This is a genomic window from Clostridium akagii DSM 12554 (assembly GCF_000686725.1).
Classification (GTDB): domain Bacteria; phylum Bacillota; class Clostridia; order Clostridiales; family Clostridiaceae; genus Clostridium_I; species Clostridium_I akagii.
The window spans coordinates 229,072-286,043 of record NZ_JMLK01000006.1 but is presented as its reverse complement, the minus strand read 5'-3'; the positions used below and the strand labels follow the sequence as shown (position 1 = coordinate 286,043).

The window sequence follows — 56,972 nt, the reverse complement described above, 5'->3', positions numbered from 1 at the left end:
AATGTTTATAAAAGTTTATGATTAATAAGAGAGCATTATTACAAATTATAAATACATAAAGCAACTAATAGTTTTTGCATCAATTATCTGCCCTGTTTTTATCATTTCTTTCACATGATTAATTTTAATTTCTCTAACATTCAGAAATTCATCTTCATCCCCACCAATTATACCATCATAAAGATTTTCAGCTTTATATAAATATATATACTCATTACAAAAACCTGGTGACGAAACTATTTTACCTAAATATTCAAAAGACTTAGCTTTATATCCAGTTTCCTCTTCCAATTCTCTAAGACCACACTCTTTAGTATCTTCATTTTTTTCTAATTTTCCTGCTGGGAGCTCCAATAAAACTTTTTCTATGGGTTTTCTATATTGTTCCACCATTAAAATTGTTTCACTATCTTTATATGCCAAAATCGCAACTCCACCAGGATGATTTATAACTTCCCTATCCGCTAAGTTACCGTCTTGAAGCCTAACCTTATGTAAATATAGATTTATCACTTTACCTTCATATATCTTTTTCTTACTAACTGTTTCTTCTCCAAAATTCATAATAAATCCCTCCTAGCTTATGAACAATAAATATTCATACTAGCGCTACTTATATACTAAAATCCAAGTTTCAATTTAATTTTAAGCTGTAGTACTATAATTGTCAAATATAACAAAATAACTTCACTAAATTTATTAGTAAAGTCCTTTTATATTATGCTATATTTTAATTTACTCTTCTTGCTCCACAAAAAGTAGACATCATATTGGAAAGTGCACTAACATATACATTTGCTCCAGTATGAGGTGCCTGAATCATTAATCCATTACCTACATACATTCCCACGTGTGCCGGTCCATCTGACTCCTTTTCGAAAAACAGCAAATCTCCAGGTTGAAGATTTGATACGCTTACTGATGTTCCAATATTAAATTGCTCTTCGCTTGTCCTAGGTATATTAACACCAATGTGTGCATATGCATACTGGGTCAAACCTGAACAATCAAATCCGCTAGGAGACTCTCCTCCCCAAACATAAGGTACACCAATAAAACTTTCTACAAAACTTATTATATCTCCTCCATGTACTACTGGAGGTGTTGGATTATGTACTTGTGCCGGTGTTACTGATGCTGAGGAATGTTTGTCACTTGCACTACTATTATTAGATGTAGATGCTTGTACATTATTTGCCGCAACAACAGCTGCTTTTGCAGCTGCTGCTTCTGCTACAGTTTTGGCTGTACTTATTTTATTATTTATTGCATCAATCTCTGCTTTTTGACTTGCAGTTGCTGTAGTATATTGTGCTACTTCTCCTTGAGACTCCGCAATCATTGGAGCTTCTATAGCCTTCTTTTGATTGGAATCGGCAAGTTTTTTATTGCTATCGTCCTGTAATGCAGTAAGATTTTTTTTATCTTCTGATAGCTTGTCTTTCTTATTTTGAAGATCCTGTTCCTCTTGCCTTAATCCATTTATTAATACATTATCAGCTTGAGTTACCTTCTCTATTATTTCTGTTTTTGATAAAAAATCACTTAAATTTTTTGAATCAAACAAAACATTTATGTATCCTTGTGCCCCATCCACGTACATGGCCTTAATTCTTTGATTATAAAGTTCTTTTTCAGATTTTATTTTATCTTCGGAATCCTGAATATTTTTTTGTGTTTCAACCATATTTTTTTGTGTAGTATCTATTTTACCATTTAAAGTATCAATTTGAGACATGTTTTTTTCAATTTGGTCATCTATTTTCTGAATATCAGCCTCTAATTGACTTGCTTTCTTTTGTGCAGCACTAAGGCTACTTTGATTTTGATTGTACTGACTTTTTGCTGAATTTAATTGATCATTTAAAGGATCACCAAAAACCTGTGAGCTCATCGTAAGAACCAATCCAATTACCAAAGCGCTAGCTAATATGTTTTTATGCAACCTGCACTCCCCCTGTCTATATTTTTAGATTGTAGTTTTTCATTACCTACAATCTAAAATATATTATACCACTTATTTATTATAAACTAAACATTACCTTGTTAAAACCTTGTGAAAATAACAATATAATTCCTTATATATCTTGGTTTTTACTTTTTTACCTGCTGATTTTATATATGTTAAAAAGGATTTGGATATTAATCCAAATCCTTTTTATTTCAAAATTTCCTGCAATTTTTTTACGATTTTTAACAAAGAAAAAAGGTTCAGATCTCTCTAAACTCTATTTTATCTAGTAAGAACAAATTCTGCTAAAACTGATTTGTACTCATCATTATCTTTATCTAAAATAATGCAATTATCCTGTTCATCTCTAATTATAATTGTTTCGCTCATATTCACTTTAAACACACAATATGATTGATCTTGGTGTTTAAGTTTAACGCTTCCACAATTTTTACAATTTTCGCTAATTTTCATGTACTTTCACCTCATAATCTATATTCTATACGTGTGATAAAATATCCTCTTTTTTTTATCATATTTTTGAAAACTCTACATTTTATCAAAACAATAAGACAATTTATTCATCATTTGTAGCATAGATTACTATTATTTTCATTCAAGATTTTAAGATTACGTACATTTTTAATTTTAAAACTTTTTATTGACTTCAAATTATAATAATATATAATTGTATTATTATAATTTAAAATAATTAGGAGGAGAAATTAAATCATGAGTAAGAATTATAAAAAATCAGAGCCAACAACAAAACCAAAAAATAAATCAAAAACAATTTCATTCACTATTAGTATAGACCCTTTTGCATGTAGAAAATTTACTACTAGTGAAATTGGCAGGGGTATATATATAAGTAAGGCTGGTAAGGGTAAAGGCTCATATAACCGTAAGACTAAACATAAAAAGTCTTACGGTTATATTTTATTTATGCCATCAACTAATTGGTGGATATACAATGATAAATAATTCATTGCACCTTTATTTAAGTTCAACCATTAGGCATATGCTCTTGCGGAGTGACACTATGCTGATAACTAATTACTGCTTGGCTATGGTTTACTACTCCTGAAGATAGTATTATAGTCAGTGCTAGCATTAGACCACCTAATGTGATTGTCAATAATTTTATTGGTTTTTTTTTCATATTAAAGCCTCCATACAACCTAAATTTATTGATAATAACAAATATTCTTCGCATTGGCTTATCTTATTTTGCTTTGAGTACATTAAGCTCAATTTTTCATAGATGTTTTTTAACCTATCATTATTTTCAGTTTTCTTCAATAAGCCAACAATATTAAGATAAATGCTCTCCAAATTTTCACTATTATTAATTTTATCGTATATTTCTGCCAATAAATTATACCCATTTAACAAATACTCTATGTCATTATATTGTTGTGCATACTTTATACCCATTTCTATGGTTTCAATTGCATCATTATATTGTTTCTTCATAATAAATACTTCCGATTTTTCTATAAGACTATGTGATAATTTTGTAATATCAAATTCTCTTCTAAAATTCTCTGCCATTTCAAAGTATTTCAAACTTTCTTTATAGTTATTTATACGACAATATGCTAGCCCCAAGTTATTGTAAATATATCCCAGCGAATGATTTTTTTCATCTGGTATTTTTAAAAGAGTATCTTGATATATCTTTATAACCTTATCATATTCCTTCTTAGCATCGTAGCAATTAGCCTTTATGCCTTGAGCAAATATATATAATTGATAGTCTTCTCCTTCATGGCATATTGATAAAAATCTTTCAATAATATCTAATGCTAAATCTATCTGGTTAGTGTACTCATAGCTATTTGCCAAAGAATATAAACAAGCCTTTTTGGTGTTAAAATCATCATACTCAGAGCAATAGTATTGGCTTAGCTGATAATATTCAATAGCAGCATCATATTTTAGAGCCTCTGCTTTAAAATATCCAAGTCTCCAATAAACATATCCTAACTTTTCATTTTTATTAATGCTAGTATATATTTCTCTGGCTTTTTTATAATTATCGCAAGCTTCTTCAAACATTTTTTCTTTAACGTTAACCTCTCCTAGTACGCAATATGCTTTAGCCATAACTTCTGTCAATTTGTATTCTTCAGCCAATTTAAAAATTCCATCTAATGCTTTTTTTGTTATGTCTTCGTTTTTGAGTTTATTTATGCAGTATACCTCTGCATCTTCTTTTGGTGAACGCATCAAGTAAGCTTCATCAATATTTAAAATAATGTTAAGTTCCTCCGCCTTTTCACTAAATTTTTCTGCCAATTTTACAGCAGTCTTATAAGTTACATCTCGCCTGTCAGTCTCAATCATACTTATAAGACCTCTAGTGACATTTTCAGAAATTAGATCTTCTTGTATAATGCTTAATTGCTGTCTTAGCTTTTTAACTTTTTCACCTGTAGTTGGAAATTCCATCCCAGCACCTCTTATACCATTTATTACATATATTATATCCTATGTTATAGTAACAATCAACAAATATCAATAAAAAGAGTTACTACATATATGTACATTTTCTCACTGCTGCTAATACATCTATCTTTACAAAATAAAGCCACCTCCATATCATTTTACTGATATAAAGGTGGCTTTAATAAAAAAATATATATGTTGGGCTTAAATCGTATAAGTTGGTTTACTCATACGATTTGCATTTATTTCCAAACTCATGTAAAGATTGATATTAAATCCATTGCAAGAGAACTTGATATTAGATGAAACCTTATGTATCTACTCTTTGCATCATTCTGTTGTGCAGTTATATTTTGTATTAAATCTTTATCTATATCCCAATATAATTTTTTTATATCTTGTGCCATTGTTTAACCTGCCTTTCTTTGTATAAAATAAAAGGCACTACTTCATAAGTAACACCAATTTGGTATAATTTCTATTTTTGTTATATTGCCAACCCAAGTTATTATATTTTTTCCTACATGGAAATAGGGATAATCTCCACTTATTATATTATTCAAATTAGCATATGTATCATTGTAAGCTTCTTTTAATACGCTGTCTAAAGTCATATAACTTACTAAATTATTAATAATTATCTCTCTACTATTTACATATAGTTGCATATCTCTAGTACCATAAGATATTAATTATAGTGTTGCTTTTTACAGTACCGTTGTTCATTATCATATTTCCGCTAGTAATAATTATTGATTTATTGGGTCCACCAAAGGCAAAAGAAAAAGGCTTACAAACGAATGTAGCCTTAAAATTGCCAAGTATTTTATAAGTTCTAGTAATCGAAGCATCTAATTTAACATAATCAACTTTATAGAAAAAATCTCTATCATCATTCAAAATCAACCTATCATTGTCCACGTTCTGTAGCCATGCTTTTATGTATCTTAATTTTTCATAAAATTAGTTTCATCCACTGTACTAAAATCAATCTCAATTTCTATAGATTTATATGTTCCTATATCTTCCGTGAGACTTCCATTCATACCTTCAGCATCTATTATATTAATATTTTTTTCAGCTATTGGGATGTTAGGTCTACTTTTTATAAACAATCCTAAATCATTATATATTACACCTTCTTTAAATCTATTGTATCACGTTTTGGAGTTCAAAAAAAACCTAACACTAATAAATTTCTGTATTATCTGTAAATATGGTTTCTATGTTGCTATATATTTCAAATAATGCATCTAATAATTCTTTTGAATATTTAATACTAACGAGTTCATCTAGCCTATACATTTTCTCAAAATCATTAGGGATTTTTATATAAATAAGAAATTTAAAACTTTTAAATGCAACGTAATAGTTGTTGTCTTCAGATGATAATTTTAATCTATATTTATTTACTTGAAAATCTTTATATTTATTTACTGTACATATTTGTCTAATTTTATTTTCTATATCTTTAAGTTTATTTATCAGAGTAATTTTGTCAATTTTAATCAACATTAAATCAATGTTTTTATCAAATATATTTTCTATTTTCTTATAATTTTTAATTTCACACATACTAAACACCCCGATCATAAATTTATATATTCTCACTTAATTCCCAGAAATTCTTTTATTTGCTTAGTATTCTCTAATACAATATACAGTTCGTCTTCTGAATCTAAAGTAACAGCTACTTCATCAATATTTTTAGTATCTTTTATGCATTCTTTTAATACTTTCAATCTCACGTTATTTATTACTGATGTATTTCTGTTTTTTCTACTAAAATTATCGTCTAATAATTTTACAGTATAAGATATTAATAATGTGAAAGTTATTATCTTTAAAAGAAGTGATAACGGCTCAGAAATATACGTTGGTAATCCTTTTATATCTATATTATTAAAAACACCCAAGCTTTGAAAAAAAAGAGATGTAATTGAAACTGTTATTGCTATAAATAAGCTTGTCGAGCCATTAATAAATGGAGTACTGTATCTCCCTATACTATGCTCAAGTCTAATTTGCTCCGCTATAATATCCAATTTATCATTTTTGATTTTTTCAATATATTCTTTTCTTATTAATTCTACCAACTTAAAGATGTCTTTATAATTATTTTCCTCTTTTTCTTTTAATTGATTGTCACTAGATTCTTCTAAATACACATCTAAGTATATTTTGTACATTCTTTTATCTTTATTTGTTTTATCTTTCAATTATTACATCACCTCAATATACCAATATTCGATATATTTAGGTGAAACTTTACTAAAATAAAACACCTAATTTAATAGGTGTTTACTTAATTCCTAGAAATTCTTTTATTTGCTTAGTATTCTGTAATACAATATCCAGTTTGTCTTCTGTATCTAAAGTAGCAGCTACTTCATTTAATACCAAATCATTTTTTGATTTATCCTCTTTCATTTCTTTTTCAATATCTTCAATCACCTGTAAGGATAAATCTAATATATAACCTTCATTTCTCTTCATACCCTTATGTACAGCTAAAATTATAGCTAATAATCCCGTTGCTCCTAATATTATACTAAATATAGATTTTTGATTATTACTATAATCACCTTGGCTATAAGATAATACCAAACAATTCAAAAAAAAGGACATACCCATGAAAATTAAACTAATATTTAGATTTTTTGTTAAAGTATCAAATTTACCAAGTTTAGATTTTAATCTTACAATTTCCACATCAACATCTAGTTCTTCATTCTTTATCTTTTCGCCATATGTATCATAGATACCTTTATATAAATCTTTATAATAAGCATAATTATCTATATCACAAAGATGCTCACTAAAAATTTTCATATATTTATTGTAGTCTTTTTTATATATCATTTTTATATTTTCTTTTGCCATTTTCTCACCTCTACACCCAATATCGGTATAAACTTTATAAAATAAGTCAAATAAAAGAACTCTAAATTAATAGGTGCTTTTATAAACTATAGAAGATCTTTAATAGTTCCTTCACAAAAATTACTTTTGTAATTGAATCTATTTAATATTTTGCTAAGATATATTTCTTCATCACTATTACTTTTAACAACATTTGTATTAGGCTCTTTAGTCCAAGTTATATCTTTTATTTGACTCAATAAAATAATATCCGCTGGCACTTTTACATAAAAAGGTGCATTGTTAAGATATATTCTATAATATACTTGACCATCATTCTCTTTTATTTCAACTATATCATTTAACTTGTATTCACCACTCTTGGAAGCATATGATTCTTTTCTTTTATTTACAAATTTCCACTCCATAATCTCATCTCCCTAAAATTGTATCTTATAACCTTATTCTACAATTTTAGTTCAATATCCTTTATTTGTTACAAAATAAAAAAGTTATTTCTGACTCTTATATAAATAATGAATTTATATCTTTGACGCAACTATTTATTTCTTGAATAGCGACATTTAGTGGTATAATTTCTTGCATATTGGCATGTGAAAATTCATTTCTTATTTCTCTAATACTATGCCAAAGTTCTTTATCCTCTATTATATTATAAGCATTTAATATATCTATGTTTCTATGAAAGTTTTTACCTATTTCACCTATTTCACTGCATTTGAAATGTACAGCTGACTCCCTAACTCTGAATAGTTGTTCCATTCCTAATGCATACAATGGATAAAAGAAATATCCATAAATAATAGCACCTCTCGCAACCTCAAATAATTGTTTTACTTCTAATGGTACTTTTTCATTTAATTTGGGTTCAAGTATAGCATCAACTTTCTTATTCATATCGATATCGGCAGATTTTCCATTTTCATAAATAGTTTTAAAATATGAATTGATTTCATCCTTTTCTCTCCAGTTATCTGCTGTTATCTTTTTAAATCCCAAGTTACACATAATATTATTTTACCTCTTACTAATTATTTTAGTTTTCAATGCGTGGTTTAAACATTCTATGTTCATCATCTGAACTAAGATAATTTTGTGATACCTTCTTCTTCAACTTTTGTCCAAAATTTCTTCTCCAAGTGGTATCTCCAGATATTGTTTTAGCTTCAATTTTTACAAAACTTTTCTGTAAATCAATTATTGTTAAATCAATAACATCCTTGAATACTGGTTTCTTTTTATTTTTACCAGCTATCATATCTTCTAAAACTCCATCGATTTCATCTTTAATATTTTTCAAATTTAAACTAGAGTCGGTATTAATTAATGTAAATTTGTAAATGTCAACCATATTACAACACTCCTATAAATATATTTTATTACATATATATTTCTATATTTCGAGTGTATTATCCTTTATTTACTTATAATATTATTTATTATCACTATTAACAATAAAAAAGAACCCGCTAAGAGTTCTTTCAACTTTATAACTTCATATATTGTTTTTCTCTTTTATATCCCAAATATTTTACAAATTCGCTCAATTGTTTTTGGAATTAATATTGTAGCTTTCTCTTGAAACGAGCATCCTTTGTGTAACATTTCTTTATCTATATTATCATTGTCCACGGCTTTAAACATTATTTCCGTACCATCAATATACATTTGCATTTCGTTTATTAATTTCTCATGATCTTCTTGAACTTCAACTACAACATCCATTAGTAGTATTGTTAACTTTAGTTTCCTTAATTCACTTACAGCTTTATAGCCATTTTCAATACTACCTTTACCTCTTTCATAAGGAGTTTCCCTTATTCATGCTGATATTTTTGTAATTTTAATGATTTGGTCGCCTATAGCGTTCATTTCTATAGCATAATATTCAATAAATTTTTTGCTTATCATAAATTGCACTTCCCTCTTATATGTATTTCTGCACCTGAAAGAGATTGTCCTTCTTTTGCCAAATCGAAACTATATATGCCAGTAAAAATTTATACCTATTTTCTATAAATAAATACGACAACATTAACAATTGTAGCTATCATAACTATAAAAGCCATTATCGTCATCCATTTAGTATATTTCATCATTTTACTATCAGATTTTTCTTGCTGCCTACGATAATATTCTTTTAGATAAAAATCTCCACTAATTGAAAATCCTTTTGTTTCTTTATCATGTCTTTCAATTAGTTCTTCTTCTGTCATTTTAATAATATTTTCAAGTTTGTCCATATAAAATAGCACCTTCTTATAAATATTGTATGCCTTTAAGTGTAACAAAAAACACCAATTTATATTCTTTCCATAATATACTTTTTTATATCTACCCACGAGTCATTTGGTATATCATTAAAATTATAATATGTTCCTATAACACCGCATATTTGATTATTATAATTTTCATTTTTGACCATTCCAGATTTTGAATTTATTTCTTCATTTGTGGCACTTAATGTATAATATTTTTTAAGCAGATTCAGACAACTTTCAATTCTATTAGTAGTTTCACCTGTTATAAAATTGTTTCTATCATATTCCAATATAAGTTCTTTTATCTTTACTACTGCATTATCCATATCACTAAATTGATGTACAACTTGAACTTTATTGTTATCACCATTATTTATAGGTTTGGAATTAAAAGCAATTAAGTATATAGATCTTAGTGCATTATATAGTTTATCTGAATTTATCCCTTGTTTTAATATTTCTATAAGGTCATTCTTTTCATTGTTTAATTTCATTCTTTCGATTTCATCATCATATCGTTCTTTTATATTCATACGCTCAACACCCCTTTACATTCATATTCTTTGTTCTAATCTTGGTAAAGTTTCTTTTCGTCTATTTTATCTATTTTTTTTTCGAATTCATCCCAATTATTTATTAACTTCATCAATTCATCAGATGAATATTGAAACTCGCAATCTGAATCATCAAAACACTGAATTACTTTATGTATTGCTATTTCATATTTACCTAACGCTTTTTCTAAAGCTTCAATATTCTCGTCTTCTAATTTAAAAGAAGATTCTTCAAAATACTTAATACTGTTATTAATATCATTAAATGCTCTTTCTACATCATTATTCGTATTTACTTCTCTATGATATTTATGTTCATGAAAAAAATATTTATTTGAATACTTTCTTGTATGTTGATCATATTTGTATTTTTCTATTATATTCTTGGTTTCATTATCCATAAAGTTCAACACTCCCTAGAAATATATTTTATTACATATATATACTTCTATGTTTCGAGCGAATAACCCTTTATTGGTTACAAATAAAAGAGCATATAAATAAATCCCCTTTAATCGTTAAAGTGTCTCCATAATTCTAGTATATATAATACTTTCTAATGCTTCATTAATTTCAATTTGTGTAATTGAATTCCAAGTAAATCCTTTTTCAATTAAAAATTTAGTTACATCATCACTGCTTATTACTATGTCATCTACATCAATTCTGATTGTATCATATTTGATGATTCTAATTTCACTTATAGATTTCAGTTCACTATCTGCATTACACGCTTTTTCTAATTCCTTGTACTTACTTTTTATAGTTTCATGAATCATACTTTTAACTCTTGTTCTATTTTTTATTATGTTGACAATATTATTTTTCCATTCCATAGCCAAACACTCCCGTAAATGTATTTTATTGCATACATATACTTCTATATTTAAAATGTGATTTCCTCTATTTATCGCAAGACAAATTTATTTCCCAACAAAATAAAAGAGCCATTTCTGGCTCTTTTAGAATACATACTATCCAATTATTTTTTCTGCTGAATTCACTATGCAATTTAATTTTCTATAAAGTATTCTTCCACTTTATTAGCTGAAATACCAACTCTATTAACTACGTATATTAATTCATCTTCCGTACAATTAAATTTTTTACACCAAAACTTTAGCTCTTCCCCATCGAATATATCTATTTTAATATAATTAGATGACGCTTTATCATAAGTTTTCTTCCTAAATAATAACATAATAAATCATTCCTTTTTATAAAAATATTTTATGTATAATAACTATTATCAATATAATTATATTATAAAAAATAAATCATATTTTGTAAACAGTAATTATCACCCAATAATCATTGATAACGTTTTTATATTAAAAGTTTATTTGATAATTTTATACTATCGAATAATTGCCAGAAACCCATGACAAAATCACATGATTAAGATTTTTTAGCTATTTATTTTTATAAATTTTTGAAAGTCAAATTAGCATTCTTGCTGGTGTATATGTATTATAAATATCTTCTCATATAGTTAATGCATTGCCAAAACAGCAACACCCATTAAAATTAATGTGTGTGTATAATATGTAATTAAACTACAGCTGTTTATGTATTGAATATTAAAACTTTCCCATCTATGTTTATTTTTTATATTGCTTACTAAAGTGTCACTTATATCATATTCTTCAGCAATGTAGCATTGCTGAATGCCTTTTTTAAGCATCTCTCTTATAGACAAAACATCTTCCTCACTTAACTTTGTGTTATGACCATTATATGAATATGTATTCGAAAAATTCCTACGGCATTGATTTTTATCTTTTGCTAACTCATCTTGAGTTAAGGGTTTACGATTATCGCAAAGGCTAAATTGATTTTCTCCATTCTTCAATTTCATAATTTACCACCTTGTACTTTCTCATAATTCAAATGATAATAGTATCAATAATCAAATTATAATGTATTTTGAATTGACTTATCTATGTATATGAGGCTGTTTAGAACCTCGAGGTGTATGTTGTGATCAGATTGCATCATGTATATTAATTAAAAGTTAGGTAATAATATTACTATACTCCAATTTATTTACACAGGCCATTATATTTTGGAATATATGGCTTATGTTACATTGCTATTTATTATACCGACATCTAAAGGCTATACATAATTCACGCAATGAACTATCTGCTATTCCCCATTATTAATACCTTGACAATTTTGATTTATTATAGTTTACATTTTCTCCAATCTTTTTTAAGAACACACTATCTGCAAATGGTGTGCTCTTTTTATGTGCTTATATAAATTTCAGTAATGCAATTGTACCTTTTCCGTCCTAATCATTCTGTATTAGCATGTAAGAGCATCATATATAAGTCAAACTCTTTACTCATTACCATATAAAAAATAGAAACCCATCGTTATGATAGATTTCTATTTAGTGACTTATACTTTAATTTTTATTTCTTTTTTCTACATCATATAATTAATACATCATTCTCTACCCCCTTTAATTCTCTCAATCGGGCTATATTTTTGATAGCTTTTTCTAATATCATCAGTAGTTAAATCTGCATAAGCCTGTTCTGTGACAGTAACCGAGCTATGTCCCAATATCTTACTTAATGTATAAATAGATCCATTTTCCTTAAGAAAATTTCTTGCGAAGTTGTTTCTTAGTCCATGAGCAGTTATATTCTTTAAGCCTACCCTTTCGCAATAAATTCTAAAATTACGTTCGAAATTTGACACTCCAAGTCTTGTACAATGCTTAGTACAAAATAACAAATCACATTCTACATATTTATCCTTATATGAAATCCATCTTTTTAATTGATTATTCATATTTTGAGAATAAAAAACATATCTATCCTTTCTTCCTTTTGCATCTTCTTGTGGTATTAAAATTGTTCTTGTGTCCAAATCGAGATTTTCCATTGTTATTAGCAAGCATTCATTAAGTCTCATGCCCTTATCGTAAATTAATTGAGTACAAATGTAATCTCTATACTCATGAAATTTAGTTGTATCTATATTTTGCAACAATCTTTTAAATTCATGGTCAGATAATGCTTCTTTGGGTTTTCTGAAATTCTTAAATTGCGTTATTTTTTTACAGGATTTGCTTTTAGGCTACGCTCATTTTCCATATAATTAAAAAATACTTTTAAGTTACGTATATAGTTATTTACTGTTGTAATTCATACCTTTGACTTATAATCACTTCTATTTTGGAAATAATATATGTTCCGTGAATTTTTATCTGCCACAAAAGCATATTTACCCCTCTCTTTTGTATACGTAATATAAGCCCTAATATGCAATTCCTTTATGATATCAACTTTTTCAATCCATACTCATCTTTCATGTATCTTGCAAATAGTCTTAGACAAGTTTCGTACGATTCAATAGTCTTAATCCTTAAATCTTTTTGCTGACAATAGAACATAAAGTCATCAATTTCATAATCTAGATTAAATTTTCTTCCATTTCTCAACATAACAAAAACCTCCAATATCCACATCAATGAATATTAGAGGTTTACAGTTGTCATAAATAAATATTAGTTGCTATGAAAATGAGTTTATCGCTATACTAATATAACTCATCTATTTCCAAACTCACGTAAAGATTGATATTAATTAATTCCATACAGGCTAGCTAACTTTATTTTTAAGTCTAAGCTTATCAGCGATCATTGCTATGAACTCTGAATTTGTTGGCTTTCCTTTGCCGTTGTGAATTGTATAACCAAATAGTTTGTTTATTGTGTCAACTTGACCTCTTGACCAAGCTACTTCTATAGCGTGTCTTATAGCCCTTTCAACTCGACTGGCAGTAGTGTTATATTTTTTAGCAATTGAAGGGTATAATTCTTTTGTAACCGCAGATAATAATTCTATGTTGTTTACTACCATACTTATTGCTTCCCTTAAGTACATATATCCTTTAATATGCGCTGGAACACCAATTTCATGAATTATCCCCGTAATTTCTGTTTGTAAATCTAGTGGTTCAGATTTAGTAGCACCGTCTTCTCTCTCTTCTTGAAATGTACCTAACCTTCTACTATTTACATTTGAGATTGTATTATTAAACATCTGCCTTATTCGTTTGTAAATACGTCCATATCAAATGGTTTAACCACGTAATAGTCGGCTCCCAATGTAATTGCCCTCTGAGTTATTTTATCCTGTCCTACAGCAGATAAAACAATTACATTGGGTATAGGGTCAATATTCATATTATTTAATCTTTCCAATACTCCTAAACCATCAAGATGAGGCATTATTATATCAAGTATAACTAAATCTGGTTTTTTCTCCTCAATTAGTTTCAAGGCCTCGATTCCATCTTTAGCTATTCCAACTACAACAATATCACTTTGGTTTAATAAATAATCATTTAAAATATTGCAGAATTCTTTGTTATCATCTGCAATCAGCACATTAATTTTTGAATATTCCATTTTTATTCTCCTCTCTACTTTTAATTACCATATCCTTACAAATATTGTATTCGACAAATCAATAATTAATCCTTCTATATTATTTAATATATTTTAGAATTTCACTATTTTTTTTTAATAATGAAATATATCGATTATATAATATAGTATTTTATGTATTTGTTAACTCATAATAACTTTTTATACATTAAAATCTTTCAATAACAAAACTTAGTCTTACTATTTAATTTTATTACTTATAGTATCAAAAATCAACGTATTTTACTGAACAATATTTTTATCTATAGTTAAATCATACAATTGTATCAAATAAGGCAATAAAAAAGAAGCCAATTTATACAAAAGGTCTCTTTTTTGTAGATTTACGATATTAACCCTAATTCTTTTATCATCCATTCAGCATATATGCCATATCCAGTATCAGGACTATTTATTAAAACGTGAGTAACTGCACCAACAATTTTATTATTTTGTATAATAGGACTTCCACTCATGCCTTGAACTATACCACCTGTCTTTTTTAAAAGCTCTGGATCAGTTATTTTTATTACCATACTTTTAGGTCCCGGTGAATCCTGAACAAGAAGTTTTTCAATTTTAATGCTATAGTATTTTGGTTTTTCTTGGTTTATTGTAGTAAGTATTTTCGCATCTCCTTCTTTTATTTCACTCCTAAATCCAACTTCCATGGGTTTAATTTCATCATTATTCTGCATTTTAAATTCATTGCCGTAAATGCCACAAATTGTATTATTTTTAATATTACCAATAGAATTTTCTTCATCAATAAACATTCCTCTTACTTCACCAGGAGTCCCTTTTACTCCTTTCTTAATTGAAATTATTTTAGAATTTATTATATTACCATCCTTAACTTTTAAAAGAGTACCAGTATCAATATCAGTTATTGGATGCCCTAGTGCCGCAAATTTTCCTGTTTCCTTATCATAAAATGTAAGTGTTCCCACACCAGCCGTAGAATCTCTTACCCAAATTCCTAATTTGTAGGTTCCATCAGTATTACATTTAGATGGTATTACAGTTTTAACATAATCCTTGCCATTTCTTGAAATTGTTATACTTAGTTTCATGTTTTTATTTACCATATCAATTAAGCTTTTAGAATCACTAATAGGTTCATTATTTATTTTTATTATGCTATCTCCTATTTGTATTCCTCCCTCCACTGCAGGATTCATTTTATTACCATTTTCTGATTGAATATCTGATAATCCAACAACTAAAACTCCATTAGTCTTTAACTTAATTCCAACAGGCTGACCTCCTGGATATACCTTAATTTTAGGTAAAATTTTTTCATTAGAATTTTTAACAGTCAAATTGCCAAATAATTTGTAATTTGCTTGTTTATCTTCATAATTATTTTTTTTACCATAATTTTGATTTAAAGTTGTTTTGCTTTCATTTTCTAGCTTTAACGTAGAGTTATATTCAATATTAGAAGGATTGTTCAAATATATATATTCAGATGTTTTTCTTAAGTTCATAAAGGTAGCTAGAGTCAGAATAAAAATCGGAGTAAAAATATAGTATAGTTTATTGAGCCTTTTATTTTTCATACTTTTGACCTCCTGTGTACCTAAGATTATGATTCTAACTTTCCCTTATGAAATTTTATTATGCTATTGTAAAAATGTATTTAAAGTTAATTGTTTGCTTTAATGTTTATAGTATAATAAAAAATAAGAGGTCATAACTATATTATGTCCTCTTTTCATATTTATATTATTTTTATAATCAAATTTTTCGTAAAATTTTCTTTTTTTGGTTTGCAAGACTTATCATTTCTTTTGCATTTTCTAAGGTTAATTTTGTGAGTTCACTTCCACCAATCATCCTAGCTATAGACTCTTCTTTCTCTTCTAATGAAAGTCTACTAACATATGTATAGGTTTTATTATTTTGAACTTTTTTTTCTACTAAATAATGTATGTCTGACATACACGCAATTTGTGCTAGATGTGTTACGCAAAATACTTGATGTTTGCTGGATATATTATACAATTTTTCAGCTACACTTTGTGCTACCCTTCCACTTATACCAGTATCAATCTCATCAAATATAACAGAAGGTATTTTATCTTTATCTACAAAAACAGTTTTTAATGCTAACATTATTCTTGACAATTCACCACCAGAAACTATTTTTTCCAATGGATTTAACGGTTCCCCTGGGTTTGTAGTTATATAAAATTGTACTTTATCAGCACCATTCTCATTTATATACTCTTCTGAAAAAGCTATATTTACTTTAAAAATACTTTTTTCTAGTCCGATGTATTTTAACTCATTCAAAACTTTATGTTCTAAAGATTTCCCTATTTTTTCTCTTATTCCATTAATCTGTTTTGCATGAAAAATTACTTTTTCATAAGATTTTTTTCTTTTTTCTTCTAGATTTTCTATAATTTCTGAACAATGTGTTAATTCATCATATTCGTTAACAATCTTCTCTTTATAATTTATTATATCTTCTATAGTTTTTCCATATTTCTTTTTTAAATTGTCTATTACATATATTCTATTGTTTATATATTCAAGTTCTTTATCGTCAAAATCTATATTATCTTTTATGTTTCTTATTTCTGATATATTTTGTTCCAAATTATAATAAATTTCCTCAAGTGAGTCTTTAATATTTTTTATTTCTTTTGAATTAAGCTCTATGGTTCCCAAATCTTTTATAACTATACCAATGCCATCAAATATGGAATCCACATTTTCTGTTCCATTGTAAAGTTTTTCATAAGAATTGGATAATATTTTTTTTATGGATTCACTATTAGATATAATGGAATATTTCTCTTCAAGGGTTTCATCTTCGCCTGGATTTAATTTCGCCTCATTAATCTCATTAATTTGGTATTTCAAAAAATCCAGAATTTTATCATCCTTACCTGTTTTATCTTTTAGCTCATTGATTTTAGATTTAATTTCTTTGTATTCATTATAATACATTTTGTATTCAATTTTTATTTTTTTTAAAGCTTCATACCCATAATTATCAACATATGTAATATGTTTTTCTGCATTCATTAAATTTTGATTTTCATGCTGTCCGTGAATATCCATCAGTGTTTCGCTTACTTCTTTTATTTGATTTAATATTACAGTTTTTCCATTTATCTTAGCTATGTTTTTCCCAGACTTAAAAGCTTCTCTACTTATTATTACAATATCATCAAACTCTATTTCAAGATTTTCTAATGCATTTTTTGTTTTGTCGTTTTCAATTGTAAACACAGCTTCCACAAAGGTCTTCTTTTCCCCTGTTCTTATAGAATTTTTAGTAAATTTAACACCGAGCACGTAATTTATGGCGTCTATTAATATAGATTTACCTGCCCCAGTCTCACCAGATAAAATATTAAATCCATTTTCAAAAGAAATACTTAATTTTTCGATTAATGCAAAATTACTTATATTTAATTGAAGGAGCATGATGATGAACCCTCCTATTCATTTAGCAATTTTTTTAATTTTTGAACTATTTCTATGGCTTTTTCCTCACTTCTCATTAGCATAAAAATGGTATTGTCTCCGGCAACAGTTCCCGCTATTCCATCAAATTTAAATGAATCAATTGCCTCTGCTGCGCCTGATCCTGATCCTGATATAGTTTTTACTACTATAAAGTTTTGAATATTTTCTACACTTAAAACAGTTTGGGTATATACCGTAACTAATTTATTTGATAAAAAATTTTCTGTTGGAGATATTGATGCATATTTATAGTTTCCATCATCTGCAGAAACCTTTATTAACTTTAGTTCTTTGATATCTCTAGAAACAGTGGCTTGAGTAACTACCATATTTTGCTTTCTTAGTTCTTCTGCCAATTCTTCCTGTGTTTCTATATTCTTAGAGTTTATTATTTCTAATATTTTGGCATGTCTAGATATTTTCATTAATTTTCATCCTCACACTCTTTCGTCCTAGATATTATCTTTTTCCTTAGAACTTTAAAATAATCGTATCCTTGAATTCTTACTAGTTTACACTTAAATGGAGCTTCTTTTATAATTATATTATGTAAATTATTAATTTCAAAGGAATTCTGTCCATCTAATGTCAAATATGCTGTTTCGTGTTTCTCCTTTAAATTTACCTTTATATTACTACTACTTGGCAATATCATTGTTCTTATTCCAATAGATAAAGGACAAATAGGGGTAATTTGCATCAAATTCATTGTTGGATAAACTATAGGACCACCTGCTGATAATGAATAAGCTGTTGACCCAGTTGGAGTTGAGATAATTATACCATCTGCAGTGATATTTGTGTAAAATTTATCATCAATATATATACTATATTCTAATATTCTTGCCAAAGTTTTTTTAGATATAACAACTTCATTTAAAGAATAATAGGATTTAATTTGATTTTCATATTCTACCCTGCATTCTAGCATGGTTCTATCTTCTATATAAAATTTCCCACGTACCAATTTATCCATGCAATCTCCAAGTTCTGATATTTCAGCACTAGTTAAAAAACCAAGATGACCTAAATTAATTCCTAAAATAGGTATACCATATTTTGAAATAATTTTTGAAGTGCTCAAAATTGTACCATCTCCACCAAGAGATATCATCATTTCCGTTTTTTTTGCCTCTTCATCTGTAAAGTCCAAAAGATCATTGTATATTTTAACATTAAGTTTTTTTATATTTTCTGTTATAAATCCACTTACTTTTTTAGTTAATTTTTTATCTTTAGTACTATTTATATTAATACCTATATTTTTCATAAAAATATTCTCCTAATCTAAATTACCATGTGCTTTATTAACTACTTGATTAATTCTTTCTTTTGAGAACACATTTTCTCTGGTATTTTTACTGAAATATACTAGATACTCAATATTCCCCTCAGGTCCTTTTATTGGTGAATAATCAATATCTATTATGTTTAAATTTTTCAAGATTAAAAAATCTACTATTACGCCTATAACTTCTGCATGCACTTTAGGATCTTTTACTACACCCTTTTTGCCAACATTCTCTCTGCCAGCTTCAAACTGTGGCTTTATTAATGCCACTATTTCACCTTCCTCTGTTAATAACTGGAGTACTGCTGGAATAACTGTTCTAAGTGATATAAATGAAACATCTATACTGGCAAAATCACCTTGCTCCCCTATCTCTTCAGGTTTTACATATCTAATATTTCTTCGCTCCATACATACAACTCTTGGATCCACTCTAAGCTTCCAAGCAAATTGACCATAACCAACATCAATAGCAAACACCTTAGTCGCACCATTTTGAAGCATACAATCTGTAAATCCACCTGTTGATGCGCCTATGTCAAAACACACTTTGTTTTTAAGTTCAATATTAAATGCTGCCATTGCTTTAGCAAGCTTATAGCCGCCACGACTAACATATGGCATTTTTTCACCTTTAAAAATTATATTAGAATTCTCTTTTACGTTTTCACCACACTTATCGAACCTTACATCATCAATAAATATTTCTCCTGCCATTATGCTAGCTTTTGCCTTTTCCCTTGATTCAAAAAAACCCTTTTTAACTAATAGAACATCTAATCTCTCTTTTGTTTCAGCCATACTTAACTCCTTAATTAAATTAATTTTAAAATACTATAGTAAATGCCATCAACATCAAGTCCATGTAGCTTGTATAGCGTATCTACGCTGCCATGTGTTACAAACTTGTCATTATATCCAAGTGATAAAATCTTTGCATCTTCACTAAGAGTGTTTACATACTCCAATATACAAGAGCCTAAGCCTCCATGAAGAAGATTATCCTCTACAGTAACAATTTTATAATTATTTATAACTAATTTTTTTATTAAAGCCTTATCAATTGGCTTGATGAATTCTGCGTTAATTACTGTAGTTTTAATACCAGCCTTGAGTAATTTTTCTCTTACAAGCATAGCCGTTTGAACCATCTTTCCAGTTGCAATTATTGCTATACTACCTTCCTCAGATATTACTTCCCACTTTCCTTTTGTAAATTCTTTCAGACCACTCATTTGTAAATTAGGATTATCTGTACCTCTCGGATATCTTATGGCCACAGGTCCATTTTGCTTTAATGCCCAGTTAAGCATATAAGATAACTCATCTAAACATTTAGGACTCATAACCGTAATGTTAGGTATATGTGTTAAATATGATAGATCAAAAATGCCTTGATGTGTTTCTCCGTCTTCTCCTACAATTCCTGCTCTGTCTATGGCAAAAACCACAGGTAGGTTTTGCAGACATACGTCATGAAGTAACTGATCATATGCCCTTTGCAAAAATGTAGAGTAAACTGCAAATACAGGCCTTATTCCTTGAGTTGCCATTCCAGCCGCAAGAGTTACTGCATGTTGTTCTGCTATTCCTACATCAAAAAACCTTTTAGGAAACTCTTTTGCAAAGCCACATAATCCTGTTCCATCTGGCATTGCAGCCGTAATTGCAACAACATTCTTATTTTTCCTGGCTTGTGCTATCATTTGATTTCCAAAAATCTTTGAGTAAGTTGTCTCTTTAGTTTGACATATCTCTCCATTTTCACTATTAAAGGGTCCTATTCCGTGGAATTTATTAGGGTCTTTTTCAGCAAATTCATACCCTTTTCCTTTTCTAGTTATAGCATGAATTATTATTGGCCCCTTCATCTTTTTGGCAAGTTCCATAATTTCCGTTAACTCTTTTATATTATGTCCATCTATGGGTCCCAAATACTTTATTCCCATATCTTCAAACAACATTCCTGGCACAAATAACTGTTTTACTCCATCCTTTAATTTTTGCAAAGATGTGGCAAAACCTGCACCAAAATTTGTCTTATTCAATTTGTCCTTTACTTCTTCTTTAAATTTATTATAAATAGGATCAAGCCTTATTTTATTTAAATATTTTGACATACCACCCACATTTTTTGATATTGACATTTGGTTATCGTTTAAAATTATAATCATTTTAGTTTTACTATAACCAAGATCATTTAATGCTTCATATGCCATGCCACCCGTTAGTGCACCATCTCCTATTACAGAAATCACCTCATATTTTTTTTCTGACAAATCTCTAGCCCTTGCAACTCCAAGCCCTGCAGATATTGAGGTACTACTGTGTCCCGAATTAAAAACATCATATTTGCTTTCGTCTCGTTTAGGGAACCCACTTATTCCTCCATATTTTCTAAGAGCATCAAATTCATTTTTTCTCCCAGTTAATATCTTATGAACATAAGCTTGATGTCCAACATCCCAAACAAGCATATCTTGATTAAAGTCAAATGCTTTATAAAGACTTATGGTAAGTTCTACCACACCTAAGTTAGATGCCAGATGCCCTCCTGTTTTTGATACTGTATGGATCAAAAAACTTCGTATTTCTACTGCAAGCTTTTCTAATTCTTCAAAATTCATTTTTTTTATATCATCAATACCTTTATAATTATCAAGTATATTCGTCATCTTCATCTATCCTTTACAATTAAATACAAACCTCTAGATACTTTTGCAACAATTTCATTACTATTTTGCATTGCAAAGCTTTTACCTGTTGATTTACCGCATATAGTAGCAGAAGCAACAAGTGCACCTATAGCTACGCTAATAAAAGTAGCGTTTGTATTATTAAATGCAATCAAAATTTTTTGTGATATGAACATTCCTACTGATCCGCTTATTATTCCGCAAATATCGCCGATGACGTCATTGCAAAAACTAGACACTTTGTCCGCATTTCTTATGAGATTTATAGCAATTTTAGCACCCTTGATTTTTTTTGACGCCATAGCGTGAAAAGGGGTTTCATTAGCAGCAGTAACTGCTACTCCAATTATATCAAATACAACTCCAAGTGTTATTATAAGTGCTAATATAACAAAAGCTACTAACAAATTAACATTTTTTAGTAGCAAATCAGAGAGAAAAGAAAAACCACCACTTATAAAAATTGACCAAAATGTAATGGTTAATATCCATTTTCGTCTGCTTTTTACGTTGCTCTTCCTATTATTATTCTTTTTTGACACTGATATTCCTCCATTTATATATATTCAAAAAAATAATAAGTCGCAATTTATATGTGCTCTAGCTTATCATTTTTTTGAATATTGTTTGTTTAAAAAGTGGCAGTATATTAAGTAAATCTTGCGGCATAGGTCCAGTAGGATTTCCCATAAATTAGCCTTAATGTCACCATTATTGGCGGTTTCCCTTTAATAACTTATCTAATATGTCGCCATTACTAGGACTAGATTACCACTAAGTCCGCACTGCAATCCCTAATATACCTCTTCCGAACAGCCTAGGGGTTTTCCCCGACATTTATTCTTATTCCTAGCCTCTTTTGCAAAAAAGGTTTCAGAAGGCATCGAATAAAATACTTCCGCCGAAGTATTTTACTTTTCCTGTCCTCTCCCATTTTCACGCAAGGCAGGCTACACTGCACATAGCTTTTGTACCACAATACAGGTTTAACCCGTCAACGTAAAGTAGATATCTCATCTAATCTACAAATAACGGTCTCCACGAGGGTAGGGTCAGATCCGCATGCCATTGCGGTTGCCCCAGCCCCCTTACTCCCAGCACAAGCCCATGACTGGGCGTTATAAGCAAGCACAAGGAACTTCATCGATATGCCCTTTAACGGATTTTTAGCCCCGTCCTCGAAAAAAGCGTACCTGACTAGAATACTGCGCCACTATTCTTAAACTCAACAAATGCAATTATATCACAGCTTGATTAAATATTCAAAAACTATATCCTTATATTATCATATTATACTTCTCTATGTAATAAAAATTTAGTTATATCTTCTAGACTTTTTGTATCTTTTTTTAAATCCTTCAAAATATCAAGGCATTCTGTAGTGAGAATTTTACATTTATTTTTACATTCTTCTAATCCAAAAGTAGTTATAAATGTTGTCTTGTTATTGTCAATATCGCTATTAATATTTTTGCCTAGAACATTTTCATCACCAGTTACATCCAATATATCATCTTTTATTTGAAAAGCAAGGCCCAGCTTTTCTCCAAAGTCAGCTAATTTTTCAATTTCTTCTTTCTGTGCATTTCCTAAAATGGCTCCAGACAAAATCGAAGCTTTAATTAATGATCCAGTCTTTTTTTTATGCATATAACGAAGAGTATCATATGAAATTTTTGTTCCCTCGCTCAAGATGTCTACTATCTGTCCACCGATCATCCCTTCAGGACCTGCGCTATCTGATATTAATTTACAAGCCACAATTTCATTTTGATTCTTACCAATGCAGTAATCAAACATTATACTCATAGCCTCATTTAAAAGTCCATCTCCTGCCAGTACTGCCACTGATTCACCAAATACTTTATGGTTAGTTGGGTGTCCTCTTCTTAAATCATCATCATCCATGCAAGGTAAATCGTCATGAATAAGTGAATATGTATGGATCATCTCTATAGCACATGCCACTGACATTACATTTTGGTAATTTTTTTTGTATATATTATAAGTAGTGCAACATAATATTGGTCTAATTCTTTTGCCACCAACATCTAGACTATAATGCATTGCATCATAGATTTTCCTATTGTAGGTTCCTTTTTTGCTAAAATACTCCATTAGCCACAAATCTATTTCACTTTTTAATGCTACTGTATCCATCTTTATTCCTCATTTCCTGGAAAATCCTTTTCTTTGTCACCTGAAAGTATTTTTATTTTACCCTCTGCTTCATTTAAATATTTATATAATTTATTACAAAGAGCAACACCAGCTTCATAATTTCCCATTGTATCTTCTAAAGTCATTTCACCATTTTCCATTGAGGACACTATACCTTCTAGCTTACTCATCATACCTTCATAAGATTCACGTTTACCTGCCATAATTCCTCCAAAACTTTAGACATTTTTAATATTAAAGATTTTGTTTCCATCTTTTAATATAATTTTAATATTCTCTTCATTAGAAAGTTTATCTATTTGTGAAATCAAGTTCCCATTCTCGCCCTCTATTATTGCATATCCTCTACTCAATACATTAAGTGGATTATGTGCATTTAAAAGCGCATTCAATTTGATTAATTTTTGTTTTTCTGTTTCAGCCCTATTTTTAGTCCTATCCACTAGTGTTTCTTTTATCTTGTCTAAATTATTATAGGCATTGGCAATAAAAACCATAGGGCTATTATACTCTAAACTTTTTCTATATGAATTAATCGTATTGGTTTCTCCTATAATATAATCATCCATATATTTTTTTAAAAGTTCACTATAATTTTTAATTTTATCATTGGTATCCTTTAAATTCAAGGTTACTAGTTCTGCACCTGCAGATGGTGTAGGTGCTCTTAAATCACTTACGAAATCTACAATAGTAAAATCAGTTTCATGACCAACTGCTGTAACTATTGGTTTCTTGGAGGCAAATACAGCTTCCGCTAAAGATTCATCGTTAAAAGACCATAGTTCTTCCACTGATCCACCACCACGTGCAATGATTATTACGTCTACATCTTTTACCCCATTGAGGTAATTTATTCCTTCTATAATATTGACTACTGCATTTGGTCCCTGCACAAGAGAAGGATATATTAAAATGTTTACCCCACTATTTCTTCGTTTTGTAACATTGATTATATCCCTTACCGCTGCTCCTGTGGGTGACGTAATTACCCCGATTTTTTTAGCATACTCCGGTATTGCTTTTTTATGTGACAAATCAAATAGCCCTTTTGATTCTAGCTTCTTTTTAAGCTTTTCAAAAGCTGCACTTAGTTCCCCAATGCCTTCTAGTTTTATATCATTACAATAAAGCTGGTATGCTCCATCCTTTTGATATACTGATACCTTACCTTTAATAACAACTGACATACCATTTTCAGGTAAAAATTTAATATTGTCGAATTTACTTTTAAACATTATACAATTTATTTTTCCAAAGTCATCCTTAAGAGAAAAATAGACATGACCACTACTGTGTATTTTAAAATTAGACACTTCACCCTTTACAAGGGTATTATTCAAAATAAAATCGCTATCTATTATCTTTTTTATATAATTACCAAGTTCTGAAACTGTTAGAGTTTTAACGTACATTTTTTTCAAACGCCTCACATGTATTTTTTAAAAGCATAGTTGTAGTAACTGCACCAACCCCGCCAGGAACAGGTGTTACAAATTCTGCTTTTTCAATAGCTTCGTTAAACACTACATCTCCCCTTAGCTTTCCATCTACCATTGTAGTCCCTACATCGATGACAATAGCACCCGATTTTATAAAATTTTCATCTATAAAATCCGGTTTACCAACAGCTGCTACTAGAATATCCGCTTTAGAGCAAATCTTTTTTAAATCTTCAGTTTTTGAATGGCAAATTGTAACTGTAGCGTTCTGATCTAAAAGTAGTTGTGCAATTGGCTTACCTACTATATTACTTCTTCCAACCACTACTGCATTTTTACCTTTAATATCTACACCTGTACTCTTTATTAATTCCATGATTCCTTTAGGTGTACAAGGTATAAAACATTTTTCTCCGCTATAAAATTTTCCTATGTTTTTATATGTTAGTCCATCTATATCTTTTTCACAATCTATTTTTGAAATAACATATTTTTCATTAAAATCATCTGGCAAAGGTAGTTGTAGCATTATTCCATCTACATCTTCTTTAATATTTAAATCTTCTATTGTATCTATGACGCTCTCTTCAGATGTATCATCTTGAAAATGAAACACTTCACAACTTAGTCCTAAATTTTCAGCAAGTTTTTTTGCATTTCTTACATAAAAACTGGAGCCGCCATCTGATCCAACCATAATTATTGCAAGCTTTGGAACTCTATAAGCCTTTGATTTGTTGCAGGTTACAAGTTCTCTAATCTCATTTTTAAAAGCCTCTGCTATTAATTTTCCTTCAATCTTTTTTCCCATTATAGCACCCCAACTGTTGAGCAGCTAAAAAATATACTAGCATACCGACTAGTTTTTTAGATGCCAACTAAATATTATAAAGTTTTTGTATTAATCATATTACCAATTGCACCATTAATAAATGCTGGTGATTTTTCATCCGAGTATACCTTTGCTAGTTCTATGGCTTCATTTACTGAAACTTTGTCTGGTATTTCTTCTACAAAAAATATTTCAAAAACTGCAACTTTCAGAATTGCCATATTTATCTTAGATATCCGATTTAATTTCCAATTTGTAAGACTCGATTCTATTTTTTCATTTAAAATGTTTTCTTTCTCTTGTATGCCACTTAGAAGAGTTTTTATATACTCAAAATCCATATCATTATAATCTTCATTTTGTTCTTTGTAATCATCTATTATTTCCTCTGCATCCTTCTTGTTAATAGATGATTCAAATAACAATTTCATAGCTAGTTCTCTACTTTTCCTTCTATTCATTTAATTGTCCTCCCAAAATACTGTAATGTTAACTTTTACTTTTTAACTTAGAAACACCCTCCACTTAGATAGAGGGTGTTTGCTACTTATTCTTCTTCGCCTTCAGTTATGGTTTCTTCCTTAGGGATGATTACATTTTGGACATATATGTTCACACCAGATACATTAAGTCCAGTCATTGATTCAACTGCTCTTTTTACATTTTCTTGTACTGAAGCAGCTATTTCTGGAATTCTAACTCCATACTGAACTACTAAGTTTATATCTATAGAAGCACTGTCTTCCCCAACGTTTACTTTAACACCTCTAGCAAGATTCTTTTTCCCACTTAATACATGTGAAATTCCACCAACTAAACTGTCACTCATACCAATAATACCTTTTACATCAGCAGCTGCAAGTCCAGCAATAACTTCTACCACTTCATCAGATATCTTTACTATACCCATATTAACGGTATCTTTTATTTCATTTTCCATATTCTCTTTACCCCCTTAGGCTTATTATCTTAGGAAAGTATATCATCTTATGATTATTATATCAAAACAAATCTAATTTTACAAATACTAATGAACAGGTGCTTGTATTTCTATGTTTCTAATTTGTGTTACACTTAGTATTACATCCTTTATTTCTCTTTGTTGCTGATCAGACAATTTTTCGTTATCCACCCTTACTACAACATTAACTTTATCATTGTTGATAGTACAAAGTGCTTCTTTATAGCCTTTCCCCTTTAGCATATTTTCAACCTTCATTTCATTTTGCTGCTCAGTAACTATTGCAACTGATTCTTGTTCCGCATTCTGTTTATTTTCTGCAGTTTGATTTTTGTCATCCATAATTTCCTTTAGGCTTGAAACACTTTCTTGACTTGTTTTATCCCGTGTAAGTCTTGCTTCTGCAAAATAATCTTGCTTACCGCTTGTCTTATTTGTGCTATTATCAGAAGTAGATGAATTTGTATTGTTACTATTAACCAGGTCAGTATCACTAACATATAGTGGACTTTGTACTCTCGTAGCTAGGACACCAGCACATACTATCAGTACTAGTAAAGCTACAATAATGACTGCTTGTTTCCTATTCATTTTCTCCCCTCCATTTAACTTTATATCAAATTTATATGCTTACTAAAATAGTTATATGTTATTTTTTCATTGCATCTACGCTAACTTTATCCACAGAAATATTAAAAAATTCTGCTACAGAATCTGTAATGTTTAATTTTATATCCGAATCATTTGCCCCCTCGGCAACAATATATACGCCGCTTACCTTTGGTTTGTATTTACTAACTATAAATGGTTTTGTGGCATCTCCATTATTAGTTAAAACTACATTTGAACCAGTGCTATTTTGAGTAGTTACTCTTTTTCCACCAGAACTATCATTTTCGTTTATTACAGATGAAGATGTACTTTGGTTGTATACAGGAACCTCTTCCTCACCTTTTTCATAATTAATCATGACTTTTACGTTACCAACCCCCTGTATATTTTGAAGCAAGCCTTCAAGCTTTGCTTCCTGCTGGTTTTCATAGGCACTATCGTCATTAGAAGATTCACTTTCATCACTATTTTCATCGCTTAACGCTGTGTTTGTGGTTTGGTTTTGCTGTTTTCCTGAAGTAGTTGTATTGGTAGTAGTGTCTTTAAAAACGCTAGCTGCTATTATAATTAATACACCCACTAAAATAATAATAACTATGTTAGTCAATTGCTTATTCAGTCCTAGCTCTTTAAATTTTTGGATTAATTTTTTAAAATCCATGTTATCACCTCCTCATAAGTTAATTATTTATTATACTCATTAACATAGATATTACTTTTATCAACCTTTAATTCTTGATTTAGATAATTTTTAATTTCCAGAGCCGTTTTGTCATTTGCACTACCTACAGTATTATTACTTGCAGTTTGTGTATTTATATCTACTTTTTGTACTTTTTGTATTCCTTTATTTGTTACATCTACTTTCAAATCCCTTATAACTAAATCACCGTTTTGGCTACTGTAGCTTGCATCTACCTTAACTGAATAATCATTGTCAGGAAATTTTTCTTTTAACATTTTATTTGACGTGTTTTCCAAATTTGTCTCAAATGTATTTAAAGTGTTTGCCTTATCTGCCTGTTTATATTTTGTGATGTTATTGTCTAGTGATTTGCTATCCATATAATTATTTGCCTTATTTATATAAGTTGTCATGTCCCATTTGTTACTTAAAACTTTTATAATAGGGTTCATTATAACGGCTATAAGAATTAAACCCATTGCAAATTTCACATATCTGTCCATTTTATTATCTGGAATTATTAGTTCAACTGCTGTAATAAAAATAACAGCTGAGCATATGCTAACAACCCAATTTTTAATCCACTCCACTAAGTTTTCACCTTCCTAAGATACATTGTTACCACAAGACGCTATTATTGCTACTATTATAAAAAACATAACAGAAATACTTATAAGTGAGGCCGCAAGTAAGATCAATGCATCCCCTGCTTCATTTATGGCATTTACCACTCTTTTATCACTTATAGGTTGAACTATGGCCGCAGTAAGTTTATGGATAAATGCTAAAATAAACACCTTTATTATTGGAAATGCCACTACTGATACCAATATAATTAAACCCACGCTGCTTATTGCACCCTTTAGTAATGATGAATACCCTGCCACAGTAGAAATTGCATCTGATAAAGCTTTACCAACCACTGGCACAAAATTATCCACTGCGAATTTTGCCGTTTTAGCAGTGACCTCATCAATAGCCTTTGAGCTTACTCCCCTAATGGTTACTATGCCAATAAATACTGTCATGCAAAGCCCCTGAATCCAAAGTACAGATTGTTTTAAAAGTTTGGCTAATTTATCAATCTTATAATCTTCTGAAATATTATTCACAAATTGCAGTACAAAACTCATAATTATTAATGGTAAGATTACATCAGTAAATATAGTAGCCGTAATAGTGATAGTCACCATTATAATTGGATCCATAACTGCAGCTTGAGCTGCCCCACCACTAGTTGCTAAGAGTACAAGGAGTATTGGCATCAGTGCAGTCATAAAGTCTTGAATTCCTTTTACCGCGTCTTTAACTTCACTTACTCCAATATAAAAACTTTTGGCTATAATAATAATAATCAAAGAATAGCATGCGAAATATGCTATATTTGATAGTTTTTCACTACTAAAAGCTCGCTGCAAATTGGTTAAAAGAGCGCACATAACACATATAATTAAAAGCATAGTCATTAATTTTATGTCCGCTATTACATCTCTAAATGCAAAACTTACTATAGCCCCCGTTAATTTTTTAAAAGAAAACTTTCCATCTCCACTCTTCATAATGTCTTCAACATATTCTTTTATATCCAAATCTTTCAATAGTTCATACTTAGTTCTCATATTTGAAATGTAATTATATAGTTGCTCCACTTGTTGACTATCTGTATTTACATTATTTTGAGATGCTTGTACTACTGTTGGCCATAAAATTATTGTAAATAGTATAATTAACACAATTACTTTTTTCATAGTTTACCTCTACATAATATTTAGAATAGCATTCAAAACTCCCATAAGAATAGGAACAGCTAATACTAAAATAAGTATTTTACCCGCAAATTCAACCTTTGAAGCTATATTACTTTCACCTGCATCTTTACATATTTCACTGCAAAAAGAGGCTAAGTAGGCAATACCGAGTATTTTAAGCACAGTACTTAAATATACAAAATCTATGTTAGCTTTTAAGGCTAACTGCTGTAATAACTCAACTATTGCCGTGATTTTACTTGCAGTAAACATAAAAATCATTATGCCAGCCACAATGCTTACCTGTATTGCTATTTCTTCACTTCTGTTTTTCAAAATCAATATGATAAAGAGACTTATAAATGCAAATGCAACAACCTTTATTATTTCCATAATATCACCCTATAACTGAAACATAGTTTTTACTGTGTCAAACAACTTACTAATAAGACTTATTACCATCATTAAAACAATTACTATGCCGGCTAAATTAACAATTACTGCATATTCATCTTTACCACTGGATTTTAATATTTTATCTATCACAATCAATAAAACTCCAATTGCGGCTATTTTAAATATCAAGCTCACGTCTAACAATAAAATGCACCTCCTAAATGAGCATGATAACGATCATAGCTCCAACCCCAAATCCAAGATACCTGAACATCTTCACATTTTTTTTCATGGCAACATCTGCTTCACCAATTATCTTTTTCAAATTGTTTACAGTAAATAAAAATATATTAACTTGTCCATCTATGTCTGATTCTCCTAATGATTTAGCTAAATCCAAAATTATATTAACATCTTCAGCTTTTAGGTATAAATTTTTACTACTATTATCAAATATCTTCTTAAATGCATCATAAACACTATCATGTAAATTACTTGATAACTCTGCAGATATTTTTTTAAAGATATCAGCTATTGGCCTTTTTCCAGTATGCGATATGTTTAGGAGCGCTTCTGGCAGTGGTGTATGAGTATATACAATCTCATTTTGAAGCTGACGTATACATCTTTCCATTTCATTCAATTCTCTAACCCTGTATATATATGCCTGAGCATATATAATTCCAGCAAAAGTGGAGAAAATTATAACAATAGAGCTTCCTAGGAATTTAATCATATATATCACCTCGCCATGAATGTTCCGCTATTAAAATCATATACATATTCCAGAGTTCCAACTCCACCCTTACCGCTTAATACAATTGCCCTTTGAAATATATGATTATCCAAAACCTCTTTAAATACATTTCTATTTTTTAAATCCTCAATTCCAAATCCGTGAATGGTTGTTATTAAATTTATTCCACAATTTAACGCAGCAAGGATAGATTTCACATCCTCATAGGTACCAATTTCATCGCATACAATAACATCTGGAGACATACTTCTAATAGCCATCATTATTCCTTGACTTTTAGGGCAATTATCTAATACATCAGTTCTTAGCCCAACATCCAATTGTGGAACACCATCTGATGAAGCACATATCTCACTCCTCTCATCTACTACACAAACCTTTTTCCCTATTATTTGTGGATTTTTCATTCCATTTGAGATATTTCTTGTAATATCTCTTATTAATGTTGTTTTCCCACATTTGGGCGGTGATATGATTATTGTATTTAAAATAGTTTTTCTCTCAATTATTGCTGGCATTACGATGTTTGAACAACCAATTATTTCTTTACAAACTCTTATATTTACTGAGGAAATATTTTTTATAGTCTTTACTATGTTATTTTCTATAATACAATTTCCGCAAATCCCCACTCTATGTCCTCCCTTAATTGTGATATATCCTTGTTTAAGTTCAGCTTCTATAGAGTATATTGAATAATTGCTCATTTTTTTTAATATAGTTTTTATATCTTCGCTGGATATATAATAATTTGTTATCACTTCTTTATCCCCTATTTGTAATATCATTGGCTTGTTTACTTTTAAACGTATCTCTTGTATTTTTTCTATTTCTTCCAATTTCACTAGCAAATCCTTTGTATTCTGAGGCATCACATTTGTTATATCCTCTAAGTTAACCATTCTTTCATCCTCCCTTCTTATATAAATCTTATTTATATTTTTATGAATTTATACCAAAAAATAAAAAGAAACTCCTAGATCCTAGGAATTTCTTTTTATTTTCTTATTACTTGAAACTTTTCACTTCATACATCAAGAGCTGGATTTATTTTACTCTCTCCATATATTCACCGTTTCGTGTGTCAATTCTTATTACTTCACCTTCGTTAACAAAAAGAGGGACTTGAATAACTGCGCCAGTCTCTACAGTTGCTGGTTTTAAAGTATTTGTTGCAGTATTTCCTTTGAATCCTGGATCTGTTTCTACAATTTGTAATTCAACAAAATTTGGAGCCTCCACTGAAAAAGCAGCGTCCTTGTAAAATTTAATAACTGCAAACATATTTTCCTTTAAATATTTTATAGCTCCCTCTACTTGTTCAAAAGCAAGTGGAATCTGCTCAAATGTTTCTTGATCCATAAAATAATATAATTCCCCATCTGAATATAAATACTGCATTTCTCTTCTGTCTATTACAACATCCTGTAATTTAACAGTTGGGTTAAAAGTTATGTCTGTAACCCCTCCGGATATTACGTTTCTTACTTTTGTTCTTACAAACGCTGCACCTTTTCCTGGTTTAACGTGTAAAAAATCAATAACCGTAAATACTTGTCCATCATGTTCGAAAGTGACTCCTTTTCTTAGTTCTCCTGCTGATATCATTTAGTATCCCTCCAAAATCTATAAATTCATAATATATTCTAACCTTTTCAGTTAAAAAAATACCTTAACCAACCATTAAAAAAGCATTTTTTATTTTAGGCAAATCATACTTTTGGGTGACTTAGATAAAACTTCACACCCAGAGTCAGTTACAAGAATTAAATCTTCAATTCTAACTCCTCCGAATTCAGGAATATATATTCCTGGTTCATCTGTTATAATCATACCTTTTTTTAATATTGTTTCACTTTTGGGACTTACTCTTGGTCCCTCATGAATTTCTCTTCCAACTCCATGACCAACCCCATGTCCAAAGTATTTTCCATAACCTTTTTTTTCTATGTAACTTCTTGCAGCGTCATCTACATTTTTAGCCATAACATTAGCTTTAATAGCTTTCAAAGCTAAATTTTGTGCCTCTAACACTGTAGCATATATTTCTACCATTTTATCACTTGGATCACCAATTACTACCGTTCTAGTCATATCTGAACAATAATCTTCAAATATACACCCAAAATCAAGTGTTAAAAAATCACCATTATTAAGAATTTTATTTGTTGCCTGACCATGTGGTAAAGAAGATCTTACACCACTAGCAACTATTGATGGAAATGATAAATCTTTAGCTCCAAGTTTTTTCATGGTGAATTCAAGTTCAATTCCAACTTCTCTCTCACTCATACCTGCTTTAATAAATTTAAGCATATGGTCAAAAGCCTTATCTGCAATACTGGCTGCCTTCCTTATAACCTCAACTTCATCTGTATCTTTTACAAGTCTAATTTCCTCTATAATACCTTCCATAGGTACAAGCTTTGCATCCAAATTTTCAGAAAGTTTTTTGTAATAATCATAAGAAACTATATCCTCTTCAAACCCAACATTTTTAACTGCAAGTTTTTTAATAATATCAGTAAAAAAGCTAGGAAACGTTCCTTTATATTCTACTACTTCATAGTCATTAACTTGCTCTTTAGCCTGCTGCGTAAATCTAGAATCTGTTATAAAAAACGCCTTATCCATGGTTATTATAGAAAAACTTTCATCACCTGTAAAACCACTCAAATAGTTTCTATTGGGGTCCCCCATAATAAAAACACACTCAAGTTTTTTAGAAATCATTGATTTTCTTAATTTTTCAATTCTTTCTCCAAACATTGAACATCACCCTTTTCAAAATATATGAGACTTTATCCATTTAAAAATGCCGAACACATTTATTTTATCAAAAGTTTTTGCTATTTGCAAATTTATTGTTAATTTTGAGTAATTTAATTTTTAACATCCTGTTGCTACTAGTATATTTCATGTTCACAAGTGTAAATTCACTTATCATTTTCCTGTTTTAAATTCCGCATTAACTTCTAGAGAGTATTTTTCTATGTCTCCACTACTATTATCAAATGTTATGGAACTTAAACTATTTAAATCTTTATATTGTCTTAATTCTCCTAGAAAATCTGACAGTATTTTTTCATTTCCTGTTACTAGTATATCTGCATTAATCAACTTATCATTGTTATTTTTGGTTTTGAACTCTTTTATTTCTCCATTATATTTATTTACCATGTTTATCACAGTGCTGTACGAGTTAGCTTCCTTCTTTAAGTTATCACTTTTGATCTTAGATTTTGGTAATATTTGTTTACTTTTATAGTTTTTTAGTTCAATATTCTTATTTATTGTTATTTTTAGTAGGTATGATGTTATAAATATCATTATTATCATTACAGCAATACTAGTAAACTTTTTTTTCACTTATTGCACCTCCTGGATGTCTACATTAAAAAATTTATTGCCAGCAGAATCATTTTCCGGGGCTTCCAAATTTAAAATTTTATATTTCGAAAAGCTTTCTATTTCCTTCACTAAATTTTCATAATCAACCATATCTTTTATTTTAAATTTAACGTTTATGCTTTTATCATCTGCTTTAATATTACATACATTTTCATAATTACTATGTAATCCTAAAAATGTTTCAAAATTTTTGTATACTACCGTATCTTTATTGTTAATTTTTCTCTGTGGGGTTTCTTGATATTTCAAGTTAATATTGCTGTTATAGCCTTTAAGATTCTCAATATTTCTACAAATGTGCAAAAATTCACAAATCAAACATATATTTATTGCTACAACTCCTAATATAACTCCTAAACTAACTAGATTTCTTCTTCTCTTTTTGTTTTGTTTATACCAATATGGTAAAAAATTATATTCCATATAACCACCTCCATATTAAAATTTATATATTTTACTTTTTTCTAAATATCCTAAATTTTTCACTCCACATTTTATATCAAAACTACCGTAATTATTAAGTCCCGCTAAAATTAAATTTTCTACTGAATTTATTGAAATATTATTTATCCTACAAAAATTAAAAATATGCTTTTGAAATTGAATTTCACTTTCTTTAAAATATATTTGCACATCATCTGCTTTTAATATTTTGTCTTCACAATAAATTAAATAGAAGTAATTATCATGATTAAATGCCAGAATATAATTTCCATTGTCAATTATTCTATTTACATACTCTATATATAAAAATTGCACCATATATACTGCTTTAACATTATATAATGTTTTAATATCTAATTTTTCTAATCTCTCACTATTTATATAAAAAACCAATAGCTCTAAATTGTTTTTATTTTTTCTTAATACGTGATATGAAAACACTATTTCCTCAGTAACTCTGTAATAAAATTTTAGTTCATCCTTTATTACTTTTTCTAGAGCATTCCCATTTAAATTTGGAACATTTATTTTTTTTATGTATATTTCCTGTCCACACATAATAAGAATTTTTTTTGTCAGTTTCTTATTTTGCATATAACTGTCTGAAATATTTTTTTCTTGAACTGTATTCTTAAATATAAATTTTTTTTTCTTATAATTGACTTTTAAAATCTTATCATCTTTTCCTATTTCAAATATATCTAACGTATTAAATAACATATGATACTACTCTCCTACCTATATTCTGTATATAAATATATAAATTTTATTTTATTAGCTTCAAAATCATAGTCATACCAATCAACTTTTGTTTTATTATTGAAATATGGCTGATATATTAAAAATTTTTGTGCATCTTTATTATAATAAATATAATATTTATCATTACCTATTTTATTGGTACTTGGATTTAACGCAAATAGGTTATTTACTGATGCCTTATCCAGATTCACCACATTTTTTAATATATAATCATTAATCTTTGAAAATAAATAATTATTAGTTTCATTATTATAAACTTTTTCAGTCACTTCTTTTTTGTCTTCTAAAATGCACAGTTTTCTTTTAGCTTCAAGTGTAAATATGTACCCCATAGTCACTATAATAAGTAAACTCAGAATCATGGTATATATCATTACATATCCTTTATTTAATATACTTTTCTTATCCCGAAGCATTGGCTAATGCGCTTCCCTTCATTGTCTACAAGTGATATATATATTAAATCACCTTTTTTAATTGCCTCCATGTTTGATATGTTTTGCGCCACCACATTAGTTGCTATTAATCCATATCTATACCCATAATTATCATAATAATCCACTACTACTTTTCCACTGTTTTTTACAAGATAAATTTTTTTCAGCATATTGTCTGAAGTATTTATATCTATTTCATTATTTGTTGTATTTACTTCAACCATATTCATATATATATAATTTTTAATAATAATTAACCCTTCATCGCAGTAAGAAGAATCTCTAAGTGTGGTAATATTTTTATTGTACCAATTAACTGATTTAATCAATATACAACACTGAAATGATAATAAAATTGCTCCTATTGCTGTAGCAACTAAAACTTCTAAAAGCATAAACCCTTTCTTCATTTATAATTCCCCTTATAAAATTTTGCTGTTATATTTTCTTGCCTCCCAACTATATCTACATGTAAATACAATTCAATGTTTTCTAAATCACCACTAATAGCTGATATTTTCAAATACGGTTTATCACGTGTGAATGAACTTGTAAATAAATTATTAATGTTACCATTTCTTAAACATTCTTCATTTAATTTTTCATTGGATATATATATGTTCCCTTCTCTAATTAGTTCATCTAATTGGTTATTAGATATATTTGATAATATTTCTGTTTTAATATCTTGAATATACTCAGTATATAATTGAATTTTATCATCGTAGGCCTGCATCTTAATAGTACATAATTTAATATACATAGCTGTTAAAAACAAAATTGTAAAAATCGAAAAACTACACATAACTTCTATAATTGTAAAGCCAGCTTTTTTAATTCTTAATCTCCACATTTGCTGTACCAACTCCTATGGTAATAAGATGAAATATACCTTTTCTATCTCTATATTGAAGACTACAAGGAGTATTTATTACACCTGTATTTTCTATATAAATCTGATTATCGCTTGTAGTAACGTTGTTTCCTGTTATAGTAAAACCTAAGGGCATTACGAATTCATCCTTTAACGCAGAACTTTCATAAAATTTAATTGTATTAGTATTTAAATAAAACATAAGCTCTCCATGGCATTCATTTAGAATGCAATTATGCCTTGCTCCATTTATAAGGGAAACTATTTCATCGTTAACATAGTCCACATCCAGGTCATTTTTAAATGATTTATAGCTTTTAATCTCTAAAAATATAATAGACGAGATTATAGACACGATAGCCATTACAACTAAAATTTCCACCAATGTAAATCCTTTATTTCTTCTTCTAACATTTTTCATTGTTTTCACCTGAATATTCACTATTTTCTAGTCAGTACATAAGTGCCGCTTTCACCATCAATCACAATTTCATAGTTAAGACCTTCTGCATTAAAATCTTCTGATATACTTGAACCATTGTTAGACGCAATTTGAACATTATCTATATTTATATCTTCACTGATTGCAGCATTTACATCTGAATTAATAAAACTTTCATCCAAAATATAGCTTCTCATGGATGATACAAAAATCATTCTTCCAATTTGTTCTGCTTTAGTCTCTTTAGCTTTAATAATGTATGTAGCATACTTAGGTACTAATATTCCCCCTAAAATAGCTATAATTGATATTACTACAATTAATTCAATAAGTGTAAAACCTTTTTTTATCATCTAAATCACCTAAATTGTTTGCATCATTTTTAACATAGGTACCATGACCGAAATTATGACACTTCCAATTATGGCGCCTAAAAGAATTATAAGAGCTGGTTCAACAAAACTTACAGCCTTTTCTATAATATCTCCCACATCCTGTTCATACATATCTGCTGATAAATTCATCATTTCCTCTAAATTACCTCCTTGTTCTCCTATAGAAATCATCGAAACAGCAAAATCAGGTAATATATTAATATTCTGTAATGAATCCGCAATACTGTTTCCATTTTTCACTTCAAGTATCACTTTATCTAATCTATCTTTTATGTAAACATTGTTTAATACATTGCTTATCATCTCAATAGAATTTATTAAATTCACTCCGCTTTGTTGTAGAATGCCAAGACATCTAGTAAACCTAGCCCCTAATATTTTTTTATAGACTACATTGATCAATGGCACCGATAGCTTAGTTTTATCAATTAAATATCTTATTTTTTTATATTTGATTATTTTCAAAATCCCCATAATTATTGTAGTTAGAAGCATCAAGATAATTGGCCAATTAATAATAATGAATTTACTAAAATTCATTGTCACTTTAGAGTAGGCCGGAATATCCTGCCCTAAACTTTTAAAAGTATCCATAAACATAGGTACAATTGAAACTTCAATGTAAAAAAACATTACCACCGAACTTATTAATATTATGGCTGGGTAAACCAGAGATGATTTTATTTTCTTTACAATTAGAAATTCTTTTAAATAGTAATTTGATAAATCGCTTACTATTGCATCGAGCTTTCCGCTTTGTTCCCCTATATTTATCATTTCCAAGTAGAATTTAGGATAATAGGCTTCCCGTTTTATTATGGAATCGTAAAAGCTATTGCCGCGGGCTATATCTATCTTAATTGCTTTTATATTTTTCTTAAAAACCTTACTATATGTTTCTTTTTCAAGTATATCTAGTGCCTGAGAAATATTAAATCCGGCTGAAAGCATGGAACCAAATTGCCTTGAAAATATGGATATATCCTTTAAGTTTATTTTTCTAACAAAATCAAAAATCTTTTTATTACTAACTAACGTACTTTTTAATAGATAACAGCCTCTTTGCCTTAATAAAAATGATAATTCATCTGCACCTTTACTATACTCAAGTCCATCAAAGTGCTCTCCTTGTAAATTTATAGCTTTATACTTATATAGCTTCACTATGAATCATCCTCACCATTAATAATTTTCATGTATTCTTCCACTGTTGTACTGCCCTGTTTTATAAGCTTTATGGCACTATCTTTTAAATTTAGCATGCCGTTACTAATATTATTTTTTCTAAGTTCATCAACACTACTATTTTCATAAATCAGTTTTCTACTCTTCTCATCAATATTCATTATCTCAAAAACTGCTATTCGAGACCTATATCCTGTGTTATTACACTTGTTACATCCTAGACCTTTGAATAAATTTTTTCCCTGTTCAAGGTTACACAGTTTCCTTTCAAAATCACTTGGAACATAACTATTTTTGCAATATGGACAAATTGTTCTAACCAATCTTTGCGAAATAACGGCCAGCATGGCATCACATAATAAATATGGTTCTACACCCATATCTCTAAGCCTTACAACTGCACTAGGCGAATCATTTGTATGAAGTGTACTAATTACTAAATGACCTGTGATAGCAGCTCTTATGGCAACCCTTGCTGTTTCTTCATCTCTTATTTCTCCCAGTAAAATAATATCAGGGTCTTGCCTGAGTATGCTCCTAAGTCCTGCTGCGAAGGTTAATCCTGATTTTTTATTTATATTGATTTGGTTTATGTTGTCTATTGTAAATTCAACTGGATCTTCTAGGGTAACTATATTCTTTTCTTTAGTATTAAGCTCTTGTAATATAGAATAGGATGTGGTAGATTTTCCGCTACCAGTTGGACCTGTGAGAAGGATTATACCACTAGGTTTAGCAATAATTTTTCTTATAATGTTAGCATTACTATAAGTTAATTTATCCAAGGTAACCATTATGTTTGATTTATACAAAACTCTTATAACAAATTTTTCGCCATGTATAGTGGGAATGGAGGAAACCCTAAAATCAAAATTAAAGCCATTATTTTTCAAGCTAAATTTTCCATCTTGAGGAATCATCTTTAAAGTTATATTCATTAATGCCATAATTTTCAATCTTATTGTGATACTTTTATAAGTTGCTTTTGGTAATTTCATGATTTGATGCAAAACTCCGTCAATTCTAAGCCTTACATTTACAAACATATCAAAAGGTTCAATGTGTATATCACTAGCCTTATGGTTAATGGCTTGATTTATTATAGAATTTACAAGCCTTACAGATGGCGAATCCCTTGATATGTCATCTGATATTACATCTATTTTTGTATTTTCATTAGCCTGATTTCCTTCTATCTCTTCCATAGCCCGTTCGCCTTCGTTCATTTCATAATACAACTTTATATATGATAATATCTGTTCTCTTTTAGCCCTAGCTGGTATTATCTTTTTTTGCGTTATAAATTTCAAATCATTTAAGGCTATTAAATCCGCTGGATTATCCATTGCAACATATAGTTCTAGATTGTTTTCTTTATAAGGTAACATAGAATGTCTAAAAGCTATTTCTTTATTTATACTCCTAAGCAAATCCATTGATATAGTATAATTATCTAAATCCACAATATCTTCTTCCATATTCATCCTTCCCACTATAAAATTTGTTCAATAGCTTGTAATTATCCATATATTTATATTATTTGCCAATTTTACTTTTTTATTCAATAATATAAAAAGAGAACCAGAAAAATTTCATCTGGTTCTCTTTAATATAAATTTAGTTTTCACCACTGATAATATGATAATTATTTTCAATCTTTGATATTAGATTAACTGAGTTATTGCTTATATCATACATGTATATAGAATTATTTATTGATGTTGTATTAATAATTCCACAAAAATAAACTTTTCCTAAACTATCTACTGCAATCCCACCACTTTTGTCAACAATACTTGGGAAATCATAGGTTATTCTATTTATGTTTTTAGCTATTAGATCATATCTGTAAAGGGCAATTTCACTAGTATTTTCATCTTTGCCAAGCATATATATATTGTTATTCTTTGTATCAATAGTATAATCAAAAATTTCCTGAATGCTACTACCTATGGTATTTATTTTATCGCTGGCTTTTTCGTAATAAAACATGTTATATACATTTGAATCATTTTCAACATATATAATATCACCATTTTCTAGTGGTAAAAAGAATGTACAATATCCTTTAAATTTATCAAAAACAACTTTTGGGCTATGCCCCGGAAAATCATATCCATATATCTTACCATATCCATTTTGTGAGGCTTCCACTCCATAATAAAGTAGAGTATCATTGTTAATCCATCTATAAAGATCTCCTGAAACTAGCACATTTTTATCAAAATTAATTTTATTACCACCATTTGTACTGTAAACTCCCATTCCTTCTGCCGATCCAAGATTATCGGTTTTAAAACTTCTCAGTGCGATATAGTTTCCACTATTAGATAACCTGACATCTGCATAAGAATAGGATTTATTTATATTATAAGCTTTACCTTTGTTATCTATGCTTACATAGTTATTTGATAAATTAATTCCAGTACCAATATTTTTAGTATAAATCCATGTTTTTTTTTGTATACTATAACTTATGTTTTCAACCTTGGATAAACTCCCACTATTAAGCACATTCCCATCCTTTAAATTATATGCCTTTTCTCCATTTTTATCCATGGAAAGTGCCATTGTATCCGAAAACTTTATATTATTTTTTTTTAAATTTTCCTTAACCTTTGTATTCTTATCATAATAACAACTAGTAAATTCAATGGCAACGACAACAGCAATTATACACAATATAGTCTTTTTTACATGGTTCATATTAAATCAGTTTCTCCTCTAAAAGAAATTACTGAATCCCCCGTCATAAATACGCCCTCTTCTGTTATTTCAACGTGAACAATTCCCCCTGGAACAGAAACCTCAACTTCATTGCCAATTAGTTCTAGTCTGTTACATGCAATAGCTGATGCACAGCATCCAGTTCCACAAGAAAGTGTTGCACCAGCTCCTCTTTCCCAGGTTTTAACCATAATATGTTTTTTATCTATTACTTCACAAAAATTAATATTAGTGCCTTCTGGAAATATAGCTTTACATTTTTCTATATACTCACCTTCATTTACATCAAAGTCATCAAGTTCTCCAATCACAACAGTATGTGGAACTCCCATAAGCATTGAATTCAATTTATACTCTTTGTGGTTAATATTCACATTGTAATTTAATATTTCATCATCTAATAGAGCTGGAATTTTCTCTGGTCTAAAACTAGGGATTCCCATGTCGATGCTTATATTTTTTGCAATACCTTTTTCATCATTAATTTTAGCTATCTTAATTCCATCACCTGTCATAATACTTATTTCTTTCTTCTTAATTATATCTTCATCGTAAGCATATTTTGCAAAACATCTTATCCCATTTCCACACATAGCAGCATATGAACCATCAGCATTTATTATGATCATCTCCACGTCTGCCACCTCTGAGTTTCTAATAAGCAATATTCCATCAGCCCCAACTCCGAAATGTCTATCACATAAAATCTTAGCTATGTGACTTTCTCTATTTAAAAAATCTTCATTTCTATCATCTATAATAACAAAATCATTTCCTGTTCCCTGCATTTTAGTAAACTTCATTTAAGAACAACTCCTCAGCTTTATTTTATCAAGTAGAAATGATATACTTATATGGTTAAAAAGCATTTAATTTAATCATATTATATTCAACTCTATAGATTAATAATAATAAATTTTCATATTATTGTATACGGTTTTTTAGAAATATTAATAAAAAATATATTTTCACTTAGGAAGGGAATGATTATTATGGCATTAGATGGTATTTATATATATAGTATTTTATGTGAATTAAGAGAAAAGCTACTTCATGGAAAGGTGAGTAAAATAAATCAGCCTGAAAAAGATGAGGTAAGTCTTTTGATCAGAGGATCTGATAATAATAGCTACAAACTTCTAATAAGTGCAAGTTCTAGTTATCCAAAAATCCATATCACTGAGAATGGTAAAACTAATCCTCTTACTGCTCCCATGTTTTGCATGGTGCTTAGAAAATATCTTATTAACGCTAGAATAATTGATATAAAACAAGTCTCTACAGATAGGATAGTAATTTTAGATTTTGAAAATACAGATGAATTTGGTTTTAATAGTGTATATTCTTTGATTGTTGAGATAATGGGAAGACATAGCAATATTACCCTAATTCGTCAAAAAGACAACTCTGTCATGGATTGCATTAAACACATTACACCTGCTATAAATAGATACAGATCACTGTATCCGGGACTTAATTATATATATCCCCCTAAAAGCGAAAAATTAGATCCTTTTGATTTTTCAATAGAAAGCTTTAAAAACATCATTAAAGAAAACAATTTAGACTTCGATTCAAAACTTGGCTCCAAAATTTTTACAGGTGTTAGTAAAACTATTTCAAAAGAAATATACTTTAGGTTTAGCGGTGATATAACTATAAATGATTTAGATAATGTCTATTCAAATATTGTGAAATTTTTTAGTTCCATTAGTAATGGGAATTTTTCCTTTAATTCATATTCAGAAAATGGAATGATAAAAGATTTTGCCTGCATTCCGCTTAACTTTTTAAATGAATGTGAAAAAACAGAATATAAAGATCCTTCTAAATTACTTGAAAATTTTTATTTTGAAAGAGATAAATTCCAAAGATTAAGTAATTACGGCGCAGATTTATCTAAAATTGTTCATACAAATTTAGATAGGTGCCTTAAGAAAAACCAAATATTAAATGATAATTTAGTTGAATGCAAAACAAAAGATATTTATAAACTATCAGGAGAATTTTTAACTGCTAACATGTATGATCTTAAAAAGGGTCAAAAAGAAATTACGGTACAAAACTATTATAGTGAAACCTTAGAAGATATAACCATCCAGCTAAATACAAATAAGACCCCTTCGCAAAACATACAAAGTTACTATAAAAAATATACAAAATTAAAGAAAACAGAAGAGATGTCACTATTACAGCTTAGGTCAAATTCTGAGGAAATTGATTATCTACAATCAGTATTAACCAATATAAAAAATTCTGAAGCTTACACTGAAATTGAAGAAATAAAAAAGGAACTCATAGAAACTGGTTATATTAAATTTAATAAAAAAAATAAAAAGGGTAAAAACAAAACTCCAAAATTATCTAAACCACTTCATTTGGTTTCCAGTGATGGAATTGATATATACGTAGGTAAAAATAATTTTCAAAATGATTACCTTACGTTAAAATTTGCAGACAAAAGAGACATATGGATGCATACTAAAAACATCCCTGGATCTCATGTTATTGTAAAAAACAATGGTCATATCCCAGATAAAACTTTAGAGGAGGCCGCAGGTTTAGCTGCATATTACAGCAAGGCAAAAGAATCTGTTCTTGCCCCTGTTGATTATACCGAAGTGAAGAATGTAAAAAAACCTTCTGGCGCTAAACCTGGAATGGTTATATATCTAACTAATAAGACAATTAATATTATACCAAAAAAACTAGATAATATTTAAACTCATAATATGTATAAATTATAATATTGATTTAATTACATAATTGTGTAAAAAGCAGGGATTAAGGTGCGAATGGATTCACATCTTGATCCCTGCTTTTTATCTTGTTATCTAAATTTATATAAGCACCATAAAAATCCCGATAATTATGTAATCTTTTAACTTGTCACTTATTTCTATGCCTCTTCGTTTCTACTATTTTCCGGTAAAATTAAATTAAGAACAACTCCCACTAAAGTTGCTAGTGCAACTCCTGATATTGGGATATTGCTACCTGACACTGGAATATTTAATGTAGCTCCACCAATGCCCAAAACTATTATCACGGAAGCTATTATAAGATTTCTTTTCTTCCCAAAATCAATTTTATCATCCACAAAAATTCTAAATCCTGAGGAAGCTATAATTCCAAAAAGCAATATACTTACTCCACCAATAACCGGTAATGGTATATTTTCAATAAAAACTGATACTGGACCTATGAATGATAAAACTATTGCTATTATTGCAGCCCATCCTATAACCCAAACACTATAGACCTTTGTTATGGCCATAACTCCAATATTTTCTCCATAAGTAGTATTAGGCGGTCCTCCTAATAGTCCAGCTGTAATTGTAGCTACTCCATCCCCTAAAATAGATCGATGAAGCCCTGGATCTTTTGTAAAATTTTTTCCAACTACATTACCCGTAACATACACATGCCCAATATGCTCTGCTAAGGTCACAAAAGATACCGGTGCCATTAATAATATTATATCAAAGTTAAACTTTGGCATAACCTTTCCTATCGCTATATTAGGTACTATAAAAAATGGTGTGGTTATTATTTGATGTAATACTGATCTAGGAACAACCCCAAGAACAATAGCTACAACATACCCTGCTAGCATCGCTATAAGTATTGGTATTACTCCTAAAAAACCCTTAAAATACATACTGCCAATTATAGCTACTAATAATGTTACCATTGCTACTAATATCCATGCCCATCTTGAAACGCTAAGAAGTGATGGATCAGTATAACTGGCATTTAAGCCCGCCCAATTAATTGCAGTAGCTGCAAGACCTAGCCCTATTACTATAACAACAGAACCAACCACAACTGGAGAAAGTGCTCGATTAAGCCAACCTACTCCAAATATACTTATTATAAGTGCCACTATTAAATACACTATTCCCGCTGAAATTACACCACCAGATACTGCACCAATGGCTGCCGTTCCCGTTTTATCAATGCCATTATATTTGGTTGTAACTGCAATTATAGGTGCTATAAATGCAAAAGATGAACCAATATATGCTGGTAATTTTGCCTTTGTACATAATATATATAATAAGGTACCTATTCCACTACATAATAGCGCAATAGATGGGTTCATCTTCGTTAAAATTGGTACAAGAATAGTAGACCCAACCATTGCAAATAGATGTTGAAAACTAAGTGGTAAAGTTTTTATTATTGGCATTTTTTCTTCTACATTGACTATTTTATTCATAAATTTCTCCTTTGTAAATAACTTTCTAATTAATTTTTGTTTTATATGCCTAATTCATAAATACTTACAGAGTCTTTATCGTCAATCTCTTTAACCTTAACAGATATCATTTCATTTTTTGAAGTTGGCACATTTTTACCAACATAATCAGCTCTTATAGGTATTTCTCTATGTCCTCTATCAATTAATACTGCAAGTTGTATCATTTTAGGTCTACCACAATCTATGACTGCTTCTATTGCTGCTCTTGCCGTTCTTCCAGTATATAAAACGTCATCAACTAATATAACCTTTTTATTAGTTATATCAATTTTTATTTCATTACTATTTACTATTGGCTCACTTTGAATTAAAGTCAAATCATCTCTATAGAGAGCAATATCAACACTTGCAACTGTTATTTCATTACCTTCAATATCCCGTATCATATCAGCTATTCTTTTAGCAAGTGGTACCCCTCTTCTTTTAATACCAATCAGTATTAAATCCTCAGTACCCTTATTTTTTTCTATGATCTCGTGAGAAATTCTCGTAAAAGTTCTCTCCATTGCCTTTTCATCTAATAATAAAGCTTTAAGCTCCATTAACTCCACCCCCTGTTTATTTATAATAATACTATAACAAAAAAAGCCCAGCACTAAGGCTAAGGCTTAAATAGCAATATATACAATAAATTTTAAGCCTTATGAACTCTCTGGTTCACTTAAAGGTTAATATCACAATTGATAATTTTATCACACTATTTGGGTTGTTTCAATTCATTTCTTAAAACACCAATAACTTTTTTAAAATGATTCGGAATCTCGCTTTCAAATTCCATATATTCACCAGTAGATGGATGAATAAACCCTAATTTCTTAGCGTGAAGCATTTGTCCCTCAAGTCTAAATCTTTGTTTTTTATACCCATATACAGGATCCCCTACAAGTGGATGACCTATATAGCCCATATGGACTCTTATTTGATGTGTCCTACCTGTCTCTAGTATACACTTTACTAAGGTACTAGTTTTTAGCCTTTCAATGACCTCAAAATGAGTAATAGCATTTCTCCCATTCTTATTTACACACATTCTAATTCTATTTACAGGATCCCTTCCTAGTGGAGCATCTATAACTCCACTATCATCATGTATAATTCCTTCAGTCAAAGCAAGATATTCCCTAGTCATTGAATGATCCATTAGCTGCTCTGCTAATTTTTTATGAGCATTATCATTTTTTGCAACTACTAAAATTCCCGATGTACCTTTATCTATTCTATGAACAATTCCAGGCCTATTAACACCATTAATACCTGATAAGTCCTTGCAATAATATAAAAGTGCATTAACTAAAGTACCAGTATAATTGCCCGGTGCAGGATGTACTACCATTCCTTGTACTTTATTTACTACTATTACATCTGAATCTTCATATAAAATGTCAAGAGGTATGTTTTCCTTTTCCACCTTCAAATCTGTATTATCTGGAATTTCTATTTCCACGATTTCATTATATTTAAGCTTATAATTACTTTTTTTTAATCTCCCATTTACCTTAGCATTTCCTAGCTCTATTATACCTTGAATATAGCTTCTAGACTTGTCTTCAAAATTATTACTAATAAACACATCTAATCTAGAATCTTCTTCATTCTCACAAACTTTAAACTTAAAATAATTCATTCAGTATCATCCCTTAATAAACTTAATATAAGCAGTAATGTGCCAACTACAACACACATATCTGCAAAGTTGAACGTTGGGAAATTGTACACATCTTTGTAGTGAAAATGAATAAAATCCACTACATGCTGGTAAATTCCCCTATCATACATATTTCCAATGGCTCCACCTATTATTAAGCTAAGTGCAATTCTCATAACCCTACTTTTAGGCTTGTATTTTAATAAATAAAAAATTATTCCTACAACAATAATTACAGTCATTATTAATAAAAGATTTACCTTACCAGAGAATATCCCCCAAGCGGCCCCTCTATTTTCTAAATAGGAAAAATCAAATATATTTTTAATTACTATTAAATCATTTCCGCCAATTAATTGTTTTGTTGCCCATATCTTAGTAATTCTATCAATAATATTTACAAATATAATTATTAGTATTTCCATAAATATCCTCCTATAGTTTTCATGGAGTTATAAACAATTTTGAATTGTTTAATCTCATAAAGTGAGCGAGGAAATCCCGCTCACTTTAAATATTTTCAACATACTCAGTCTGGAAGCTGATTTTTATACTGCTCATTACTTATCTTTTCTATAGGTTCCACATAATCAGCCTCAGGTTCATAATTTTCATCTACATTATGAATTTCATTATAGCTCTCAACCGCCCTATAAGAATCTTCTGAATCAAATCCAGTATCATATTTATTAGAATCTTTACCTTTCCCAAATGGGTACCCTAATACTTCTTCTTCCACAGGTCTATCATATATATTTCTTTGTTTTAAGTTACTAAAGTTATTTTGGCATTCCACGCAGTATTCAGCATATGGAAGAAAATCCAATCTTTCCTCTGGTATTTCTTTTCCACAAACCTTACATATTCCATAAGTATTATTCTTAACATTTTCTAATGCTCTATCTATCTTTTTAAGCATAGATTTTTCATTTTCACTAAAAGCCATCCCTCTTTCTATATCATTTAGTTCAGTAGCTATATCTGAGGGATGATTGTCATAAAGTGAAAGTTCTGAGGAAATTTCACTCTTTGAACCTATAGTTTCATTTTTAATCATAAGTTTTAAAAGCTCTTCTATTCTTTTTTTTTCACAATTAAGTTTTTTCTCAAAATAATCAAGCATTAATTTCTGCATAATAACCTATCACTCCTTCTAAAAGATACATCTTTCTATAGGTTATTTTGCCAAATTGAAGATAAATTATTACATTAGCCTCAGCATATTCTCAATTATATTTGTTGAGTTTTTCACAGCTATTGGCGTAAATTTTTCATAATCCATATGTGCTCCATTGTTTGCATTATCTGATATGGATCTTATTACCACAAAAGGTATGGCATTTAAATAACACACCTGTGCAATACTAGCTCCTTCCATCTCACACGCTAGAGCATTAAAATTTTCCTTAAGCCATATTATTTTGTCTATATCTGCTATAAACTGGTCTCCTGACACTATTCTCCCTACATAATAGTTATTAACCTCAAAGCTTGCGCAAGCTTTTTTAGCAATTTCAACCATTTCATCATCACATTTAAAATCATATGTATCAACTCTTGGTATTTGTCCTATTTTATCACCAAAAGCGGTTGTGTCCATGTCATGTTGAACAAGATTTTCTGCTATAACAATATCACCAGGCACTACGTCTTTTCCAATGCCTCCAGCTATTCCAACATTTATTATTCTGCTTACATTAAAATCGTCAATCAAAATTTGAGCACATATTGCGGCATTAACTTTTCCTATGCCACATCTTACTATTACTACCTCTTTACCTAGTATAATTCCAAAATTAAACTCCATATTAGCCTTATTTTCTTTTTTTGATATTTCAGTCTCTTTTAATAAGATTTCCAGTTCTTCATCCATTGCACCAATTATCCCAATACTCATATGTATGTGTCCTCCTTAATTAATAAAAATCCCACTCTTTGAGTGAGATTCTACTTAGCAGCAATCTTCAAAAACGCGCCATTATCAAAATTGATTTTCTTTAAAATGTATTGTCATTCTTTTACAAAGAAGCTTTTTATTTCATTTAAATCATTATTAAAACTTTCTTCCTTGTCATCCGTATCTCTTAAGTCCCTTGATATAATTTCATCACTGGGGATTTCTATACTTTTTTCTTGCAATTCTACAGTAGTAGCAATATTATAGTTTTTCTCAAAATCTAACTCCAAATCGTTAAACATATCTAATTGTGTGTTCATAAAATTTCTATACTTAGATCTAAATTTAACAAATTCTCTTTTAATAGTATCATAATCACTAGTAATTTTCAATACTTCAGCATTTGATTTATCTATAATCCTTTGAGAAGTGTCATTTGCATTTCGCAGAACTAGTTCTGCTTCTTTTTTCGCAGAAGCCTTAGCCTGATCCGAAGCATTTTGAGCTAAAATCATTGTATTTTGAATGGTCTCTTCTATTTTAGAATAATGCTCTAATTTCTCATTTAAAGTTGCAATTTTTTCTTTAAAAGTTGAATTCTCTTTGTATACAAGTTCATAGCTTTCAGAAATTTGATCTAAGAATTCATCAACTTCACCTTGATCGTATCCCCTTAACACCTTTTTAAATTCCTTATTGCTTATATCCATTGAAGTTAATTTCATATTTTCCACCCCGATTAAACAAATTTTTTTATAAGAAGCCTTATTCTTTCACGACCTGTATTACCATTAGTAGTCACTATTTTAAACTTACCATATCCACGTATAGTTATTACTTCCCCATACTTCACAGAATAATTTTTTTCTCTAATGGTCACATAATCTGATAGAATACTCCCGCTACTTATCAAAGCTAAGGATTTACTTCTTGTTACATTACATATTCCACTTACTAAACAATCCAATCTGAGTGAAGTAACAATAATGTTCATATCATCAAACTTTATATCAGGAATCGCCCCCATTAAAGGATTATACTCGCTTACCTTACATGGGCATCTTCCTATTGTAGTCAAATTACTAGCTATGTAATAAACTATATCCTCACAGGATGCAACATAACATTCATTGTCAATAGTCACAAAATCGCCTAGCTTATTTCTAGAAATTCCAAGAGACAAAATTGCCCCCATATAATCCTTATGTGCCACTTTATCAAATTTAGAAGAATTGTCTATCCTTATGAGTTTGATTGGAAAGTAGCTTAGTGGTTTACTTGAAAAAGCAAGAATGTGCCTTTCGCTATTTTCGAAAATACCACTGCTACTTATATAAATACCAAAATGCTCTTGAAGTCTTATAACTGCTCTCCAAATATTAGGAGTATAAAATTCATTTGTATACACAGTAGAGCCAGTACGTTCTGCAAGAATTATCTTTTCAAAAATATTTGACAATTCTGATTCATTATCACTATGAATAGTATTTAAAAACTCTTTTTTATTCAATTTAACCTCTTCCCAATGTTTAAACTATTTTGTCCAAGCAAACATACTTTTACCAGAAATTTCTGTTTTTAAATCATTTGTAACTTCTACGTTCGATGGAGATAATATGTATACATTTTTCTCTACTTCTTGCAATTCTCCGTTAAGTACATAACTTGCACCACCCATAAAATCTAAAAGTCTTTGAGCTGTTTTAGGTTCAAGATCACTAACATTTACAACAACTAATTTTCTGTTTTTTAATTCGTCGCATATTGAAGTAGCTTCATCATAGTCCTTTGGTCTTGAAATCACAACTCTCATTGTTGAGTTTGTATGAATGTTAACAACTTTGTTATTTTTCCTATTTACAATAGGTTCGTCTATTTCTTCCTCATATTCCTCATCATAGTTTTTTTCTTTAATTTCATCATCATAATCCTCAATATTTCCATCATCAAGTCCCAATATTCCCATTACTTTATTTAACATTTTAGCCATTTTACCTTCCCCCTAATTATTATTATAATTTCTTTTTCCAAATATTCCTTCACCAATTCGAATCATATTTGATCCTTCACTCAATGCTGCCTTGTAGTCATGAGTCATTCCCATAGACAAATATTTCATTGAAATGTTTGTGTATGATCTTTTCTTTAAAATTTCCCAAATTTCTTTTGTTTTCTTGTAGTATATACAATTTTCTTCAAAGGTACCTTTAGGTATTACAGTCATAAGACCACTTACTTTTACATTATTGCATTGTTCTATTGATTCTAAAAGCTCAGGCAAATCTTCTTCATATATACCAGTTTTTGATTCTTCCCTACCAATATTGATTTGGATTAAAACATTGGCAACTAAATTATTTGCAGCATACCTTTTTTCAATTTCATTAAGCAGTTTTACACTGTCTAGTGACTGAATTAAATATACTTTACCAACAATATATTTAACCTTGTTTGTCTGCAAATGTCCTATAAGATGCCATCTCATGGAAGAATCAAAACTGTCTACTTTGTCCAATAATTCCTGTACTTTGTTTTCTCCAAAATCTCTAATGCCATAATCCACTGCTTCTTGAATTTCTGCTATACTTCTTGTCTTAGATACAGCTATTAAAATAGCGTCCTTAGGTAACTCGCTGTTAACAATAGTAATATTTTCTGTTATGGACATTTGAACCGTCTCCTTACATTGTAATAAACAAATTCCATTTGAAATTTACCTATCATATGTATATATTCTTCATAAACTCAAAAAATCCTGCATAATATTATAGAAATTTTAATTTTATATTATAATTTTTTTAAAATACGACTATTAACTCTTAGCTTTCAAGTATTCATGGCTGATATTTCCATTATAAGAACCAATTTTAACATCGTCATTTTTAACAATAGTACCTTTAATGCCTCTATTATGTATTAACAAATATAGGTAATTAGTTTCTGCCATCATATAATCCTTTAATTTATCTTTGTTACCAATTGCCTTGATATAAAACGGCGACGCTACTGTCACTCCATTTATCCTTATAAATGGCCCTACACAATAAATTTCAGTAGTATTAACTATTCTTTGATCATTAACTGAAATTGCTTCTGCTCCTGCAGACTTTAAATCATTAACCACATATAATATATCGAAATTGTGAATTAGACTATCAAGATCAGAATTTGACTTTATAACCTTGCCCTCAAACTTATCAGTACCGTCATCAAGTGTAATCAAAATTCCTTGTCCAGCTACGTCTGACTCTCCGGAAGAAATTTTCTCATCATTTAGTTCGCTTTGTATTGCATTAGTTTGATTCTTTTCATCTTTATTTTCACTTAATCCCCGAAGTTTATTTGCTGAATCAATATATTTATTTCTTAACTCATCAACTTCAGTAGCTAATGTATTTCTATAATTATATTGGACTTGATAATCTTTTGAGTTCAAAAAAACTGTTTTTGTTCCTCCATTAAAATTAAAATTCGAGGTAATCAAAATACCAACTATAATGCAAGCTATGAATACAAAAAAAGTCGCCTCATTATTTTTCATTTAATCACCTCATATTTGTGGTCTAGTTTTATCTAAAAGCATTCTTCTTATCATAGCAAAATTATTAAATATTCTACTACCAAAAACTATTACTGCGGCAAGGTAAATAGGTATTCCCAGTTTGTCTCCTAAATAGACTAATGCCACTGCAAGAAATGCATTACCAAAAAAACCAGAAATAAAAACATCTGCTCTAAATTGTTTAGCAAGTGATGCCCTCATAGCCCCAAAAACCGAGTCTAAACATGCAAAAATAGCTACTGACATATATGGAGAAAACTGATCGGGGATTGGGACATTCCATAGTACGCCTATGATTATGCCTACAAACAGACCTAAAAATGCTATCATAATATCACTCCTTACCTACTTTACTTGCCTGGCATATTGAAAATTTGTAACTGTATTTGATTTGGAAATAGTAATCATATTGCTTTTTTCTGGAGCATCCACAGTATAACTTGATGATGGAATAGCATCTAAAACTCCAGGAAATACCATAGCCGAATTTAATTTATCCTTATCTCCAATGGCCTTTATTATAATTTTTTCATAGGGTGAAATTCTATCATTTGTGCCTATAAATATATTTGAAACACCACTTGATGTTTTTATTCCAGTATAATTTAGCACCCTTATATCATTTATAGATATTGCTTCAGCCCCAGCAAATCTAAGCTCATTAACTAAATACACCAAATCTTTATCTGTAATCACATCTCCTTGCGTAGTTATATCAGAAGAAAACATATTATTTTTAGGTGTAATTGTTACAATAAGTCCTTGGCCTTTAACGTCTGTATTTCCCGTTATAAGATTTAAATTGTTTAAATCGCTCACTATTTGTTTATTTACATCACTTTTATTGGCTGCAGATTGTTGATAGTTTTTTATTTTATTTTGTAAATCATTTATCTGCTTATTTAAGTCATCTTTTTGGGTTTTAAGTTGTTCGACTTCAGCTGTTATTTGTGAACTATCTCCTTGCAAGTTTAACTTTGTATCTTGAATACTAATTATCCTAAATTGATAAGTTAGCATAAATCCTAATATGCAACAAACAATTGCAACCGCCACTTGTGAGCGTATTTTTTTCATTTTCATCCTCCTACTTATCAATAGAATAAACTGGATTTCCTGTAAAACTCACATCAACATAACCCTTTAAAGCTGTAAGTTTTTCCCCATTTATTATATTTATTGCTCTATTTAATTTCTTAAGCAAATCATCATCTGTTCCAAGTCTAATTTCCATATCATTATACGACAATTTTATATTAACATTGCTAGTTATATCTAATATTTTAATATTTTTACACGCGTCATTATTTGATATAATATCCGTTATAGTGCTTATGGTATTTAGCTTACCCTTGTCGTCCAATGGCACAGTAGCTCCTACTTTTGCCTTGGACGTATCGATGCCAACTAATTTTATAAGCTTCATATTATTAATGCTATTCCGTATTTCTAGGACAATGCCACTCTTATCAATTATAGCAAAGCTAGTGCCTTTTTCTGCATAAAATACTGATTTTCTTTCATTTACATATATATTTATTGAATTTGGTAATTTCCTATGAATTTCTGCACTTAAAATATATGGATTATTTAATACATTATCTTTTATATTAGCCGTACTTATGTAAAAGATATTTGAATTTTTTTGTACTCCAGACTCTTTAACAATCTCACTGGTTGAAATTGTTTTATTGTTATACACATATATATTTTGTATTTTGAAATATGGTAGTTTAATACTCAAAGTTACCAATATAGCTGATAAAAATAATATTGTAAAAATAATTTTTCTTCTTCTTTTTTTCCTTCTTCTTTTCCTTATAAACTCATTTTTGCTATTTTTCATATGCTCACCTTTTTTTAATGAATACTTAAACTAGTTTTAATGATATCATATAATTTCTTATATTTAAACTAGTTAATAGTTATTAATCAAAATAATTATGACCTCACAAAGTGCCCTAATTATTTTTTTGTTGTCTGAGAAGATATATTAAGCAGGATTCCCATTGCCGCTAAATTAATAACTAAGGCAGATCCACCACTGCTTATAAATGGTAAAGGGACTCCAGTTACAGGTATAGCACCCGTAACAACTGCAATATTTATCATAGCTTGGATTGCTATAACAGATGTAATGCCGACAGCGAGTAATGTACCATATACATCCTTTGCATGCATTGCTATTTTAATGCCTCTTTGTATTACAATTAAAAAAAGTATTATAATTATCACACATCCAATAAACCCTAACTCTTCACCTATAATGGAAAATATAAAATCGTTATATGGTTCCGGAATATAATAACATTTTTGCCTTGATTGTCCAAGTCCAACTCCAGTTATTCCGCCAGAACCTAGTGCATATAAAGATTGAATAGCTTGATATCCAGTAGTTTTAGGAGCTGACCACGGATTCATAAAATTTTTCAATCGTAGAAGTCTATATGGCTCAGCAAGTATAAAAATAAACCCTACTGGTATAAGTGATGATATTATAGCGCCAAGCTGCCATCCTTTTGCACCACCAACATAAATAACGATTATACTTACAACCATAATAACCGTTGCAATACTTAAGTTTTTTTCTAAATACACAAATCCAGCAAAAAAAGCTGCTACTAGTAAATAGACAAATACTGTAGGAAAAAATTTTTTAATCCTTTCCCCGTTCTTCTCTATCCCTCTTGCAAGTAAAAGCACTACTGCATATTTTGCGATTTCAGAAGGTTGAAGTGACAATGGTCCCACTTGTATCCATCTGCTTGCACCATTTATTGCTGGGAAAAGAAAAACCACACCTAGTAGACATATGGTAATCACAATTATAATATTAGTCACCTTTTTTAATTTATGATAATCTACTTTTTCAATAAAAAACAGTATTAATATTCCTAAAACAGCAAACATCCCCTGTTTTTTAAAGTTATACATATCATCATGTATTTTCGGGTCATTGAGATCAACATAGGAACTGGCACTATATACCATAACAACGCCAATAGCTAAAATTAAAAGCACAGTTGCAAGCAAAACAAAATCCACCTCTACTTTTTCAAAAAGTTTAGGCTTTTTCATAATATTCGTCACCTCCTGGTTTCCCCTTGTACGCTGAATAGCTGTTTCCAGCGCTCTGCATACTTAATAACAATCTAAAATGCCAAAAATGAAATAAGACATAATATAACTGTGGCAATAGAAAATACTGAAACTACTTTTGTTTCATGCCATCCAAGTTGTTCAAAATGATGATGTATAGGTGCCATTTTGAAGAATCTTTTCCTTGTAAGCTT

The 56,972-nt window shown here is 29.4% G+C and carries 77 protein-coding genes and 1 pseudogene (1 of these 78 running past the window's edge); 2 read left to right on the top strand and 76 right to left on the bottom strand.

What is annotated here, in order from left to right; all coding sequences use genetic code 11:
• Positions 1-45: 45 nt before the first annotated feature.
• From BR66_RS0101590 to BR66_RS0101580, 3 genes are all read right to left on the bottom strand, one after another.
• Entirely contained in the window at positions 46-564 is a 519-nt protein-coding gene (locus tag BR66_RS0101590; protein WP_026881349.1) for an NUDIX hydrolase, read from the bottom strand.
• Positions 565-730: 166 nt separating this feature from the next.
• Entirely contained in the window at positions 731-1,945 is a 1,215-nt protein-coding gene (locus BR66_RS0101585) for a C40 family peptidase (RefSeq protein WP_026881348.1), read from the bottom strand.
• A gap of 288 nt (positions 1,946-2,233) precedes the next feature.
• Positions 2,234-2,425 (bottom strand): hypothetical protein, encoded by a 192-nt coding sequence (locus tag BR66_RS0101580; protein WP_026881347.1) that lies wholly within the window; start codon positions 2,423-2,425, stop codon positions 2,234-2,236.
• Between the two features lie 258 nt (positions 2,426-2,683).
• Here BR66_RS0101580 and BR66_RS22815 point away from each other — a divergent pair, with 258 nt between their 5' ends.
• Complete coding sequence (locus BR66_RS22815) at positions 2,684-2,935, top strand: hypothetical protein (RefSeq protein WP_035795145.1); 252 nt, start codon at positions 2,684-2,686, stop codon at positions 2,933-2,935.
• A 22-nt stretch (positions 2,936-2,957) separates the two neighbouring features.
• On the opposite strand, the gene BR66_RS25480 is transcribed toward BR66_RS22815, so the two are convergent.
• From BR66_RS25480 to dapF, 57 genes and pseudogenes are all read right to left on the bottom strand, one after another.
• Entirely contained in the window at positions 2,958-3,113 is a 156-nt protein-coding gene (locus BR66_RS25480) for a hypothetical protein (RefSeq protein ID WP_156946203.1), read from the bottom strand.
• Positions 3,110-4,405, bottom strand: a complete 1,296-nt coding sequence (locus BR66_RS0101565; protein ID WP_026881346.1) for a helix-turn-helix domain-containing protein — start codon at positions 4,403-4,405, stop codon at positions 3,110-3,112. Before BR66_RS0101565 ends, BR66_RS25480 begins: the two co-directional genes overlap by 4 nt.
• A 251-nt stretch (positions 4,406-4,656) precedes the next feature.
• Positions 4,657-4,809 carry a hypothetical protein gene (locus tag BR66_RS25475; protein WP_156946202.1) on the bottom strand — a complete coding sequence of 51 codons (153 nt, stop codon included), beginning with the start codon at positions 4,807-4,809 and terminating at the stop codon, positions 4,657-4,659.
• 42 nt (positions 4,810-4,851) lie between these two features.
• Positions 4,852-5,070 (bottom strand): hypothetical protein, encoded by a 219-nt coding sequence (locus BR66_RS0101555; protein WP_026881345.1) that lies wholly within the window; start codon positions 5,068-5,070, stop codon positions 4,852-4,854.
• Between the two features lie 4 nt (positions 5,071-5,074).
• Positions 5,075-5,302 (bottom strand): hypothetical protein, encoded by a 228-nt coding sequence (locus tag BR66_RS0101550; RefSeq protein ID WP_156946201.1) that lies wholly within the window; start codon positions 5,300-5,302, stop codon positions 5,075-5,077.
• A 47-nt stretch (positions 5,303-5,349) separates the two neighbouring features.
• Entirely contained in the window at positions 5,350-5,517 is a 168-nt protein-coding gene (locus tag BR66_RS25470) for a hypothetical protein (protein ID WP_156946200.1), read from the bottom strand.
• A gap of 73 nt (positions 5,518-5,590) precedes the next feature.
• A complete protein-coding gene (locus BR66_RS0101540) occupies positions 5,591-5,977 on the bottom strand; it encodes a hypothetical protein (RefSeq protein WP_026881343.1) in 387 nt (128 codons plus the stop codon).
• Positions 5,978-6,009: 32 nt separating this feature from the next.
• Positions 6,010-6,621: a hypothetical protein gene (locus BR66_RS0101535; protein WP_026881342.1), complete on the bottom strand. Its 612-nt coding sequence runs from the start codon at positions 6,619-6,621 to the stop codon at positions 6,010-6,012.
• An 82-nt stretch (positions 6,622-6,703) separates the two neighbouring features.
• Positions 6,704-7,285, bottom strand: coding sequence for a hypothetical protein (locus BR66_RS0101530; protein ID WP_026881341.1), 582 nt, complete (start codon positions 7,283-7,285; stop codon positions 6,704-6,706).
• 86 nt (positions 7,286-7,371) lie between these two features.
• Complete coding sequence (locus BR66_RS0101525) at positions 7,372-7,692, bottom strand: hypothetical protein (RefSeq protein ID WP_026881340.1); 321 nt, start codon at positions 7,690-7,692, stop codon at positions 7,372-7,374.
• Between the two features lie 97 nt (positions 7,693-7,789).
• Positions 7,790-8,293 (bottom strand): hypothetical protein, encoded by a 504-nt coding sequence (locus BR66_RS0101520; protein ID WP_026881339.1) that lies wholly within the window; start codon positions 8,291-8,293, stop codon positions 7,790-7,792.
• 28 nt (positions 8,294-8,321) lie between these two features.
• Complete coding sequence (locus BR66_RS0101515) at positions 8,322-8,636, bottom strand: hypothetical protein (RefSeq protein ID WP_026881338.1); 315 nt, start codon at positions 8,634-8,636, stop codon at positions 8,322-8,324.
• Positions 8,637-8,800: 164 nt separating this feature from the next.
• Positions 8,801-9,010, bottom strand: coding sequence for a hypothetical protein (locus BR66_RS0101510; RefSeq protein ID WP_026881337.1), 210 nt, complete (start codon positions 9,008-9,010; stop codon positions 8,801-8,803).
• A 281-nt stretch (positions 9,011-9,291) separates the two neighbouring features.
• Positions 9,292-9,528, bottom strand: coding sequence for a hypothetical protein (locus tag BR66_RS0101500; protein ID WP_026881336.1), 237 nt, complete (start codon positions 9,526-9,528; stop codon positions 9,292-9,294).
• 59 nt (positions 9,529-9,587) lie between these two features.
• A complete protein-coding gene (locus BR66_RS0101495; protein WP_026881335.1) occupies positions 9,588-10,079 on the bottom strand; it encodes a hypothetical protein in 492 nt (163 codons plus the stop codon).
• A gap of 35 nt (positions 10,080-10,114) precedes the next feature.
• Complete coding sequence (locus BR66_RS0101490; RefSeq protein ID WP_026881334.1) at positions 10,115-10,501, bottom strand: hypothetical protein; 387 nt, start codon at positions 10,499-10,501, stop codon at positions 10,115-10,117.
• Between the two features lie 117 nt (positions 10,502-10,618).
• Positions 10,619-10,936: a hypothetical protein gene (locus BR66_RS0101485; protein ID WP_026881333.1), complete on the bottom strand. Its 318-nt coding sequence runs from the start codon at positions 10,934-10,936 to the stop codon at positions 10,619-10,621.
• A gap of 176 nt (positions 10,937-11,112) precedes the next feature.
• Positions 11,113-11,301 (bottom strand): DUF3606 domain-containing protein, encoded by a 189-nt coding sequence (locus BR66_RS0101480; protein ID WP_026881332.1) that lies wholly within the window; start codon positions 11,299-11,301, stop codon positions 11,113-11,115.
• Between the two features lie 291 nt (positions 11,302-11,592).
• The gene (locus tag BR66_RS24655; RefSeq protein WP_051624045.1) at positions 11,593-11,958 is read right to left on the bottom strand and encodes a helix-turn-helix domain-containing protein; all 366 of its coding nucleotides are present in this window, start codon (positions 11,956-11,958) and stop codon (positions 11,593-11,595) included.
• Between the two features lie 596 nt (positions 11,959-12,554).
• Entirely contained in the window at positions 12,555-13,103 is a 549-nt protein-coding gene (locus BR66_RS26700; protein ID WP_341350058.1) for a tyrosine-type recombinase/integrase, read from the bottom strand.
• Positions 13,104-13,389: 286 nt separating this feature from the next.
• Positions 13,390-13,560, bottom strand: coding sequence for a hypothetical protein (locus BR66_RS26695; protein WP_341350057.1), 171 nt, complete (start codon positions 13,558-13,560; stop codon positions 13,390-13,392).
• Positions 13,561-13,717: 157 nt separating this feature from the next.
• Positions 13,718-14,529, bottom strand: a pseudogene (spo0A, locus tag BR66_RS22800) (sporulation transcription factor Spo0A).
• A gap of 362 nt (positions 14,530-14,891) precedes the next feature.
• A complete protein-coding gene (spoIVB, locus tag BR66_RS0101460; RefSeq protein WP_026881331.1) occupies positions 14,892-16,109 on the bottom strand; it encodes a SpoIVB peptidase in 1,218 nt (405 codons plus the stop codon).
• 178 nt (positions 16,110-16,287) lie between these two features.
• Positions 16,288-17,991, bottom strand: a complete 1,704-nt coding sequence (gene recN / locus BR66_RS0101455; RefSeq protein WP_026881330.1) for a DNA repair protein RecN — start codon at positions 17,989-17,991, stop codon at positions 16,288-16,290.
• 14 nt (positions 17,992-18,005) lie between these two features.
• The gene (locus BR66_RS0101450) at positions 18,006-18,458 is read right to left on the bottom strand and encodes an arginine repressor (RefSeq protein WP_026881329.1); all 453 of its coding nucleotides are present in this window, start codon (positions 18,456-18,458) and stop codon (positions 18,006-18,008) included.
• Positions 18,458-19,303, bottom strand: a complete 846-nt coding sequence (locus tag BR66_RS0101445) for an NAD(+)/NADH kinase (RefSeq protein ID WP_026881328.1) — start codon at positions 19,301-19,303, stop codon at positions 18,458-18,460. Before BR66_RS0101445 ends, BR66_RS0101450 begins: the two co-directional genes overlap by 1 nt.
• Before the next feature lie 12 nt (positions 19,304-19,315).
• Positions 19,316-20,125 carry a TlyA family RNA methyltransferase gene (locus BR66_RS0101440; protein WP_026881327.1) on the bottom strand — a complete coding sequence of 270 codons (810 nt, stop codon included), beginning with the start codon at positions 20,123-20,125 and terminating at the stop codon, positions 19,316-19,318.
• A 14-nt stretch (positions 20,126-20,139) separates the two neighbouring features.
• Positions 20,140-21,999, bottom strand: coding sequence for a 1-deoxy-D-xylulose-5-phosphate synthase (gene dxs, locus BR66_RS0101435; protein ID WP_026881326.1), 1,860 nt, complete (start codon positions 21,997-21,999; stop codon positions 20,140-20,142).
• Positions 22,000-22,001: 2 nt separating this feature from the next.
• Complete coding sequence (locus tag BR66_RS0101430; protein ID WP_035795140.1) at positions 22,002-22,562, bottom strand: CNNM domain-containing protein; 561 nt, start codon at positions 22,560-22,562, stop codon at positions 22,002-22,004.
• Positions 22,563-23,310: 748 nt separating this feature from the next.
• Entirely contained in the window at positions 23,311-24,180 is an 870-nt protein-coding gene (locus BR66_RS0101420) for a polyprenyl synthetase family protein (protein ID WP_026881324.1), read from the bottom strand.
• Between the two features lie 2 nt (positions 24,181-24,182).
• On the bottom strand, positions 24,183-24,404 hold the full coding sequence (locus tag BR66_RS0101415; RefSeq protein WP_026881323.1) for an exodeoxyribonuclease VII small subunit: 222 nt from the start codon (positions 24,402-24,404) through the stop codon (positions 24,183-24,185).
• A gap of 15 nt (positions 24,405-24,419) precedes the next feature.
• A complete protein-coding gene (gene xseA, locus BR66_RS0101410) occupies positions 24,420-25,616 on the bottom strand; it encodes an exodeoxyribonuclease VII large subunit (RefSeq protein WP_026881322.1) in 1,197 nt (398 codons plus the stop codon).
• Entirely contained in the window at positions 25,606-26,454 is an 849-nt protein-coding gene (locus tag BR66_RS0101405) for a bifunctional 5,10-methylenetetrahydrofolate dehydrogenase/5,10-methenyltetrahydrofolate cyclohydrolase (protein WP_026881321.1), read from the bottom strand. Before BR66_RS0101405 ends, xseA begins: the two co-directional genes overlap by 11 nt.
• 74 nt (positions 26,455-26,528) lie before the next feature.
• Positions 26,529-26,936: a transcription antitermination factor NusB gene (nusB, locus tag BR66_RS0101400; protein ID WP_026881320.1), complete on the bottom strand. Its 408-nt coding sequence runs from the start codon at positions 26,934-26,936 to the stop codon at positions 26,529-26,531.
• A gap of 86 nt (positions 26,937-27,022) precedes the next feature.
• Positions 27,023-27,415 (bottom strand): Asp23/Gls24 family envelope stress response protein, encoded by a 393-nt coding sequence (locus BR66_RS0101395; RefSeq protein WP_026881319.1) that lies wholly within the window; start codon positions 27,413-27,415, stop codon positions 27,023-27,025.
• A gap of 87 nt (positions 27,416-27,502) precedes the next feature.
• Positions 27,503-28,027 carry a SpoIIIAH-like family protein gene (locus tag BR66_RS0101390; RefSeq protein WP_026881318.1) on the bottom strand — a complete coding sequence of 175 codons (525 nt, stop codon included), beginning with the start codon at positions 28,025-28,027 and terminating at the stop codon, positions 27,503-27,505.
• 58 nt (positions 28,028-28,085) lie between these two features.
• Entirely contained in the window at positions 28,086-28,709 is a 624-nt protein-coding gene (gene spoIIIAG / locus BR66_RS0101385) for a stage III sporulation protein AG (RefSeq protein WP_026881317.1), read from the bottom strand.
• A gap of 23 nt (positions 28,710-28,732) precedes the next feature.
• Entirely contained in the window at positions 28,733-29,323 is a 591-nt protein-coding gene (spoIIIAF, locus tag BR66_RS0101380) for a stage III sporulation protein AF (protein WP_026881316.1), read from the bottom strand.
• A gap of 15 nt (positions 29,324-29,338) precedes the next feature.
• Positions 29,339-30,481, bottom strand: a complete 1,143-nt coding sequence (spoIIIAE, locus tag BR66_RS0101375) for a stage III sporulation protein AE (RefSeq protein WP_026881315.1) — start codon at positions 30,479-30,481, stop codon at positions 29,339-29,341.
• Between the two features lie 9 nt (positions 30,482-30,490).
• Positions 30,491-30,874: a stage III sporulation protein AD gene (gene spoIIIAD, locus BR66_RS0101370; RefSeq protein WP_026881314.1), complete on the bottom strand. Its 384-nt coding sequence runs from the start codon at positions 30,872-30,874 to the stop codon at positions 30,491-30,493.
• A 9-nt stretch (positions 30,875-30,883) separates the two neighbouring features.
• Positions 30,884-31,081 carry a stage III sporulation protein AC gene (gene spoIIIAC, locus BR66_RS0101365; RefSeq protein WP_026881313.1) on the bottom strand — a complete coding sequence of 66 codons (198 nt, stop codon included), beginning with the start codon at positions 31,079-31,081 and terminating at the stop codon, positions 30,884-30,886.
• A gap of 13 nt (positions 31,082-31,094) precedes the next feature.
• Positions 31,095-31,613 carry a stage III sporulation protein SpoIIIAB gene (spoIIIAB, locus tag BR66_RS0101360; protein ID WP_026881312.1) on the bottom strand — a complete coding sequence of 173 codons (519 nt, stop codon included), beginning with the start codon at positions 31,611-31,613 and terminating at the stop codon, positions 31,095-31,097.
• 5 nt (positions 31,614-31,618) lie between these two features.
• Complete coding sequence (gene spoIIIAA, locus BR66_RS0101355; protein ID WP_026881311.1) at positions 31,619-32,536, bottom strand: stage III sporulation protein AA; 918 nt, start codon at positions 32,534-32,536, stop codon at positions 31,619-31,621.
• 145 nt (positions 32,537-32,681) lie between these two features.
• Positions 32,682-33,242, bottom strand: a complete 561-nt coding sequence (efp, locus tag BR66_RS0101350; RefSeq protein ID WP_026881310.1) for an elongation factor P — start codon at positions 33,240-33,242, stop codon at positions 32,682-32,684.
• A 90-nt stretch (positions 33,243-33,332) separates the two neighbouring features.
• Positions 33,333-34,403: a M24 family metallopeptidase gene (locus tag BR66_RS0101345; protein WP_026881309.1), complete on the bottom strand. Its 1,071-nt coding sequence runs from the start codon at positions 34,401-34,403 to the stop codon at positions 33,333-33,335.
• A 174-nt stretch (positions 34,404-34,577) separates the two neighbouring features.
• Positions 34,578-35,003: a hypothetical protein gene (locus BR66_RS0101340; RefSeq protein WP_026881308.1), complete on the bottom strand. Its 426-nt coding sequence runs from the start codon at positions 35,001-35,003 to the stop codon at positions 34,578-34,580.
• Entirely contained in the window at positions 35,004-35,468 is a 465-nt protein-coding gene (locus tag BR66_RS0101335) for a hypothetical protein (RefSeq protein WP_026881307.1), read from the bottom strand.
• A gap of 15 nt (positions 35,469-35,483) precedes the next feature.
• Positions 35,484-36,209: a hypothetical protein gene (locus tag BR66_RS0101330; protein ID WP_026881306.1), complete on the bottom strand. Its 726-nt coding sequence runs from the start codon at positions 36,207-36,209 to the stop codon at positions 35,484-35,486.
• Between the two features lie 14 nt (positions 36,210-36,223).
• Positions 36,224-36,667, bottom strand: coding sequence for a hypothetical protein (locus BR66_RS0101325; protein ID WP_026881305.1), 444 nt, complete (start codon positions 36,665-36,667; stop codon positions 36,224-36,226).
• Positions 36,640-37,098, bottom strand: a complete 459-nt coding sequence (locus BR66_RS0101320) for a PulJ/GspJ family protein (protein ID WP_026881304.1) — start codon at positions 37,096-37,098, stop codon at positions 36,640-36,642. The genes BR66_RS0101325 and BR66_RS0101320 overlap by 28 nt, the downstream gene beginning before the upstream one ends.
• The gene (locus tag BR66_RS0101315) at positions 37,095-37,541 is read right to left on the bottom strand and encodes a PulJ/GspJ family protein (protein ID WP_026881303.1); all 447 of its coding nucleotides are present in this window, start codon (positions 37,539-37,541) and stop codon (positions 37,095-37,097) included. The genes BR66_RS0101320 and BR66_RS0101315 overlap by 4 nt, the downstream gene beginning before the upstream one ends.
• Positions 37,522-37,983: a pilus assembly FimT family protein gene (locus tag BR66_RS0101310; protein ID WP_026881302.1), complete on the bottom strand. Its 462-nt coding sequence runs from the start codon at positions 37,981-37,983 to the stop codon at positions 37,522-37,524. Before BR66_RS0101310 ends, BR66_RS0101315 begins: the two co-directional genes overlap by 20 nt.
• A 20-nt stretch (positions 37,984-38,003) precedes the next feature.
• Positions 38,004-38,357, bottom strand: coding sequence for a type II secretion system protein (locus tag BR66_RS26585; protein ID WP_026881301.1), 354 nt, complete (start codon positions 38,355-38,357; stop codon positions 38,004-38,006).
• Between the two features lie 9 nt (positions 38,358-38,366).
• Positions 38,367-39,563: a type II secretion system F family protein gene (locus tag BR66_RS0101300; protein WP_026881300.1), complete on the bottom strand. Its 1,197-nt coding sequence runs from the start codon at positions 39,561-39,563 to the stop codon at positions 38,367-38,369.
• A complete protein-coding gene (locus tag BR66_RS0101295; RefSeq protein ID WP_035795135.1) occupies positions 39,563-41,062 on the bottom strand; it encodes a GspE/PulE family protein in 1,500 nt (499 codons plus the stop codon). Before BR66_RS0101295 ends, BR66_RS0101300 begins: the two co-directional genes overlap by 1 nt.
• Positions 41,063-41,201: 139 nt before the next feature.
• Positions 41,202-42,290 carry a hypothetical protein gene (locus BR66_RS0101290; RefSeq protein WP_026881298.1) on the bottom strand — a complete coding sequence of 363 codons (1,089 nt, stop codon included), beginning with the start codon at positions 42,288-42,290 and terminating at the stop codon, positions 41,202-41,204.
• Positions 42,287-43,114, bottom strand: coding sequence for a diaminopimelate epimerase (dapF, locus tag BR66_RS0101285; RefSeq protein ID WP_026881297.1), 828 nt, complete (start codon positions 43,112-43,114; stop codon positions 42,287-42,289). Before dapF ends, BR66_RS0101290 begins: the two co-directional genes overlap by 4 nt.
• Before the next feature lie 189 nt (positions 43,115-43,303).
• On the opposite strand from dapF, the gene BR66_RS0101280 reads away from it, so the two are divergent.
• Positions 43,304-45,034 carry an Rqc2 family fibronectin-binding protein gene (locus BR66_RS0101280; protein ID WP_026881296.1) on the top strand — a complete coding sequence of 577 codons (1,731 nt, stop codon included), beginning with the start codon at positions 43,304-43,306 and terminating at the stop codon, positions 45,032-45,034.
• Positions 45,035-45,210: 176 nt separating this feature from the next.
• Here BR66_RS0101280 and BR66_RS0101275 read toward each other — a convergent pair whose 3' ends face one another.
• The 16 genes from BR66_RS0101275 to mraY form a co-directional block, all read right to left on the bottom strand.
• Positions 45,211-46,533, bottom strand: a complete 1,323-nt coding sequence (locus tag BR66_RS0101275) for a solute carrier family 23 protein (protein ID WP_026881295.1) — start codon at positions 46,531-46,533, stop codon at positions 45,211-45,213.
• 41 nt (positions 46,534-46,574) lie between these two features.
• The gene (pyrR, locus tag BR66_RS0101270) at positions 46,575-47,117 is read right to left on the bottom strand and encodes a bifunctional pyr operon transcriptional regulator/uracil phosphoribosyltransferase PyrR (RefSeq protein WP_026881294.1); all 543 of its coding nucleotides are present in this window, start codon (positions 47,115-47,117) and stop codon (positions 46,575-46,577) included.
• A gap of 155 nt (positions 47,118-47,272) precedes the next feature.
• Entirely contained in the window at positions 47,273-48,199 is a 927-nt protein-coding gene (locus BR66_RS0101265) for an RluA family pseudouridine synthase (protein ID WP_026881293.1), read from the bottom strand.
• Positions 48,196-48,645, bottom strand: a complete 450-nt coding sequence (lspA, locus tag BR66_RS0101260; RefSeq protein WP_026881292.1) for a signal peptidase II — start codon at positions 48,643-48,645, stop codon at positions 48,196-48,198. Before lspA ends, BR66_RS0101265 begins: the two co-directional genes overlap by 4 nt.
• A 104-nt stretch (positions 48,646-48,749) precedes the next feature.
• Positions 48,750-49,355 (bottom strand): TraR/DksA C4-type zinc finger protein, encoded by a 606-nt coding sequence (locus BR66_RS0101255; RefSeq protein WP_026881291.1) that lies wholly within the window; start codon positions 49,353-49,355, stop codon positions 48,750-48,752.
• 69 nt (positions 49,356-49,424) lie between these two features.
• On the bottom strand, positions 49,425-50,117 hold the full coding sequence (locus BR66_RS0101250; protein ID WP_026881290.1) for a 5'-methylthioadenosine/adenosylhomocysteine nucleosidase: 693 nt from the start codon (positions 50,115-50,117) through the stop codon (positions 49,425-49,427).
• 113 nt (positions 50,118-50,230) lie between these two features.
• A complete protein-coding gene (locus BR66_RS0101245; protein ID WP_026881289.1) occupies positions 50,231-50,842 on the bottom strand; it encodes a DivIVA domain-containing protein in 612 nt (203 codons plus the stop codon).
• 14 nt (positions 50,843-50,856) lie between these two features.
• Positions 50,857-51,627 (bottom strand): YlmH/Sll1252 family protein, encoded by a 771-nt coding sequence (locus tag BR66_RS0101240; RefSeq protein WP_026881288.1) that lies wholly within the window; start codon positions 51,625-51,627, stop codon positions 50,857-50,859.
• A 24-nt stretch (positions 51,628-51,651) separates the two neighbouring features.
• Positions 51,652-52,107, bottom strand: a complete 456-nt coding sequence (locus tag BR66_RS0101235; protein ID WP_026881287.1) for a cell division protein SepF — start codon at positions 52,105-52,107, stop codon at positions 51,652-51,654.
• A 12-nt stretch (positions 52,108-52,119) separates the two neighbouring features.
• Positions 52,120-52,785 (bottom strand): YggS family pyridoxal phosphate-dependent enzyme, encoded by a 666-nt coding sequence (locus BR66_RS0101230; RefSeq protein WP_026881286.1) that lies wholly within the window; start codon positions 52,783-52,785, stop codon positions 52,120-52,122.
• Positions 52,786-52,929: 144 nt separating this feature from the next.
• Complete coding sequence (locus BR66_RS0101225) at positions 52,930-53,658, bottom strand: DUF881 domain-containing protein (protein ID WP_026881285.1); 729 nt, start codon at positions 53,656-53,658, stop codon at positions 52,930-52,932.
• Positions 53,659-53,667: 9 nt separating this feature from the next.
• On the bottom strand, positions 53,668-54,009 hold the full coding sequence (locus BR66_RS0101220) for a small basic family protein (protein ID WP_026881284.1): 342 nt from the start codon (positions 54,007-54,009) through the stop codon (positions 53,668-53,670).
• Positions 54,010-54,024: 15 nt separating this feature from the next.
• Positions 54,025-54,756: a DUF881 domain-containing protein gene (locus BR66_RS0101215; RefSeq protein WP_026881283.1), complete on the bottom strand. Its 732-nt coding sequence runs from the start codon at positions 54,754-54,756 to the stop codon at positions 54,025-54,027.
• Between the two features lie 10 nt (positions 54,757-54,766).
• A complete protein-coding gene (locus tag BR66_RS0101210) occupies positions 54,767-55,525 on the bottom strand; it encodes a cell division protein FtsQ/DivIB (protein ID WP_026881282.1) in 759 nt (252 codons plus the stop codon).
• A 119-nt stretch (positions 55,526-55,644) separates the two neighbouring features.
• Positions 55,645-56,757: a putative lipid II flippase FtsW gene (gene ftsW / locus BR66_RS0101205; protein ID WP_026881281.1), complete on the bottom strand. Its 1,113-nt coding sequence runs from the start codon at positions 56,755-56,757 to the stop codon at positions 55,645-55,647.
• Between the two features lie 74 nt (positions 56,758-56,831).
• A protein-coding gene (gene mraY, locus BR66_RS0101200; RefSeq protein ID WP_026881280.1) for a phospho-N-acetylmuramoyl-pentapeptide-transferase crosses the window boundary here: on the bottom strand, positions 56,832-56,972 show its 3' portion. Its footprint extends 819 nt past the window's final position; the window shows 141 of its 960 coding nt (coding positions 820-960); its start codon lies beyond the right edge, outside the window; the stop codon is at positions 56,832-56,834.

Coding starts and splice junctions, on each gene's coding strand:
- spoIIIAE (WP_026881315.1), bottom strand. CDS start 30,481: ATGAAAAAAGTAATTGTGTTAATTATACTATTTACAATAATTTTATGG.
- BR66_RS0101215 (WP_026881283.1), bottom strand. CDS start 54,756: ATGAAAAAAATACGCTCACAAGTGGCGGTTGCAATTGTTTGTTGCATA.
- BR66_RS0101390 (WP_026881318.1), bottom strand. CDS start 28,027: ATGAATAGGAAACAAGCAGTCATTATTGTAGCTTTACTAGTACTGATA.
- recN (WP_026881330.1), bottom strand. CDS start 17,991: ATGCTCCTTCAATTAAATATAAGTAATTTTGCATTAATCGAAAAATTA.
- BR66_RS0101565 (WP_026881346.1), bottom strand. CDS start 4,405: ATGGAATTTCCAACTACAGGTGAAAAAGTTAAAAAGCTAAGACAGCAA.
- pyrR (WP_026881294.1), bottom strand. CDS start 47,117: ATGGAGCTTAAAGCTTTATTATTAGATGAAAAGGCAATGGAGAGAACT.
- BR66_RS0101490 (WP_026881334.1), bottom strand. CDS start 10,501: ATGGATAATGAAACCAAGAATATAATAGAAAAATACAAATATGATCAA.
- BR66_RS0101525 (WP_026881340.1), bottom strand. CDS start 7,692: ATGGAGTGGAAATTTGTAAATAAAAGAAAAGAATCATATGCTTCCAAG.
- BR66_RS24655 (WP_051624045.1), bottom strand. CDS start 11,958: ATGAAATTGAAGAATGGAGAAAATCAATTTAGCCTTTGCGATAATCGT.
- BR66_RS0101420 (WP_026881324.1), bottom strand. CDS start 24,180: ATGGATACAGTAGCATTAAAAAGTGAAATAGATTTGTGGCTAATGGAG.
- BR66_RS0101250 (WP_026881290.1), bottom strand. CDS start 50,117: ATGAGTATTGGGATAATTGGTGCAATGGATGAAGAACTGGAAATCTTA.
- BR66_RS0101325 (WP_026881305.1), bottom strand. CDS start 36,667: ATGCTTCGGGATAAGAAAAGTATATTAAATAAAGGATATGTAATGATA.
- BR66_RS0101445 (WP_026881328.1), bottom strand. CDS start 19,303: ATGAAAAATATAGGTATTAATATAAATAGTACTAAAGATAAAAAATTA.
- BR66_RS0101295 (WP_035795135.1), bottom strand. CDS start 41,062: ATGGAAGAAGATATTGTGGATTTAGATAATTATACTATATCAATGGAT.
- BR66_RS0101330 (WP_026881306.1), bottom strand. CDS start 36,209: ATGTTATTTAATACGTTAGATATATTTGAAATAGGAAAAGATGATAAG.
- BR66_RS0101510 (WP_026881337.1), bottom strand. CDS start 9,010: ATGGATGTTGTAGTTGAAGTTCAAGAAGATCATGAGAAATTAATAAAC.
- BR66_RS0101290 (WP_026881298.1), bottom strand. CDS start 42,290: ATGAACCATGTAAAAAAGACTATATTGTGTATAATTGCTGTTGTCGTT.
- BR66_RS26585 (WP_026881301.1), bottom strand. CDS start 38,357: ATGATAAAAAAAGGTTTTACACTTATTGAATTAATTGTAGTAATATCA.
- BR66_RS25475 (WP_156946202.1), bottom strand. CDS start 4,809: ATGGCACAAGATATAAAAAAATTATATTGGGATATAGATAAAGATTTA.
- BR66_RS0101480 (WP_026881332.1), bottom strand. CDS start 11,301: ATGTTATTATTTAGGAAGAAAACTTATGATAAAGCGTCATCTAATTAT.
- BR66_RS0101280 (WP_026881296.1), top strand. CDS start 43,304: ATGGCATTAGATGGTATTTATATATATAGTATTTTATGTGAATTAAGA.
- BR66_RS0101590 (WP_026881349.1), bottom strand. CDS start 564: ATGAATTTTGGAGAAGAAACAGTTAGTAAGAAAAAGATATATGAAGGT.
- BR66_RS25480 (WP_156946203.1), bottom strand. CDS start 3,113: ATGAAAAAAAAACCAATAAAATTATTGACAATCACATTAGGTGGTCTA.
- BR66_RS0101315 (WP_026881303.1), bottom strand. CDS start 37,541: ATGTGGAGATTAAGAATTAAAAAAGCTGGCTTTACAATTATAGAAGTT.
- spoIIIAD (WP_026881314.1), bottom strand. CDS start 30,874: ATGGAAATAATAAAGGTTGTTGCATTTGCATTTATAAGTCTCTTTATC.
- BR66_RS0101230 (WP_026881286.1), bottom strand. CDS start 52,785: ATGTCCATAACAGAAAATATTACTATTGTTAACAGCGAGTTACCTAAG.
- BR66_RS0101500 (WP_026881336.1), bottom strand. CDS start 9,528: ATGGACAAACTTGAAAATATTATTAAAATGACAGAAGAAGAACTAATT.
- BR66_RS22815 (WP_035795145.1), top strand. CDS start 2,684: ATGAGTAAGAATTATAAAAAATCAGAGCCAACAACAAAACCAAAAAAT.
- BR66_RS0101530 (WP_026881341.1), bottom strand. CDS start 7,285: ATGGCAAAAGAAAATATAAAAATGATATATAAAAAAGACTACAATAAA.
- BR66_RS0101335 (WP_026881307.1), bottom strand. CDS start 35,468: ATGGAATATAATTTTTTACCATATTGGTATAAACAAAACAAAAAGAGA.
- BR66_RS0101580 (WP_026881347.1), bottom strand. CDS start 2,425: ATGAAAATTAGCGAAAATTGTAAAAATTGTGGAAGCGTTAAACTTAAA.
- BR66_RS0101345 (WP_026881309.1), bottom strand. CDS start 34,403: ATGTTTGGAGAAAGAATTGAAAAATTAAGAAAATCAATGATTTCTAAA.
- lspA (WP_026881292.1), bottom strand. CDS start 48,645: ATGGAAATACTAATAATTATATTTGTAAATATTATTGATAGAATTACT.
- BR66_RS0101225 (WP_026881285.1), bottom strand. CDS start 53,658: ATGAAAAATAATGAGGCGACTTTTTTTGTATTCATAGCTTGCATTATA.
- BR66_RS0101275 (WP_026881295.1), bottom strand. CDS start 46,533: ATGAATAAAATAGTCAATGTAGAAGAAAAAATGCCAATAATAAAAACT.
- dapF (WP_026881297.1), bottom strand. CDS start 43,114: ATGAAGTTTACTAAAATGCAGGGAACAGGAAATGATTTTGTTATTATA.
- BR66_RS0101395 (WP_026881319.1), bottom strand. CDS start 27,415: ATGGAAAATGAAATAAAAGATACCGTTAATATGGGTATAGTAAAGATA.
- spoIIIAG (WP_026881317.1), bottom strand. CDS start 28,709: ATGGATTTTAAAAAATTAATCCAAAAATTTAAAGAGCTAGGACTGAAT.
- BR66_RS0101405 (WP_026881321.1), bottom strand. CDS start 26,454: ATGGGAAAAAAGATTGAAGGAAAATTAATAGCAGAGGCTTTTAAAAAT.
- BR66_RS0101255 (WP_026881291.1), bottom strand. CDS start 49,355: ATGCAGAAATTAATGCTTGATTATTTTGAGAAAAAACTTAATTGTGAA.
- BR66_RS0101520 (WP_026881339.1), bottom strand. CDS start 8,293: ATGTGTAACTTGGGATTTAAAAAGATAACAGCAGATAACTGGAGAGAA.
- BR66_RS0101495 (WP_026881335.1), bottom strand. CDS start 10,079: ATGAATATAAAAGAACGATATGATGATGAAATCGAAAGAATGAAATTA.
- BR66_RS0101220 (WP_026881284.1), bottom strand. CDS start 54,009: ATGATAGCATTTTTAGGTCTGTTTGTAGGCATAATCATAGGCGTACTA.
- BR66_RS0101265 (WP_026881293.1), bottom strand. CDS start 48,199: ATGAATTATTTTAAGTTTAAAGTTTGTGAGAATGAAGAAGATTCTAGA.
- BR66_RS0101415 (WP_026881323.1), bottom strand. CDS start 24,404: ATGGCAGGTAAACGTGAATCTTATGAAGGTATGATGAGTAAGCTAGAA.
- spoIVB (WP_026881331.1), bottom strand. CDS start 16,109: ATGAAAAATAAAAGGCTCAATAAACTATACTATATTTTTACTCCGATT.
- efp (WP_026881310.1), bottom strand. CDS start 33,242: ATGATATCAGCAGGAGAACTAAGAAAAGGAGTCACTTTCGAACATGAT.
- spoIIIAB (WP_026881312.1), bottom strand. CDS start 31,613: ATGATTAAATTCCTAGGAAGCTCTATTGTTATAATTTTCTCCACTTTT.
- BR66_RS0101320 (WP_026881304.1), bottom strand. CDS start 37,098: ATGAAGAAAGGGTTTATGCTTTTAGAAGTTTTAGTTGCTACAGCAATA.
- spoIIIAA (WP_026881311.1), bottom strand. CDS start 32,536: ATGGTTAACTTAGAGGATATAACAAATGTGATGCCTCAGAATACAAAG.
- BR66_RS0101245 (WP_026881289.1), bottom strand. CDS start 50,842: ATGAAATTAACTTCAATGGATATAAGCAATAAGGAATTTAAAAAGGTG.
- BR66_RS0101310 (WP_026881302.1), bottom strand. CDS start 37,983: ATGAAAAATGTTAGAAGAAGAAATAAAGGATTTACATTGGTGGAAATT.
- BR66_RS0101485 (WP_026881333.1), bottom strand. CDS start 10,936: ATGGAATGGAAAAATAATATTGTCAACATAATAAAAAATAGAACAAGA.
- BR66_RS0101235 (WP_026881287.1), bottom strand. CDS start 52,107: ATGGCTAAAATGTTAAATAAAGTAATGGGAATATTGGGACTTGATGAT.
- BR66_RS0101515 (WP_026881338.1), bottom strand. CDS start 8,636: ATGGTTGACATTTACAAATTTACATTAATTAATACCGACTCTAGTTTA.
- BR66_RS0101450 (WP_026881329.1), bottom strand. CDS start 18,458: ATGAAAATATCTAGACATGCCAAAATATTAGAAATAATAAACTCTAAG.
- ftsW (WP_026881281.1), bottom strand. CDS start 56,757: ATGAAAAAGCCTAAACTTTTTGAAAAAGTAGAGGTGGATTTTGTTTTG.
- BR66_RS0101555 (WP_026881345.1), bottom strand. CDS start 5,070: ATGCAACTATATGTAAATAGTAGAGAGATAATTATTAATAATTTAGTA.
- xseA (WP_026881322.1), bottom strand. CDS start 25,616: ATGTACGTTAAAACTCTAACAGTTTCAGAACTTGGTAATTATATAAAA.
- BR66_RS26695 (WP_341350057.1), bottom strand. CDS start 13,560: ATGTTGAGAAATGGAAGAAAATTTAATCTAGATTATGAAATTGATGAC.
- dxs (WP_026881326.1), bottom strand. CDS start 21,999: ATGACGAATATACTTGATAATTATAAAGGTATTGATGATATAAAAAAA.
- BR66_RS0101540 (WP_026881343.1), bottom strand. CDS start 5,977: ATGTGTGAAATTAAAAATTATAAGAAAATAGAAAATATATTTGATAAA.
- BR66_RS0101440 (WP_026881327.1), bottom strand. CDS start 20,125: ATGGCTGAAACAAAAGAGAGATTAGATGTTCTATTAGTTAAAAAGGGT.
- BR66_RS0101210 (WP_026881282.1), bottom strand. CDS start 55,525: ATGAAAAATAGCAAAAATGAGTTTATAAGGAAAAGAAGAAGGAAAAAA.
- nusB (WP_026881320.1), bottom strand. CDS start 26,936: ATGAATAGAAGGAAAAGTAGAGAACTAGCTATGAAATTGTTATTTGAA.